The organism is Parundibacterium terreum, assembly GCF_014636315.1.
In the GTDB taxonomy this organism is placed as follows: domain Bacteria; phylum Pseudomonadota; class Gammaproteobacteria; order Burkholderiales; family Burkholderiaceae_D; genus Undibacterium; species Undibacterium terreum.
Genome location: NZ_BMED01000010.1, coordinates 1 through 57,671, shown reverse-complemented (window position 1 = coordinate 57,671; position 57,671 = coordinate 1). Strand labels below are relative to the sequence as shown.

At 55.5% G+C, this 57,671-nt stretch carries 53 protein-coding genes and 1 tRNA gene (1 of these 54 running past the window's edge); 21 read left to right on the top strand and 33 right to left on the bottom strand.

Going from position 1 to position 57,671, the window contains the following annotated elements; genetic code table 11:
- The 8 genes from IEW12_RS28360 to IEW12_RS28325 all read left to right on the top strand — a co-directional run.
- Positions 1–682, top strand: partial view of an MlaD family protein gene (locus IEW12_RS28360; RefSeq protein WP_188569527.1) — the 3' portion only. 257 nt of this gene lie to the left of the window's left edge; only the last 682 of its 939 coding nucleotides appear in the window; its start codon lies beyond the left edge, outside the window; its stop codon occupies positions 680–682.
- Positions 683–696: 14 nt separating this feature from the next.
- Complete coding sequence (locus IEW12_RS28355) at positions 697–1,314, top strand: ABC-type transport auxiliary lipoprotein family protein (protein WP_229751407.1); 618 nt, start codon at positions 697–699, stop codon at positions 1,312–1,314.
- A gap of 145 nt (positions 1,315–1,459) precedes the next feature.
- Positions 1,460–2,638, top strand: coding sequence for a VanZ family protein (locus tag IEW12_RS28350; protein WP_188569526.1), 1,179 nt, complete (start codon positions 1,460–1,462; stop codon positions 2,636–2,638).
- Between the two features lie 202 nt (positions 2,639–2,840).
- Complete coding sequence (locus IEW12_RS28345; RefSeq protein WP_188569525.1) at positions 2,841–3,158, top strand: (2Fe-2S) ferredoxin domain-containing protein; 318 nt, start codon at positions 2,841–2,843, stop codon at positions 3,156–3,158.
- Between the two features lie 13 nt (positions 3,159–3,171).
- On the top strand, positions 3,172–3,813 hold the full coding sequence (locus IEW12_RS28340; RefSeq protein WP_188569524.1) for an alpha/beta hydrolase: 642 nt from the start codon (positions 3,172–3,174) through the stop codon (positions 3,811–3,813).
- 72 nt (positions 3,814–3,885) lie between these two features.
- Positions 3,886–5,034 carry a D-alanyl-D-alanine carboxypeptidase family protein gene (locus IEW12_RS28335; protein ID WP_188569523.1) on the top strand — a complete coding sequence of 383 codons (1,149 nt, stop codon included), beginning with the start codon at positions 3,886–3,888 and terminating at the stop codon, positions 5,032–5,034.
- A gap of 158 nt (positions 5,035–5,192) precedes the next feature.
- Positions 5,193–6,044 (top strand): D-amino acid aminotransferase, encoded by an 852-nt coding sequence (locus IEW12_RS28330; protein ID WP_188569522.1) that lies wholly within the window; start codon positions 5,193–5,195, stop codon positions 6,042–6,044.
- Between the two features lie 19 nt (positions 6,045–6,063).
- Complete coding sequence (locus tag IEW12_RS28325; RefSeq protein ID WP_188569521.1) at positions 6,064–6,351, top strand: DUF493 family protein; 288 nt, start codon at positions 6,064–6,066, stop codon at positions 6,349–6,351.
- A 60-nt stretch (positions 6,352–6,411) separates the two neighbouring features.
- On the opposite strand, the gene gcvA is transcribed toward IEW12_RS28325, so the two are convergent.
- Positions 6,412–7,308, bottom strand: a complete 897-nt coding sequence (gene gcvA, locus IEW12_RS28320; protein ID WP_188569520.1) for a transcriptional regulator GcvA — start codon at positions 7,306–7,308, stop codon at positions 6,412–6,414.
- Between the two features lie 198 nt (positions 7,309–7,506).
- Between gcvA and IEW12_RS28315 the strand changes: the two genes are divergently transcribed.
- The 4 genes from IEW12_RS28315 (at position 7,507) to argS (ending at position 11,806) form a co-directional block, all read left to right on the top strand.
- On the top strand, positions 7,507–7,821 hold the full coding sequence (locus IEW12_RS28315; protein WP_188569519.1) for a DUF2917 domain-containing protein: 315 nt from the start codon (positions 7,507–7,509) through the stop codon (positions 7,819–7,821).
- Between the two features lie 100 nt (positions 7,822–7,921).
- Positions 7,922–8,626: a lipoyl(octanoyl) transferase LipB gene (gene lipB, locus IEW12_RS28310; RefSeq protein WP_188569518.1), complete on the top strand. Its 705-nt coding sequence runs from the start codon at positions 7,922–7,924 to the stop codon at positions 8,624–8,626.
- Entirely contained in the window at positions 8,623–9,627 is a 1,005-nt protein-coding gene (gene lipA / locus IEW12_RS28305; protein ID WP_188569517.1) for a lipoyl synthase, read from the top strand. The genes lipB and lipA overlap by 4 nt, the downstream gene beginning before the upstream one ends.
- Positions 9,628–10,069: 442 nt before the next feature.
- Positions 10,070–11,806, top strand: a complete 1,737-nt coding sequence (gene argS, locus IEW12_RS28300; RefSeq protein ID WP_188569516.1) for an arginine--tRNA ligase — start codon at positions 10,070–10,072, stop codon at positions 11,804–11,806.
- A 112-nt stretch (positions 11,807–11,918) separates the two neighbouring features.
- On the opposite strand, the gene IEW12_RS28295 is transcribed toward argS, so the two are convergent.
- The 9 genes from IEW12_RS28295 to IEW12_RS29045 all read right to left on the bottom strand — a co-directional run bounded on the left by IEW12_RS28295 (position 11,919) and on the right by IEW12_RS29045 (position 21,409).
- Positions 11,919–14,000: an acetyl-CoA hydrolase/transferase C-terminal domain-containing protein gene (locus IEW12_RS28295; RefSeq protein ID WP_188569515.1), complete on the bottom strand. Its 2,082-nt coding sequence runs from the start codon at positions 13,998–14,000 to the stop codon at positions 11,919–11,921.
- A gap of 125 nt (positions 14,001–14,125) precedes the next feature.
- Positions 14,126–16,615, bottom strand: coding sequence for an acyl-CoA dehydrogenase (locus IEW12_RS28290; RefSeq protein WP_188569514.1), 2,490 nt, complete (start codon positions 16,613–16,615; stop codon positions 14,126–14,128).
- A gap of 249 nt (positions 16,616–16,864) precedes the next feature.
- The gene (locus IEW12_RS28285; protein WP_188569513.1) at positions 16,865–17,476 is read right to left on the bottom strand and encodes a hypothetical protein; all 612 of its coding nucleotides are present in this window, start codon (positions 17,474–17,476) and stop codon (positions 16,865–16,867) included.
- Positions 17,477–17,558: 82 nt separating this feature from the next.
- A complete protein-coding gene (locus IEW12_RS28280) occupies positions 17,559–18,359 on the bottom strand; it encodes a sulfite exporter TauE/SafE family protein (RefSeq protein ID WP_188569536.1) in 801 nt (266 codons plus the stop codon).
- Between the two features lie 69 nt (positions 18,360–18,428).
- On the bottom strand, positions 18,429–18,875 hold the full coding sequence (locus IEW12_RS28275) for a YeeE/YedE family protein (protein ID WP_188569512.1): 447 nt from the start codon (positions 18,873–18,875) through the stop codon (positions 18,429–18,431).
- A 2-nt stretch (positions 18,876–18,877) separates the two neighbouring features.
- Entirely contained in the window at positions 18,878–19,324 is a 447-nt protein-coding gene (locus tag IEW12_RS28270) for a YeeE/YedE family protein (protein ID WP_188569511.1), read from the bottom strand.
- Between the two features lie 65 nt (positions 19,325–19,389).
- Positions 19,390–19,713 (bottom strand): ArsR/SmtB family transcription factor, encoded by a 324-nt coding sequence (locus tag IEW12_RS28265; protein ID WP_188569510.1) that lies wholly within the window; start codon positions 19,711–19,713, stop codon positions 19,390–19,392.
- A 196-nt stretch (positions 19,714–19,909) separates the two neighbouring features.
- Positions 19,910–21,226: a hemolysin family protein gene (locus IEW12_RS28260; protein ID WP_188569509.1), complete on the bottom strand. Its 1,317-nt coding sequence runs from the start codon at positions 21,224–21,226 to the stop codon at positions 19,910–19,912.
- 60 nt (positions 21,227–21,286) lie between these two features.
- Positions 21,287–21,409 carry a hypothetical protein gene (locus tag IEW12_RS29045; protein WP_268237279.1) on the bottom strand — a complete coding sequence of 41 codons (123 nt, stop codon included), beginning with the start codon at positions 21,407–21,409 and terminating at the stop codon, positions 21,287–21,289.
- On the opposite strand from IEW12_RS29045, the gene IEW12_RS28255 reads away from it, so the two are divergent.
- From IEW12_RS28255 to IEW12_RS28230, 6 genes are all read left to right on the top strand, one after another.
- Entirely contained in the window at positions 21,402–23,459 is a 2,058-nt protein-coding gene (locus tag IEW12_RS28255; RefSeq protein WP_188569508.1) for a site-specific recombinase, read from the top strand. The two genes, IEW12_RS29045 and IEW12_RS28255, sit on opposite strands and share 8 nt — an antisense overlap.
- A gap of 15 nt (positions 23,460–23,474) precedes the next feature.
- Complete coding sequence (locus tag IEW12_RS28250; RefSeq protein ID WP_188569507.1) at positions 23,475–24,275, top strand: bestrophin-like domain; 801 nt, start codon at positions 23,475–23,477, stop codon at positions 24,273–24,275.
- A gap of 141 nt (positions 24,276–24,416) precedes the next feature.
- The gene (locus tag IEW12_RS28245) at positions 24,417–25,421 is read left to right on the top strand and encodes a tetratricopeptide repeat protein (RefSeq protein WP_188569506.1); all 1,005 of its coding nucleotides are present in this window, start codon (positions 24,417–24,419) and stop codon (positions 25,419–25,421) included.
- Between the two features lie 421 nt (positions 25,422–25,842).
- Positions 25,843–27,270: an efflux transporter outer membrane subunit gene (locus IEW12_RS28240; RefSeq protein ID WP_188569505.1), complete on the top strand. Its 1,428-nt coding sequence runs from the start codon at positions 25,843–25,845 to the stop codon at positions 27,268–27,270.
- A gap of 113 nt (positions 27,271–27,383) precedes the next feature.
- A complete protein-coding gene (locus tag IEW12_RS28235; RefSeq protein WP_188569504.1) occupies positions 27,384–28,682 on the top strand; it encodes an efflux RND transporter periplasmic adaptor subunit in 1,299 nt (432 codons plus the stop codon).
- 13 nt (positions 28,683–28,695) lie between these two features.
- The gene (locus tag IEW12_RS28230; protein WP_229751406.1) at positions 28,696–31,749 is read left to right on the top strand and encodes an efflux RND transporter permease subunit; all 3,054 of its coding nucleotides are present in this window, start codon (positions 28,696–28,698) and stop codon (positions 31,747–31,749) included.
- 102 nt (positions 31,750–31,851) lie between these two features.
- Here IEW12_RS28230 and IEW12_RS28225 read toward each other — a convergent pair whose 3' ends face one another.
- Complete coding sequence (locus IEW12_RS28225; protein ID WP_188569503.1) at positions 31,852–32,373, bottom strand: TlpA disulfide reductase family protein; 522 nt, start codon at positions 32,371–32,373, stop codon at positions 31,852–31,854.
- Between the two features lie 92 nt (positions 32,374–32,465).
- Positions 32,466–32,936, bottom strand: coding sequence for an Lrp/AsnC family transcriptional regulator (locus IEW12_RS28220; RefSeq protein ID WP_188569502.1), 471 nt, complete (start codon positions 32,934–32,936; stop codon positions 32,466–32,468).
- A 131-nt stretch (positions 32,937–33,067) separates the two neighbouring features.
- On the opposite strand from IEW12_RS28220, the gene lysA reads away from it, so the two are divergent.
- Positions 33,068–34,318, top strand: a complete 1,251-nt coding sequence (lysA, locus tag IEW12_RS28215; protein ID WP_229751405.1) for a diaminopimelate decarboxylase — start codon at positions 33,068–33,070, stop codon at positions 34,316–34,318.
- A 368-nt stretch (positions 34,319–34,686) separates the two neighbouring features.
- Here lysA and IEW12_RS28210 read toward each other — a convergent pair whose 3' ends face one another.
- A complete protein-coding gene (locus IEW12_RS28210) occupies positions 34,687–35,439 on the bottom strand; it encodes a phytanoyl-CoA dioxygenase family protein (protein ID WP_188569500.1) in 753 nt (250 codons plus the stop codon).
- Positions 35,440–35,571: 132 nt separating this feature from the next.
- Here IEW12_RS28210 and IEW12_RS28205 point away from each other — a divergent pair, with 132 nt between their 5' ends.
- Positions 35,572–36,321: an alpha/beta fold hydrolase gene (locus IEW12_RS28205; RefSeq protein WP_188569499.1), complete on the top strand. Its 750-nt coding sequence runs from the start codon at positions 35,572–35,574 to the stop codon at positions 36,319–36,321.
- Positions 36,322–36,361: 40 nt separating this feature from the next.
- Here the strand turns inward: IEW12_RS28205 and IEW12_RS28200 are convergent, their stop codons facing one another.
- Positions 36,362–37,021, bottom strand: coding sequence for a flavin reductase family protein (locus IEW12_RS28200; RefSeq protein WP_188569498.1), 660 nt, complete (start codon positions 37,019–37,021; stop codon positions 36,362–36,364).
- A 105-nt stretch (positions 37,022–37,126) separates the two neighbouring features.
- Here IEW12_RS28200 and IEW12_RS28195 point away from each other — a divergent pair, with 105 nt between their 5' ends.
- Complete coding sequence (locus IEW12_RS28195) at positions 37,127–37,432, top strand: NIPSNAP family protein (RefSeq protein WP_188569497.1); 306 nt, start codon at positions 37,127–37,129, stop codon at positions 37,430–37,432.
- Between the two features lie 55 nt (positions 37,433–37,487).
- On the opposite strand, the gene IEW12_RS28190 is transcribed toward IEW12_RS28195, so the two are convergent.
- The 19 genes from IEW12_RS28190 to IEW12_RS28100 form a co-directional block, all read right to left on the bottom strand.
- Positions 37,488–38,066: a HutD/Ves family protein gene (locus IEW12_RS28190; RefSeq protein ID WP_188569496.1), complete on the bottom strand. Its 579-nt coding sequence runs from the start codon at positions 38,064–38,066 to the stop codon at positions 37,488–37,490.
- Positions 38,063–39,448, bottom strand: a complete 1,386-nt coding sequence (locus tag IEW12_RS28185; protein ID WP_371874593.1) for a formimidoylglutamate deiminase — start codon at positions 39,446–39,448, stop codon at positions 38,063–38,065. Before IEW12_RS28185 ends, IEW12_RS28190 begins: the two co-directional genes overlap by 4 nt.
- Before the next feature lie 5 nt (positions 39,449–39,453).
- Positions 39,454–40,272 (bottom strand): N-formylglutamate deformylase, encoded by an 819-nt coding sequence (gene hutG / locus IEW12_RS28180; protein ID WP_188569495.1) that lies wholly within the window; start codon positions 40,270–40,272, stop codon positions 39,454–39,456.
- A 44-nt stretch (positions 40,273–40,316) separates the two neighbouring features.
- A complete protein-coding gene (locus tag IEW12_RS28175) occupies positions 40,317–41,081 on the bottom strand; it encodes an IclR family transcriptional regulator (RefSeq protein ID WP_188569494.1) in 765 nt (254 codons plus the stop codon).
- Between the two features lie 102 nt (positions 41,082–41,183).
- A complete protein-coding gene (locus IEW12_RS28170) occupies positions 41,184–41,666 on the bottom strand; it encodes a cache domain-containing protein (RefSeq protein WP_188569493.1) in 483 nt (160 codons plus the stop codon).
- A 423-nt stretch (positions 41,667–42,089) separates the two neighbouring features.
- Entirely contained in the window at positions 42,090–42,320 is a 231-nt protein-coding gene (locus IEW12_RS28165; protein WP_188569492.1) for a hypothetical protein, read from the bottom strand.
- Between the two features lie 328 nt (positions 42,321–42,648).
- Positions 42,649–43,329 carry an SPOR domain-containing protein gene (locus IEW12_RS28160; protein WP_188569491.1) on the bottom strand — a complete coding sequence of 227 codons (681 nt, stop codon included), beginning with the start codon at positions 43,327–43,329 and terminating at the stop codon, positions 42,649–42,651.
- A gap of 6 nt (positions 43,330–43,335) precedes the next feature.
- Positions 43,336–44,109, bottom strand: coding sequence for a type III pantothenate kinase (locus IEW12_RS28155; protein ID WP_188569490.1), 774 nt, complete (start codon positions 44,107–44,109; stop codon positions 43,336–43,338).
- Positions 44,110–44,142: 33 nt separating this feature from the next.
- Entirely contained in the window at positions 44,143–44,934 is a 792-nt protein-coding gene (locus IEW12_RS28150; RefSeq protein ID WP_188569489.1) for a biotin--[acetyl-CoA-carboxylase] ligase, read from the bottom strand.
- Between the two features lie 166 nt (positions 44,935–45,100).
- Positions 45,101–49,339, bottom strand: coding sequence for a DNA-directed RNA polymerase subunit beta' (gene rpoC / locus IEW12_RS28145; RefSeq protein WP_188569488.1), 4,239 nt, complete (start codon positions 49,337–49,339; stop codon positions 45,101–45,103).
- 94 nt (positions 49,340–49,433) lie between these two features.
- A complete protein-coding gene (rpoB, locus tag IEW12_RS28140; protein WP_188569487.1) occupies positions 49,434–53,540 on the bottom strand; it encodes a DNA-directed RNA polymerase subunit beta in 4,107 nt (1,368 codons plus the stop codon).
- 281 nt (positions 53,541–53,821) lie between these two features.
- On the bottom strand, positions 53,822–54,196 hold the full coding sequence (gene rplL / locus IEW12_RS28135) for a 50S ribosomal protein L7/L12 (protein WP_188569486.1): 375 nt from the start codon (positions 54,194–54,196) through the stop codon (positions 53,822–53,824).
- A 63-nt stretch (positions 54,197–54,259) separates the two neighbouring features.
- Entirely contained in the window at positions 54,260–54,757 is a 498-nt protein-coding gene (rplJ, locus tag IEW12_RS28130) for a 50S ribosomal protein L10 (RefSeq protein WP_188569485.1), read from the bottom strand.
- A gap of 308 nt (positions 54,758–55,065) precedes the next feature.
- The gene (gene rplA, locus IEW12_RS28125) at positions 55,066–55,761 is read right to left on the bottom strand and encodes a 50S ribosomal protein L1 (RefSeq protein ID WP_188569484.1); all 696 of its coding nucleotides are present in this window, start codon (positions 55,759–55,761) and stop codon (positions 55,066–55,068) included.
- Positions 55,761–56,192, bottom strand: coding sequence for a 50S ribosomal protein L11 (gene rplK / locus IEW12_RS28120; protein WP_188569483.1), 432 nt, complete (start codon positions 56,190–56,192; stop codon positions 55,761–55,763). The genes rplA and rplK overlap by 1 nt, the downstream gene beginning before the upstream one ends.
- Positions 56,193–56,332: 140 nt before the next feature.
- Positions 56,333–56,926 (bottom strand): transcription termination/antitermination protein NusG, encoded by a 594-nt coding sequence (gene nusG, locus IEW12_RS28115; protein WP_188569482.1) that lies wholly within the window; start codon positions 56,924–56,926, stop codon positions 56,333–56,335.
- Positions 56,926–57,309 carry a preprotein translocase subunit SecE gene (gene secE / locus IEW12_RS28110; RefSeq protein ID WP_188569481.1) on the bottom strand — a complete coding sequence of 128 codons (384 nt, stop codon included), beginning with the start codon at positions 57,307–57,309 and terminating at the stop codon, positions 56,926–56,928. Before secE ends, nusG begins: the two co-directional genes overlap by 1 nt.
- 36 nt (positions 57,310–57,345) lie before the next feature.
- Positions 57,346–57,421 (bottom strand) — tRNA-Trp (locus tag IEW12_RS28105).
- 80 nt (positions 57,422–57,501) lie between these two features.
- The coding region (locus IEW12_RS28100; protein ID WP_503826894.1) for an EF-Tu C-terminal domain-related protein at positions 57,502–57,671 on the bottom strand (170 nt) is incomplete at its 5' end.

Sequence of the window (57,671 nt, the reverse complement as noted above, 5' to 3'; positions counted from 1 at the left end):
GGACACCCCGATTACCCAGTCCACTTTCGCCACGCTGTCCTATCAGGGCGTTACCGGCATCGCCTTTGTGCAGCTGGATGACGATGGCAGTTATCCGGTAGCAGTCGCGGCCAAAGGCCAGGAATTGCCGCGCATTCCGCTGAAACCCGGTTTGATGCAAAATTTGGAGCAACGCGGCACGGCAATCATGGTGCAGGTCGAAGAACTGACCCGGCGCCTAAACACAATGCTGGATCCGGAAAAACAAAAAACCATCGCTTCCGCCATCGACAATATCAACCAGGCAGCGATCAAGTGGCAGCAATTGCCGGAAAAACTGGAACCCACGCTAGCTAAATTACCGGCAGTGGCCGACCAGGCGCAGCACACCCTGAACTCATTCAAGGTATTGAGCGACAATGCCAGCACCCTCAGCAACAACCTGAACGGGCTGGTGACGACGATACAGGGACCGGATGGTCCCATCGTGAAGCTGACGCAATCGGTGGACCAGATCAGCAATGGCCTCAGCTACGATACCCTGCCCAAGGTGACCGCATTTACGACAGATGCGCGCACCACATTCAGAAACATCAATCGGGCAGTAGACAAGATCAACGACAGGCCGCAAAGCCTGCTTTTCGGCAGCCCCCCCGTCGTACCCGGCCCTGGTGAACCCGGCTTTGCAGCGCCCAAGCAATGAGAGAACAATTCAATATGAAACCTGCTCCTATTTTCAAGCTGGCGCTCATCAGCGCCCTGTGCATGTTCCTGCTTGCCTGCTCCACTCCGGCCGCCCCGCCGGTGCAGATGTTTGACCTTGGGCAAGCAGGCAGCGGCGACACCACGGCAATACCTACAGCGGGAAGCCGGCTGCCCGCGATCAGCCTGGCCGACATCAGTATCTCGCCCTCGCTGGACAGCAACTATATGCTGTACCGGCTGCAATATGAAAACAGCCAGCAAACCCGTTCATATGCACAGCATCGCTGGAGCATGACGCCCGCTCAGTTGCTGGCCCAGCGCTTCAAGATGCGCTTTGCCGCCGCCGGCGGTGTGATCGTATCCGCGATGGATGGCGCCGCCAGTTTGCCGGTGCTGAAAATAGACCTGGATGACTTCTCGCAGCAGTTTTCATCCGCAAACAGCAGCGTTGCCCGTATCAGCGTGCGTGCCTCCGTCTTCAAGGGCCGCAATCTGGTCGCACAACAGAGTTTCGTGCAGCAGCTTGATGCCGGCGCCGATGCACCAAGTGGTGCCAGAGCCATGGCAGCCGCCAGCGATGCACTAATCCAGAGCATGACGCTGTGGCTGCAAGGCTTGCCATTGAATTAGAAACTGTTGTGAAATTACGCTGGCGTTGTTGCTCCTCCTCGCCGTACTACTCGTACTGTCTTCGTCGTCGCGCCTAGCCAGCCTAATTTCGAAACAGCTTCTTAAAATCCGCAGCCCCGCTCCAGCCTTGCTGTAAAAAGTAACAATGACGAATACCGAACCAGACTCAGCCGGCTCACCGGCGCCGCCTACGCCTCTTGTGCAAGCGCTGCCGCTGCGCTCATCGCCGTTTGCGCGGGCCAGCCTGGTGGCCTACCTGTTCCTGATCGTGTATGCGAGCTGGTACCCTTTTTCCGGATGGCAGAATGACAACCTGGCGGCGCTGACCGATGTCATCCGCCAATGGCCGCGCTACTGGACCTGGTTTGATGTACTGACCAATATCGTCGGCTACATGCCATTGGGAATATTGCTAGTATTTGTGCTGTATCCTTGGCTGCGGCGCTGGTGGGCCATCATCTTGTCCACTCTGACAGGGGTACTGATCTCCGGCACCATGGAAACGGTGCAGTACCTCCTGCCCAGCCGGGTTACTTCGCCGCTGGATTTTCTGACAAACTCTGCCGGCGCACTGATAGGCGCGGTGCTGGGTGTCTTGCTGACGCCGCTGATCCTGGAAAAAGGACGCTTGCGGCTGTTGCGCAAGCACTGGCTGTCCAAGGAAGCCAGCCGCGAGATGGTGATACTGGGCCTGTGGCCGCTGGCGCAAATCTATCCGCAAGCTTATCTCTACGGCCATGGCCAGTTGCTGCCCATCTTTTCCGACTGGCTGAGCGACCTGTTCGATACGCCGGTGGACCTCGGCGCTATCCTGCGTAATGGCATAGAACTCAGCACTGAAGAATACTGGCTGTCGGAAACCATCATCACCGCCTGCGGCTTTGCCGGCGCCATCCTGCTGTGCTTGTCAATCCTAAACAAAAATGCACCCAAGGCGCGCGTCACCGCCCTGCTGATCCTGGCGGCCCTGAGCGTCAAGGCCATGGCAAATGCGCTGTTGTTCAAGCCGGAATATGCATTTTCCTGGCTGACACCGGGCGCCCAGGGTGGCCTGTTGATAGGCGGGATCATGCTGTACGGCTTTTCATTTGCACCTATTAATGTGCAAAGGCGCTTGTCGGTACTGATGCTGGCTATCAGCCTGCTGTTTGTGAATCTGGTGCCGGCTAATCCGTATTTTATTGTTACGCTGCAAACCTGGGTGCAGGGAAAATTTTTGAACTTTAATGGCGCGGCGCAGTTCCTATCGCTGCTATGGCCGTTTTTTGCACTATGGGCTTTATTGCGCAACCCGGCCAAGCGGCATTTCTTCAGGGTAAATTAACTACTCATTAACTGACGTTGCGGGGCTGGGAGTTACAGCCTGTAACATAGCCATACGTAAATCGGCTGTGCCCACCGTGACGCTACGATGTATCATATGAGCAGTTGCATTACTAAAAATGCATTCAAGAAACAAATCATGCTATGCCGCCGAACGGAACTATGCACAAGCTGCATAAGCTTCCCCACAAATACGAGCCTCTATGTCTGACACTCCATATTACGAAAAACACGTCTTTTTTTGCCTGAACCACCGTGAAGACGGCCGCCCTTGCTGCGCTGACCGCGGCGCGCAGGCTGCCCAGGAACATGCAAAAAAGAAAATCAAGCAACTGGGCCTGAACGGCCACGGCAAGATACGCATCAATAAGGCTGGCTGCCTGGACAGGTGTGAAGAAGGCCCGGTGCTGGTGGTGTATCCGCAAGGCACCTGGTATACCTTTGTCGACACGCAGGATATCGATGAAATCATCGAGGTCGACCTGGTCGGCGGCAAAGTCGTTGAGCGTCTGAAGATCTGAGACAGGTGCAACGATGAACGTCCATACCCAGCAATTCATGATTGCAGGAGCAGTCGGCCAGCTTGAATGCGCGCTTGACCTGCCCGATCCAGAACAATTTGCCCAGCCCATAGGCCTGGCACTGGTTGCCCATCCGCACCCACTGTATGGCGGCACGATGGACAACAAGGTAGCGCAAACCCTGGCCCGCACCTTTATCGCTCTCGGCTATGCCACGGTACGCATGAACTTCCGCGGCGTAGGCAAATCCGAAGGCGTGCATGATACCGGCGGCGGCGAGACCGACGACATGGAACTGCTGCTGGCCCATATGCGCCAGCAATATCCGGATCTGCCGCTGGCACTGTCCGGCTTTTCCTTCGGCACCTTCGTACAGGCGCAATTGCAGCAGCGCCTGATCGCGCAAGGCAAGCCGGCCAAACGCCTGGCGCTGGTAGGCACTGCCGCCGGCAAATGGCCTATGCCGCAAGTGCCTGCCGATACCATCCTGATCCATGGCGAGCTGGATGACACCATCCCGCTGCAACAGGTGTTCGACTGGGCCAGGCCGCAGGATATTCCGGTGATTGTCATCCCCGGCGCCGATCACTTTTTCCATCGCCGCCTGCCGCACATCAAGAATCTGATCGCGGGGATGTGGCATATGGGGCAGTAAGCCCCGGCCGCTTTCCTGTCCGGTACCAATTTTTATTCAGTTTTTACTTAGTTTTTTATTTATCGCTCCTACATGAAAAAATTTCTCGCAACACTAGCCGCTGGCCTCCTCAGCTTTTCCGTCGCTACTGCGCAAACCCTGCCGACACCCAGCATCGCCGCCAAATCCTGGGTATTGCTGGATGCCACCAGCAACCAGATCATAGGCTCGCAAGAACCCAATCTGCGCATAGAACCGGCATCGCTGACCAAGATCATGACGGCCTATATCGTCTTTGAGGCGCTCAGGGACAAGAAGCTGGACCTGGCGCAATCGGTGAATGTTTCCACCCATGCGTGGAAGGTCGATTCCAGCAGCTCCAAGATGTTTATCGAACCGAACAAGCCGGTCACCATCAATGAATTGCTGTACGGCCTGATCGTGCAATCCGGTAACGATGCGGCAGTAGCGCTGGCAGAAGCAGTGGCCGGCAGCGAAGACGCCTTTGTCGTGCAGATGAACCGCGAAGTGGAACGCATGGGCTTGAAGTCGACACATTTTGCCAACCCGCACGGCCTGCCCAGCCCGGAGAACTATTCGACAGCGCAAGACCTGTCGGCCCTGGCGGCACGCCTGATCAGCGACTTCCCAGCCCTCTACAAGACCTATTATTCCACCAAGAGCTTTACCTATAACAAGATCACCCAGCCTAACCGCAACCGCCTGCTGTGGCTGGACCCGACCGTGGATGGCATGAAAACCGGCCATACCGAAGCCGCAGGCTATTGCCTGGTGACCTCGTCTATACGTGCCAACGGCAGCGGCCAGCGCCGCCTGATCTCGGTACTGACCGGCGCCAGCAGCGACCAGGTGCGCGCCCAGGAAAGCCTGAAACTGCTGAACTGGGGCTTCCTGAACTTTGACACGGTCAAGCTGTATGCCAAAGGCCAGGCCATCGCTACACCGGAAGTCTGGAAAGGCACACAGAGCCAGGTCAAGATCGGCTTCACGCAAGACCTGTACGTCACCCTGCCTAAAGGCAGCGCGTCCAAGCTGAAACCGGCACTGGAACGCAAAGACCCGCTGGTCGCGCCTATCGCCGAAAACAGCAAGGTCGGCACCGTCAAGATGATGCTGGATGGCAAGGCCGTCGTGGAATTCCCGGTACTGGCATTGGAACAAGTGAACCAGGCAAGCATTTTCGGCCGTGCATGGGACTCGCTACGTCTGCTGTTTAAATAAGTACGACACTCGTCAGCAAAACGCTAATGGCGCATGGTTCAGCATTGAACCATGCGCCATTTTTCATTTCGCACGATGCATTTGCCATTCTTTATTTGCATAAAGCAAAGGACTTTTCTGTGTAGAATTTGAAATCCCTTCACTTCACTCACACAGCCATGAACGATCCCCTGGTTTATTTGAACGGCGCCTTTACGCCCATCTCCGAAGCAAAGATTCCAGTACTCGACCGGGGTTTCATTTTCGGCGACGGCATCTATGAAGTGATACCGGTGTACGGCCGTAAGATGTTCCGCGCCGACCAGCATTTCGCGCGCCTGTTCCGCAGCCTGGCATCGGTAGGCATTACCAATCCGCATAGCAAGGAAGAATGGCTGGAGCTGATCGCCAAGGTGATGGATGCACATGAAGCGAACGACCAGATGGTGTACATCCAGGTCACCCGCGGCGTCGCCAAGCGCGCGCATGCCTTCCCCAAGGATACGGTGCAACCTACGGTATTCATCATGACCAATCCGATCACGCTGCCATCCGACGCCGTGCGCGCCAACGGTGCGGTTTGCGTATCGATGGAAGACAAGCGCTGGCTGCGTTGCGAGATCAAATCCACTTCCTTGCTGGGCAATGTACTGGCAGCACAAAATGCCGCCGAGCATGGAGTCACCGAGGCCATACAATTCCGCGACGACTTCCTGACCGAGGCTTCTTCGTCCAATGTATGGGTATTCAAGGATGGCGTGCTGATGGGACCGCCGAAGGATAACCTGATACTGGAAGGCATACGCTACGGCCTGATCGAAGAACTGTGCAAGACGAACAATATTCCCTTGATCGCACGCCGCATCAGCCGCGAAGAAGTATTTGCCGCCGATGAAGTATTGCTGTCATCTGCCACCAAAGAAGTGCTTGCAGTGGTGCGCATAGACGATCAGACTATTGGAAAAGGCCAGCCCGGCCCCATTTACCAGAAATTGTATGCAGCCTATCAACTAGCAAAGGCTGCATCCTGACATTTTAGAGAAGATTGCAATGCCAACAACCAATACCCCAGCCGACGTGCAAGAAAGCCTGATCGAGTATCCCAGCGATTTCCCCATCAAGATCATGGGAGTGATGCAGGATGCCTTTGCGCAGACCATGGTGGAGCTGGTGGCAGAGCATGACCCGACTTTCCACGCAGGCAAGATGGACATGCGTCCCTCTACCAAGGGTACCTATCTGGCCCTGACGGTGACCGTGCGAGCCACCAGCCGTGAACAGCTGGATAACCTGTACCGCGCTCTGTCTGCTCACCCTATGGTCAAAGTCGTACTGTAGTTTGCTACAGGCGCGGGCATTCCTTGCCCGCGCCGCTCTCTTGCACGGCGTCCTGCTGTACTACTTCAATCCTGATTTCGCCAACTCATCCAGCAGCCAGCTACGGAAGGCCTTTACCTGTGGCTTTTGCAGGCTATTGGGCCGGTACACGATGTAATAGGAATTAGGGCAAGGCACCGAGATATCCAGCAGCCGCACCAGGTCGCCGGTCTTCAGATCCGTTTGCACAATACTATTACGCCCCAGCGCAATGCCATGCCCCTCCACAGCGGCCCGCACCAGCATCGACGCATCCTGAAAGATCAGGCCGCTGGTGGGCTCAGGCGTGCTGAGGCCGGCAGCACGGAACCAGGGTTCCCACGGCTCCTGGTCGCAGCGCAACAGATTGGCCCGCACCAGCTCACGCGGCGTGCGCGGCAATTTGCCGCCATTGAAGCGCGGACTAGCCACCGGGTAATAGGTATCGTCCATCATGTGCTCGCTATCCAGGCCAGGATAATGGCCGCTGCCGAAGCGAATGCCGATGTCGACCGACTCCCGGCTGAAGTCGATCAGGTTATTACTCGATTCCAGGCTGACTTCCAGATCCGGATAGCTTTCAATAAAGCGCCCCAGCCGCGGCGACAGCCACCTGGCGGCAAAAGAAGGCAAGGCGGTGACCGACAGCCGCGTCTGCTTGTTCCGGCTTTGCAGCACATCTGCCGCCGTGGCGATATCTTTCAATGCAGAACGTATCGCTTCGGCAAACTGCTCGCCATCCGCGGTAATAGCTATGCGCTTGCCATGCCGGGTGAACAATTGCACGCCGAGCTCTTCTTCCAAGGCCCGCACCTGATGGCTGATCGCACCATGGGTAACGTGGATTTCTTCGGATGCACGGGAGAAATTTTGATGCCTGGCGGCAGCTTCAAATGCCCGCAAAGCGGCCAGATTGGGGAGGCGGCGGAAGTCACTCATTATCAGTTCTTTATGACAACATAATGAATCTAATGTGAATTAAATTAGCAAGAGAGTGGAATATAACTCGTTTTGAAACAAAATTGTTAGCGACTACAATGATGTTATCGCACTGCAACATCCTTAGTACGCCTTATTGCCAGTAGCGATACACCCATATTTTATGGCTGCATAGCAAGATACTGAAGGAGTAGTAAAATGTTAGTTAAATTCGCAAAAGAATCATACACCATCCCCGCCGGCGCAGCAGTTTCCGGTAAAGTTGCAAGCCCACAGGCTATCCATATCGCCAGCGGCCGCGTATGGCTTACAGTAGAAGGCCTGGAAGCCGACCACTGGTTGAATGCAGGTGAATCTTTCACACTGCCAGCAGACCGCCTGATCGTGATCGAAGCAGACAAGCAAGCCAGCCTGATCGAAATGGCAACTGGCAAAGCAGCAATATCGCCGGCACATTTGCCAAAACGCCATGCCACGCCACACCTCGGCGCCGGCAAAGCACAAGCAGTTTAAGATGTCTCCCGTCTAGGCTGTTGAACTCCCTTTCTTCGGACGCAGGGCAGTCTCAACAGTCGACGAGCGGCCAAGCTGCATTTTGGTTACACTACAGCCTATGCAAGCAGCTACCGCCCTTCCAGTTCTCTCCAGTATTCCCGTCATACGCCAGCGCGGCATAGAAGCGTATCAAACCAGCTTTGATGCGATGCGCGCCTTCACCGATACCCGCAACGCCTCCACCGCAGATGAACTGTGGATAGTCGAGCATCCGCCCGTGTACACGCTGGGCCTGGGCGCCGACCGTTCGCATGTGCTGGCGCCGCATGATATTCCTGTAATCCAGACCGACCGCGGCGGCGAAGTCACTTATCACGGCCCCGGCCAGGTGGTGATCTACCTGCTGGTGGACTTGCGCCGCGACCGCCCCGGCGCGCGCGTCTTTGCGCGCGAATTCGTGCAAAAAATCGAGCAGGCAGTGATAGACACCCTGGCAGGGTATAATCTGGCTGGCGTGCGCAAACCCGGCGCGCCCGGCATTTATGTCGCTGACGGTGCTTTAGAAGGCGCCAAGATTGCGGCCCTGGGCTTGAAGATACGCGGTAACGGCTGCACCTACCATGGCGTGTCGCTGAATGTAGCGATGGATTTACAGCCTTTTTCCTGGATTAATCCCTGTGGCTATGAAGGCCTGGTCACCGTGGATATGAAGACCCTGGGCGTTACCGCTCAACTTGCAGAAGTACAGTCAGCACTTGCTCAGCGATTGCAGAATTCATTTACCGACATCGTTCGACGGAACGACACAGAAATAGCATCATGACAACCGAACAGACACCGCTTCTAGCGGCACCTGCAACGACAGTTGCAGCAGCGCCAGCCTACAACCCCAATGAAAAGCAAAAAGGGGCCAGCAAGACTGCGCGTATTCCTATCAAGATCATCCCCATAGAACGCCTGCCCAAGCCGGACTGGATACGCGTGAAGGCAGCCTCGCCGACCACCCGCTTCTATGAGATCAAGGATATCCTGCGCGCCAACAACCTAGTAACGGTATGTGAAGAAGCATCCTGCCCGAACATCGGCGAATGCTTCGGCAAAGGCACGGCCACCTTCATGATCATGGGCGACAAATGCACACGCCGCTGCCCTTTCTGCGACGTAGGCCATGGCCGCCCCGACCCGCTGGACGTGAATGAGCCGGAAAACCTGGCAAAAACCATCGCCCAGTTGCGCCTCAGCTATGTGGTCATCACCTCGGTGGACCGCGACGATCTGCGTGACGGCGGCGCCGCCCACTTTGCCGAATGCATACGCCGCGTGCGCGAGTTGTCTCCCAGCACACGCATAGAAATCCTGACGCCGGACTTCCGCGGCCGTATGGACCGTGCCCTGGAAATCCTGAACGCCGCACCGCCGGACGTGATGAACCATAACCTGGAAACCGCGCCACGCCTGTACAAGGAAGCGCGTCCCGGCTCCGATTATGAATATTCGCTGAACCTGCTGAAACGCTTCAAGGACATGCATCCTGATACGCCGACCAAATCCGGCATCATGGTAGGCCTGGGCGAAACCGATGAAGAAGTGCTGCAGGTCATGCGCGACATGCGCGCGCACAATGTGGACATGCTGACCATAGGCCAGTACCTGGCGCCTAGCGGCCATCACCTGCCAGTGCGCCGCTATGTGCACCCTGACACCTTCAAGATGTATGAAGAAGAAGCCTACAAGATGGGCTTTGCGCATGCAGCCGTCGGTGCGATGGTACGCTCCAGCTACCACGCCGACCAACAGGCGCATGAGGCTGATCAAAAGATGTAATGGATAGCAATTGCATGAAAGCCCGTCGCTGAACAAGCGACGGGCTTTTTTATTTGCGTATTCACACTAGGGCCTGTTAACAATTAAATTAGGAGTGCGAATGGGTCTAAACAGGTATAGGGCTAGGCGTAGTCCGCGCCGCAGTATGAAACAGCGGGCTACAACAACGCCCTAAGCCTGTTTAGACCCATTCCCTCCTGGTTCCAAGCAAAACGCCTGCTGGACTGCGTTGCACTCCTTGTTAAGGCATTAGCCTTAACTGCGTTGCGCGCCTTGCCAGCCCGCGTTTTGCTTGGAACGCATCTCCCAATTTAATTGTTAACAGGCCCTAGCCCATGCAATGCACAGGCATAGGAAGATGCTCCGCAAGATGGTAGACTTTTGATCCACTTCATCTTCATTTTTCACTTACTCCGATCTGTGATCGCAACAAAAGCCATACATGCCGAATTCGTCATTATTAAAACTCCTTAATCATAAAGTCCAGAATGCCCTCGCGGCGGCAGGATATCCCGACGCTGTTCCCAATGTTCAGCCTTCGGGACGACCTGAGCATGGCGATTACCAGGTCAATGGCGTGATGGCGGCGGCAAAGACAGCAAAAACCAATCCACGCCTACTTGCGCAACAGGTCGTCGACAAGCTGGAACTGGACGGCATCGTCAACACCATTGAGATTGCCGGCCCAGGCTTTATCAACCTGAAGATGGCACCCGAATACCTGTCGCATCGCCTGACGGAGGCACTGCGCCTTGGAGACCTGGGACTGGCTCGCGTATCGCAGGAAGCCCAGCAACGGGTTGTCATTGATTATTCCTCGCCCAACCTTGCCAAAGAAATGCACGTGGGCCATTTGCGGTCGACGATTATCGGCGACGCGCTGGCGCGCGTCTTCCGTTTCGCCGGCCATGAGGTCATCGCGCAAAACCATGTGGGCGACTGGGGCACGCAGTTCGGGATGCTGACCGCGTATCTGGATGACGGCGAGCAATCCGGCACCGCAAGCATGGATCTTGCCGACCTGGAAGTCTTTTACAAAAGCGCAAAAAAACGCTTCGATGAAGACCAGGACTTTGCCAATCGCGCGCGCGAGTATGTCGTAAAGCTGCAGGGCGGCGACCCCCATGTTGGCGCTTCGTGGAAGCGCTTCCTAGAAATTTCCATGCATCATTGCGAAGAAATTTACCGTGCATTGGGTGTTGGCCTGACGCGTGCCGACGTACACGGTGAAAGTGCCTATAACGACGACTTGCCTGTCGTCGTGGCCGATTTGAAAGCGCGCGGCCTGTCAACGACCAGCGAAGGTGCCCAAGTCGTCTTTCTGGATGACTTCGCGAATAACAAAGGCGAACCGGCGGCGTACATCGTGCAAAAGCAGGATGGCGGTTATCTGTATTCGACGACCGATCTGGCCGCAATGCGTTATCGTGTCGGCACATTGAAAGCCGACCGCATCCTATACGTCGTAGACGCGCGCCAGCAACTGCATTTCCAGCAGTTATTCTCATTGTCGCGCCGCGCAGGCTATTGCCCGCCCGAGGTCCAGCTGGAACACGTTGGATTCGGCGTCGTGCTTGGCGATGACGGCAAACCATTCAAGACGCGTAGCGGTGATACGGTAAAGCTTGCCGACCTGCTGTCGGAGGCAACTTCCAGGGCATTCGACCTGGTTACGGCGAAGACTCCTGATACGCCTGAACCCGAGCGCCGTGCGATCGCCAAGGCAGTGAGCATAGGCGCGGTCAAATATTTTGATTTGTCCAAAAACAGAAGCACGGATTATGTCTTCGATTGGGATAGCATGCTGTCTTTCGAAGGCAATACTGCGCCTTACCTGCAATACGCTTACACCCGGGTGCGCGGCGTATTGCGTCGCGCCGGCGAATGGGATCAGGCTGCGGCCATCAGCATCATTGACCCGGCAGAGCGGCAGCTCGCACTTCACCTGACGCGCTTTTACGAGGCAATCCATACCGTGGTGCGCGAGGCCATGCCGAGTTATCTGTGCACTTACCTTTATGAATTGTCTGCATCGCTGATGCGCTTTTACGAGGCTTGCCCGATACTGAATGCAACAGAGCAGGTACGCGGCAGCCGCTTGCAACTATGCCGCCTGACTGCAGATACCTTGCGCACCGGCCTGGGCTTGCTTGGCATAGAAGTGCTGGAAACCATGTAACAGATGTCAAATGCATCAAAGCCCGTCGCTAGGATAAGCGGCGGGCTTTTTTATTTTCCATCCAAATGATGTCTGACCATGGACCTAGCTAGCCGGAAATTGCAGGCCGGGTCTAAAAAACGGCAATGAACAAGGCCTTCATTACGCGCAGCTTCATGCCCTGCACAGTATCCAGCCGCATTCTTTGAAGATATGTATCCGGTATCTTCTTGCCAAGCCATAATTGCCTCAGCAGCACAGCGAGCAGTTTCAGCGGTTTTTGCGACAGCGCCTGCAGCCGTTTCAGCGCGCCCATGATGCGCAGCTCATCCGCGTCAAAGTCGGTGCCGAAAGGCAGGTCAGGCAGCGTGCCGTCTTTTTTCCACGGCGCCAGGCGTGCGGCTAGCGCGGTCGGCGTATTGTGGCAAAGCTGCTCCGGGATCACATAGTCCCTGGCGATCTTGCCGTTGGCCTTGGCCTGCTCCAGCAAAGCCTGCTGGAAACGCGAATCGGCAATGGCCAATAGCCGCTTGATGCATTCGCTGTCGGTCTGGCCGCGCAAATCTGCCGCGCCATATTCGGTGACCACAATATCGCGCAAGTGCGCAGGTATCGTCGCCTGTGCATAATTCCACACGATATTCGATACTACCCGGCCATGTTGCGAGCGGCAGGCGCGCACCATCAGCACCGAACGGGCATCCGGCAGGGCTTGCGCCATCGCGATCAGATTGTATTGACCGCCTACGCCGCTGACCACCCGGCCCGACTCCAGGGTATCCGATGCGGCCGCGCCGCGCAGGCTGACCATCATCGCGGTATTGATGAAGCGTGCATCCCGCCGCTGCAAGCTCGCTAATTGCTCGTGGCCGAACAGCGCGTTGATGAAACTGATACGGCTCATGCCTATCTTGCTGCGCTCTATGGGACTGAGATCGCGCAGCGCCTGATAAAAGTCGGTAGGCCCGAGAAAGAAGCCTCCATGCATCCAGACACCGCCTTTGAATTCTTTATCCAGATCCAGCGCCTGTGTTTCCAGCGCGGCATCGGCATGCAGGGCGCTCAGGGCGGTATCGCTTTTGAATATGCCGTAGCGCTTCAAAAAGGCGAGGTCTCTCTCCGTCAGCCTGCTGCCTATTAGCCCGTCTTCGCGCAAGATGGCCAAGATCTGCGGATCGACCAGCGGCTGCAATTTCCCCTGGTTGATCAAGGCCTGCAAACCCGCATGATCGTAGACCTGGCGGCGTATGATGCCTGCCTGTATCAGCTTCAGTAAGCCGTTGGCGAACATTTCGCTGCAACCGTACAAGCCCTGGAGAAAACGCCCGGTATGCGCAGATTCCGGAACACCTGCCGGGAACAATGCCGTCATGATCTGGCTATACGCATCGTTATGCTGCTCGCGTACGATCAGCGCCTGCGCAATCGCATCGCCGTGCGCACCTATACCGATCTGGAGCGTTCCGCCATCCTTGACGAAAGCACTGGCATACAAGCCTATCGCATAGTCCTGCAGGGATACCGGCAAATTGGGCGATGCGAATGGCTGGTGCGTGCAGGCCGGGTCACGCAATATCAAATCAAAATCCTCCGCAGCGGCTACTGAGTCGTTTTCCATGAAGGGAAGCTTATGATTGCAACAGCCGACCACAAACACGGGTGCGGCGCCTTCCGTTGCCGCCATATCCAATAAGTCCAGGGTGACTTCCGGATTGCCGGAGTAGGAGTAGCGCAGCGCATCGCCAGCTCCGTCCACTGCTACTTCCTGGGCAATCACATTCAGGCCCTGCAGCATCATGTCGCGCGCGACGCTGGTGTAATTGCTGTAGACGTAATGCTGCTGGGTGTAGTCCTCGTTCACGGAAGCGCCCGGCTTCATGAAGAATTCCATCACCTCTATGTTCGCCGGCAGCGTGTTATTACGGCGCGCGGCAATATAGTTTGGGTCTTCATATTCGCCGAAGACGCGCGCCACAAAAGGATCGATAAAACGCTTTTCCAGCTCGCTGGAACCGGAAGGTTTTTCCAGCGACAGCGCGGTGATGATCTTCAATTGCAGGCTGGGGTCATGCAGGGCGCGGCGAAACAGCGCATTCAGGAAATGATTGGGCTTGCCTATGCCCAGCGGGGTGCCGACGACGACACGTTTGCCTATCGCGCTTAGCAAGGCATCCACCGCGACTTCTGTGTCGTCCAGATAGAGGGGTTGTTTCAAGAGCCGCTACTCCCGCCAGGATAGTGATGAAGCGCCTATCTTAGCAGGAGTGCGATGCTACCGGCGTGCTGGATGCCAGGGAATGGCACCACACTTGGTTAAGTGCCGGGAATGTGCGAGGGAACTCAGGCAGCCTGCCGCTTGTCTGCAGCCTGCCTCTGCTCGCGGTCTTCCTCCGCACCAAAATCCTGCGGAAAGTCATCCACCTGCACCACCCTGTCGCCGTAACTGGCGAATTCCGACAGCACGCTTTGCTCTATGCCGTCTATCACGTCTTTGTCCGCCGCATCGCGTATCCATTGCTGCATGTCGATAAAGCTTTGCGGTATAGGCGGCAGGCTGCCGGCCTTGATCGCATCTTTCAGGCGTTTCTCGATCAGATTGACCCTAGGCAGCAATTGCAGCGCCAGTTCTCCATATGAGCCGGGGTCTGCACTGACCCGTGACAGGTAAGTATCCGCCAGCAGGCGGTCACGGCTATCGCCGCTGACCTGCATTGCATCCGCTACTTCTATGCCCAGTAAGTCGGCAGGTTTGCGGAAAGGCCGCCCAAAAGGAAATGCCAGGAAACAAATGACGCCGGCAAGAAACGCGTTCGGAAAATTTTCCATTACACCCAGCAAGGCTTCCTGCGCCTGGTATAGCGCATCCTGTATCGACCAATGCACATAGGGCAGATCCTCTTCCTGGGCGCCTTCATCCTCGAAACGCTTCAACGTGCAACTGATCAGATACATCTGCGACAGCACATCGCCCAGGCGAGCGGAGATGCTTTCGCGGCGCTTCAGCGATCCGCCCAGAACAAACATCGATACATCCGTCATCAGCGCAAATACAGAAGAAAGGCGGCCTACTGCCTGATAGTATTCCTCAACATCTTCACTGACCGCCTGCGGTGCTGAAGCTGCATGGCCGCCGGTAAAACCATAGACGATGGAGCGCGCCAGATTGGCAAATACAAAGCTGACATGGCCGAAGAAAGCGGCATCAAAATCATGCAGTCCCTTGTGCGGGTTTTCTTCATTGACGGCATTCATCTCTTTCAGCACGAATGGATGGCAGCGTATCGCGCCCTGGCCGAAGATGATCAGGCAGCGCGTCAGGATATTTGCGCCCTCTACCGTAATGGCAATCGGCACCTGCTGATAGGCCCGCGCCAGGAAATTGTTGGGGCCCATGCAGATACCCTTGCCTCCGACGATATCCATACCGTTATTGACGACGATGCGCGCCCGCTCGGTGACGTGGTATTTGGCGATGGCGGAAATCACCGCCGGCTTTTCACCGCGATCTATCGACAAAGCGGATATCTTGCGCACAGCATCCATCATATACAGATGGCCGCCCATTCTCGCCAGCGCTTCCTGCACGCCTTCAAACTTGCCTATCGGCGCATGGAATTGCTTGCGGAAGGCGACATAGGCGCTGGTGCCACGCACGACAAACTTGGAGGAGCCCACATTGGAGGACGGGAGTGAAATCGCGCGCCCCGCCGCCAGGCATTCCATCAGCATGCGCCAGCCTTTGCCGACCTGCGCCTGGCCGCCTATGATCCATTCCATGGGGATGAAGACATTTTCGCCCGAGGTAGGGCCATTCTGGAACACCGCATTCAGAGGCCAGTGCCTGCGGCCTGTCACCACGCCGTGGTGTTTGGTCGGTATCAGCGCGCAGGTAATGCCTATCTCAGTATCATTCCCCAGCAGCTTGTCCGGATCGACGGCGCGGAAGGCGAGGCCCAGCAAAGTCGCTATTGGCCCCAGCGTGATATAGCGCTTGTCCCAGGTCACACGGAATCCCAGTGTCTCCACCCCGTTAAATATTTCGCGGCAGACTATGCCTATGTCAGGAATGGCGGCAGCGTCCGAGCCCGCATACGGGCTGGTCAGCGCGAAACAAGGCAACTCCTTGCCTTTTGCCAGACGCGGCAGATAATAATTCTTTTGTTCTTCAGTGCCATAGTGCAACAACAGCTCAGCCGGCCCCAGCGAATTGGGCACCATCACGGATACCGCCAGCGCCGAACAGCGCGATGATAGTTTCATGATTACCTGCGAATGCATATAGGCGGAAAATTCCTTGCCGCCATAACGCTTGGGAATGATCATGCCCAGGAAACCCTTGTCGCGGATAAATTGCCATGCCTGGGGAGGCACGTCTTGCCAGACCTGCGTACTTTCCCAGTCATTGACCATTTCGCATAGCTGATCAACCTCGTTGTCCAGGAAGGATTGCTCCTCAGGGCTCAATGCAGGCTGCGGCAAGTCCAGCAGCTTTTTCCATTGCGGCTTGCCTGAAAACAGTTCCGCATCCCACCAGGTCGTGCCTGCTTCCAGCGCATCGCGCTCAGTGCCCGACATATGCGGCAGGATTTGCTTGAACAGCTTGAAGATGTAAGGCGAGACTAGCGCACGCCTCAGCGACGGTATTGCGATCAGTGCCATGGGCACAAACAGCAGGATGGCGAAGACCGTCAGGCCCAGCCCGCCTATGAGTTGCGATGAATAACCGGCTGCAAGCCAGACCGCGGCCGCGCCAAACCAGAACCACGCCCCCGCCTGGGTATAGCTGAGCGCCAGAAATGCAATGATGAACAAGCCAATCCACCAGATCATGGGATTCCCCTTTTTTATCGTTCGCTATGCCAGGCGATCAGGACATCCTCACTGGTCGCACCGCTTGTTTCTTACATGGCACAATGCACCACAGCACCTGTGGAATCGGTGCGGCAACGAACAATGCAGCCAAGTTCGGCAAGAATGTTTTGGAAGAAAGCAGGAAGAAATGAGGAAGGGGGAATAAGCGGAAGGTATTGGACACTGCAAACCCGGCATGGCCAAGTATATACCAGTCTAGTGCCAGCTTCAGTTAGCAGCAGTCAGCGCTTGCATCAAGGGCTTGCGATAGCCCTGGTCTTTTTCATTCCAGAATACCAGGCGTTTTTTAAGATCGAGATTGAAGAAAGTCTCGTAATAGGCATCGGCTTTTTCCGTATCGCCATCTTTTCCGAAGATCTTGATTTTGACCGGCTCGGCACTGATATCGATACTTCCCTGATGCAAAGCAATCGCCGTATAAGATTCCTGACTGACCATTTTCAATTTTTTCGGCGGATTTCCATACAAGCCCGATAGCACCGAGATCAGGCGATCACTTTCCGGTCCCGAACGTATGAAGCGGACGCCCTGGGCGACCACATGCTCCTTTATCAGATTCAGGCTTGCGTCAAAAGCGCCCTTGATTCCCTTGGCAACGACGACATCAAGGCCCAACACATCGCCTTGGTGAGCAGCACTCATGTGAAAGCGGTAGCTGTCTCCAGCCTCAGTCAAATTGCTGATCCTGAATACGCAATCGACAAAACCTTCTTCACCGAATTGCTCCAGGATCGGATTACCGGCATTGTCAGTCAGCATTTCCGTCTTCGCAAATGCGAGCATAGGCAGCAAGCACAGGGCGATCAGCAGCTTTTTCATAATGAGAACGAATTCGCACGAAATTAAATTGCAATAATAATAACATTAAAAATTGCAATTTAATACATGCGGCTTCGCCCCATCAAAACAAAGCGGCAGCCTTCAGCAAGAGACCACCGGCAACAAACAGCAGCATCGTTGCAAAGCTGCGCTGTATCACATGCGCCGACAAGCGCCGGGCAAAAAGCCGGCCCGCCAGCATGCCGCCGGCGGTAGCAATGACAAAAGACAGCGTAAATGCCAATGGCAGTTCAGCACCGTGCTGCAAGGCGCTGGCTACCGCAGATGCGCCTACCAGCGCGATCACCAGCAATGATGTGGCAACCGCTCCGTGCATGCTGACATTGGTGAAGCGGCGCAGCATGGGCACAATCACAAAACCGCCGCCCACACCCAGCAGTCCGGTGCAAAAGCCGGCCAGGCTGCCTATTGCTCCTATGATCAAACCGGTGGACAGCGTCCAGTCAAACCGGCCGGTTTGCGCATTGATGTGGCATACGGTATGCCTTTGTTCGTCGTTTCCTTCCGGCACCCGGTGCTGCAGGAACAGGCGCACCGCAATGATGAGCAGCACGATGGCGAACACGATCATCAGCCACTGCTGCGACATGGTATGCGCGACCTTGACCCCGATAGTGGTAAATGGAATTCCCACTAGAGCCATCAGCATCGCCGCACGGTAACGCACCAGCTTTTTCTTCAGGCCCTCGATAGCGCCAACCGCCGCGCCGCCGGTAACAGCCAGTAATGCCACCGGCATCGCCTGCTGCATGCTCCAGCCCAGCCCCGCCACCAACGCGGGTACGGCGATGCTGCCGCCACCGGCGCCTGTCAGCCCCATCACGGAACCGACCAGAATACCCAGAGCTAAAGAAATAATCAGTGTGATCATAAGGTCCGCAAGCCTCGCCTGCGCCGTCCAAGTAAGTCAATAGTTCGGTGGTGCCGAACCCTAAGCTTCATGTTGTGCAAGCGTCCTTGTGGGCCGCTGCAGCAATTCAAATACCAGCATGCCCAACAGCATGGCGACGACAAAAACCAATGCCTTGCCGCTGCCGCTGTTGCTGCTGCCCAGCAAAACCATTGCAGGGCCTGGGCAAATGCCTGCCAGTCCCCAGCCTATGCCAAACATCAGGCTGCCCAACACCAGGCGGCGGTCTATCCCGCTTGCCGTGGGCCATTGCATGGACGAACCCAGCAGCGATTTACTGCGCCGTCTGGCCGCGGCAAACGCCACGCTGCCTATACCAATGGCACCGCCCATGACCAGCGCCAGCGACGGGTCCCAGGCACCCGCGATATCCAGAAAACCGAGCACCTTGGCTGGATTCGCCATGCCGGCAACGATCAGGCCTATGCCAAACAGCAAGCCCGCCAATCCTGACAACAGTATAGGCATGATCATGCTCTCAGCAAGTGCCGCAGCAAGTACACCGTGACAAAACCGGCGGCCATGAACAGCAGCGTCGCCACCAGTGAACGCGCAGAAAAGCGTGACAGGCCGCAAACGCCGTGACCGCTGGTGCAGCCGGAGCCATAGCGAGTGCCGAAGCCTACCAGCAATCCGGCAACGATCAGCACCGGCCAGGACGCATCGACCTGGCTTTCCGGCAATACAGCAAATAAGCGGTAAGCAAAAGGCGCCAGGACCAGGCCAAGCACAAAGGCTATCCTCCAGCCTTTGTCGCCCGCACTAAACGAAGCAGAACGGCCAAACAGGCCACCGACTATGCCGCTAATGCCGGCAATGCGTCCATTGAACAGCATCAGTGCCGCGGCAGCGAGGCCTATCAGCACTCCCCCCAGCAAAGCGCTATAAGGCGTGAAATTACTCCAGGCGATGGACATGATGTCTCCTTACTTAGAAAGTGCAGCAAATTGAGTGGCTCAGCGGCTACGGCTCCCTGTTTTTATTATTCCGGCTTCGGGCAATACAAGTCATACAGCAAGGAGAGCAAGCTCAGCACGCGCGGGTCCGAGATGGAATAAAAGATGCGCTTGCCTTCACGCCGGGTGTTCACCAGCGACTGGTTGCGCAATACACCCAATTGCTGCGACAGCGTAGGCTGATGGATGTCCAGTTGCTCTTCCAGCTCGCTCACCGCCATTTCCCCCTGGCTGAGCTGGCATAGCAGCAGCAAGCGGTCGGGATTGGCGAGCGCAGACAATACTGCGCTGGCCTCCCCGGCGGCGGCACGCATCAAATCCATATCGGGTAATTTTTTCGCGGTATCCATGCACTCCATTCTTGCTGCGCTCTGTATTCACTACATAGTATATGAAATAACATTATATATTTCAATATAATGTTAATGAAATCCTCACCCCGCGAGAGTGCCGTGGATTTCACCGGCGAAAGGTATCGGCAAGTTTTGGAAGAATTTGGCTGGCCCGAGTCAAAGTGAATGCAGTTGACCCAGGCCGCTTTGCGGCTTAAGGGTGGTGGGTGTCGCCCACATCCTTGGGATAGATGCGCACCAGAACAATGCGCGGGCCATTCATTTTTTTGACCACGGCATCAAAGTGATCGAACTCAACTTTCTGCCCCTCTTCCGGCAAGTCTCCCAACTGGTGCATGATCAAGCCGCCTATGGATTCCACTTCTTCGCTATCGAGGTCTATACCCAGCGCGGTACCCAGCGTATAGAGAGGCAGGCTGCCCTTGCCCAGCAAGGTGCCGTCATCCTGACGCGTCCAGTCATTTTCATTCTGGCGGAATTCGTCGCGAATCTGGCCGACCAGTGCGCTCAGCAAATTATCCAGCGTCAGGAATCCAACCGGCTTGCTGCCCTTGTAGCCGACAATCGCAAAATGCGGCGCGCCCTTGCGGAAGCGGCGGAACAATTCCAATGCCGGCATGGTAGGCGGCACGAACTCTACCTGGCGCAGGTGCTTGCCAAGATCGGCCACCGGTTTGTTGCCCTGCCTGGCCAGAAACAGATCCTTCAGATGCAGCATCCCCAGCACTGTCTTGCCGTCGCTGTCGAAATACGGGTAGCGGCTGAAGCGGTTGCGGTAAGCCGTCTGCATATTGTCTTCCAGCGATTTTTCCTTGTACATCGCCACCACTTCATTGATAGGGCGCATCAGGTCGGAAATTTCCAGATCCGCAAAGTCCAGCATCTGCGCCATGATGCTGCGCTCGTCGCTGACCAGCTTGTCGCCCGGGTGGCGGGTGCGCAGGATCAGCTTCAGCTCGTCCTGCGAATAGTGGGCATCGCCTCCATGATGCTCATCCAGCCCCAGCAGGCTGAGCACCTTGTTGGAACTCCAGTTCAGGGTCCAGATGGCGGGATACATGGCCCAGTAAAACAGATACAGAGCGGGTGCGGTCCACAAGGAGACCCGCTCCGGCATGCGTATCGCCATGGACTTCGGCGCCAGCTCACCGACGACGATGTGCAGGAAGGAAATGACGAAGAAAGCGAAGAAGAAGGAAATACCATGGATCAGGTCCTGCGAGGTAACGCCTATGGCGCTCAGCAGGGGTTCCAGCAAGCGGGCAAAAGCCGGTTCACCTATCCAGCCCAGGCCCAGTGAAGCCAGCGTGATGCCCAGTTGGCACGCGGACAGATAAGCATCCAGACGCTGATGGACAGTGGCAAGTATGCGGCCCTGCACGCCGCTGGTTTTTGCGATGGCGCGCACCCGTGTCTGCCGCAGTTTTACCAGGCCGAACTCAGCCGCAACAAAAAAACCATTCAACACCACCAGGAACAAGGCGGCAATCACCAGCAAAAGATTATCCAACGAGCAGACCTACTATTTTATGAACAAGCCTCCACTTTACCATAGCAGCCCACGTCCCCCTCAGACGGTGCAGGCGGCAACTACATCGACAAAACCCTTTTTGCGGGGAAAATGACTTAAAATCAACACGGGTTCATCAATCTGGGAACCTACAGGACCAAGAAGGAGAGCAATATTGTCCATAGATGACGTCCTTATTCGCATCGTTAGTAACAACGCGCAACATACCCCCCACCGTGACATCGCCCTGCTACGCGAACTCGTCGCCAGGATACGGCCACGCAAACCCCATGATGTTGTCACCGCTACCGACAATATCCGTGCCCTGTGCTTTGTGCTGGACCAGCATCCGGCCTGGGCCGAAGGATTGCGCGAATATATTGCCAATGTGGTTGTCACGCGCAAACTGGTGCACCTGCTGACAGACACCGGTATCACGCCCAACCAGGGCTTCTGGGGTGCTGCCTGGCACAGGCTGACGGAAAAATGGCTGCCGCCGCTGATCAATGACGATTACCTGAAAGACGTATTCGGCCAGTTGTTCGACCGCACGGATGACCATATTTGGGTCGCTGCCGTCAGCGACGCGGCCTGGGCCAGCCTGTTCAGCACTCTTGGGTTCCGCGTCAACAAGCTGCGCCCTTCGTATGCGACCGTAACCCAGGAAATACTGGGAGCGATACAGGTGCTGTCTTACCGCGTCACTGCGATCGGCCTGGAATCGGAACTGGTGCGCAATCATCCCGACATAGAACGCTTCGAATCGCCCTTCCTGCGCCAGAACGACGAGATCAATGCCTATATCGCCAAGTACAGCGCCTGGCTGGTGGACCGCAAATCCGAGCGCGAGGACGGCGCCCATGTCGAGGTCTTGCTGACGCAATGTGAAGACATCATCGTCAAGATACGCCGCAATGCTGCGACCCAAGGTGCGTCTGTCAGCCTGACGCGCCTGCTGTTACGGGTGACGCAAAGCATCAAGCGCCTGCGCATGCTATTGGATCTGCTGGACAGCAAGAACAGCGAAGACGCAATACTGATCAGCGTGCGTTGTCTGAAAGAGCTGGTCACGGCCGACAACCACAAGAGCAGCCTCACCGACCTGGTCAGCAGCAATACCGAACTCTTGTCCTTGCAGGTAACCGAGCGTGCCGGGCGCAGCGGCGAGCACTACGTCACCAATAACCGCAGCGAGTGGTATGAGATGCTGCGCTCCGCACTGGGAGCCGGTTTCATTGTCGGCTTCATGGCGACGATCAAGATACTGTTCGGCAAAATGTTGCTCGCGCCTTTCGGTTATGCACTGCTGTACAGTCTGAACTATTCTTTCGGCTTCATGCTGATCCACGTACTGCATTTTACGGTGGCGACCAAGCAGCCGGCGATGACCGCAGCATTGATCGCAAAATCCATCGACGAGGGCAAGGAAAAACTGTACGAGCTGGTGGAACTGGTAGTCCGTGTATTGCGCTCGCAATTCATCGCCATCATCGGCAACGTCGCACTGGCCATACCGACCGCATATGCGATCGCCTGGGCCTGGTACGGCATCTATGGCAGCCACCTGGTGTCGCCCGACAAGGCCAGACACCTGCTGGAAGACATAGACCCCATCTATAGCCTGGCGCTGCCGCATGCGGCGATTGCCGGGGTCTGCCTGTTCCTGTCCGGACTGATCTCCGGCTATTACGACAACAAGGCCAGTTACAGCAATATCCCGGAACGCTTGAGGCAGTTGAAGTGGCTACAAAAAATACTCGGCGAAAACCGGCTAAACCGTATCACCGGCTACATAGGCAACAACCTGGGCGCACTGGCAGGTAACTTCTTTTTCGGCATCATGCTGGGCACCATAGGTCAATTGGGTTCCTTCTTCGGCTTGCCGATAGACATACGCCATATTACTTTTTCCAGCGCCAATTTTGCGTTTGCGCTGGTAGGACTTGACCATCACATCAGCTGGCAACTGGCGCTGTATTCTCTGTGCGGCATCATGCTGATAGGCATGGTCAATCTGGGTGTCAGCTTCAGCCTGGCACTGCTGGTGGCACTGCGCTCACGGCGGGTCAGCTTCGGCCGCGGCGGCGCACTGGCGCTGCTGATACTGAAACGCTTCTTCAGCGGCACGCGCGATTTCTTCTTTCCGCCAAAAGACACTGAACCGGTATTGAGCGTGGCGCCGGCGGCCACCAGTACCGATGAGCATTCAGAGTCGCACGACAAACCACACTGAAAAGGAAAGCTGCCTATGGAAGTGCTGTACGCTATCGATGCCTGGCAACTGGCTCTGGCCCTGCTGTTTGCACTACTGTTGGTGATTGAAGCCAGCTACCGCATAGGAAGGCGCAGCAATCCAGCGGAGTATGAGCGCTCCAGCAGTGTGTTCTCTACCTTGATGGGGGCTGCACTGGCCTTGCTAGGCTTGCTGCTGGCGTTTTCTTTTGCGATGGCGTCTGCACGCTATGACCTGCGCAAGGGTGTGATACTGAAGGAGGCAAATGCGATCGGCACCGTGTATCTGCGTACCGAGCTGCTGGCTGACAATGCTCGCGGCCAGACGAAGAAATTATTGCGGCAGTACGTTGATGCGCGCCTTGAAGGCTACCGGGCGGGAATCGACGGCGCCAAGGCCAAGCTGGCTGCCAGCCAGACGGAGGCGCTGCAACAGCAGATCTGGCATATCGCCAGCACGGAAATGCAGCAGGAAAAGAGCATCAGTAATTCCTTGTTTGTCACAGCACTGAATGACATGATAGACATCAGTTCCGAGCAAATCGAAGCCGGTGAAAATCATGTACCGGAGCTGGTGATCTGGCTATTGCTGATATCCGCTTTGCTGACTGGCGCCATGAGTGGTTATGCCTGCGGTGCGATCGGCCACCGCAACCTGTTTGCCACCTGCAGCTTTGCCTTGCTGGTGGCCCTGGTGATCTTCTCCATCCTGGATCTGGACCGGCCACAACGCGGACTGATACAGGTCAACAAGCATCCATTGCAAAGCCTGCAGCAGAGCTTGCAGCAAGATGCCCGCCAAAATGCGACGCGCTGATATTGCTTGAAAGAGCGCTATTTTTCCGGGCCGGTCATCCGTTTCCCTGGTTCGCGCGTTGTTAGCCGAAAGCTAATTTTCGGCCTTCGCCAGTGCTTTTACCACCGCCCTCGTCCCATCCACCTCTATGAAAGAGACTGCATGAAATTGAGCTTCAACCAGGCAGCCCGACTGTCATCGGTCAGCGCCGCCCTCCTGTGTTCGCTGCTGGTAGCACAATCCGCCAGCGCCCATGAGTATTCTGAGCAGTTGCGCGCCAAGAAGTATGCCGAAGTCGAGCGTGCAGTCAGCAGCAAGCTGGCGGCGGACCCCAGCAATGCCGACGCGCTGGTCGCCAGGACCGAACTGATCCTGAATGAAGGCAAAGAAAGCCGTCTGGACGAGGCAGCCAAGCTGGCTGAGCAATGTATCGCGGCCCACCCGCAAAATTCCGAATGCCATGAGGCGTTGGGCAATGTGCTGGGCACCAAGGCAGTGTCGGCGGGCATCATGTCGGCAATGGGTTATGCGGGCAAGATACGCAATGCCTTCCAGAAGGCGGTAGAACTGGATCCGAAAAACTACGATGCCCGCTTTTCACTGTTGCAGTACTACTTGCAGGCACCCGGCTTTGTCGGCGGCGGCAAGGATAAGGCGCAGGCGCTGGTTGCCGAAACCACCAAGCTGAATCCCGTTGCAGGCAAGCTGCTGCAGGCGCAGATTGATCTCAGTGATGACAAATACGCCAAGGTGGAAACCGATGTGCTGGCGGTGAATACTGCCGGCTCCCCCTCCCTCAGCGACATACAGCGCAATCTGCTATCCGGAGTGGGCAGCAATTATGTGCAGCAAAAAAAATATGCAGACGCGGAGCGCGTCTTCCGCGATTTGCAGCAACGCTATCCTGACAGCGAACTGGGTGCATATGGCTTTGCCCGCAACTTGCAGGAGCAAGGCAAACAGCGCGATGCAATTCCTTACTTTGAAAAAGCCATCGCTGTAGAGGGCCGCGCACATATCTACTACCGCCTGGGCCAGTGCTACCAGGCTGTGAATGACAAGTCCAAAGCGGTCAGCGCTTACGAGAAGGCACTCAGTGTCAAACCTGAGTTGCGCAAGAAAATGAAGTCGGACGCGGAAGATCAGTTGAAAACCCTGAAAAGCTAGCCCCCCGTCCGCTAAAAAAAATTGCCGGAAAGCACGTTTTCCGGCAATTTTGCTTCAGCAATCTCGCCGCTGACTGGATTGTGGCTGGATGCCATTCTTAGCACTTACCCAACATTTCTGTGATTCTTCGCTGAAATTTCTGCAGGCCCCGTTTTTCGCAGCAAAATACCTCCCCATCCGCTTCTTCGCCCTATCCCGCATATCAAGGCCATCAGCTGAATCAATTCGGCATCAATTCAGCACCAATTCAGTTGTATTCATACCAGAGTCAGCCCTAGTCAGACGAATATGATTGACGGTCGTCCTGTATAGGTATTATGGTTAAATATTTAATAGTGGCAACAGAATTTCCTATGCAAATCCCTAGGTTCAGCCTGCTGTGCGGACGTGTTCGGCACGAAGGCCCTTCATGCTGCTAAAGATGCCAAAGTCATCTTTCCAATTGGCAATATCTGCTGTGGCCGCGTTGGCTACGCTGAGCTTGCACGGCTGCTGGGTGACGGCTCCACATCCGGATGCACAGGCCCTGGTCAAACCCGGCCCTCAGTGGGAAGCACCACTGCCTGCAGAAGAGACAAACCGGGTGGCGTCGATGGCGGCCTGGTGGGCAGGCTGGGGAGATACGGTACTGACCGATCTGCAGGCTAAGGCGCTGCAAGACAATACCAGCCTGGCACAGGCCGCCGCGCGTATCGCGCAGGCAAGAGCCGATGCCGCATCTGCCGGTGCCGCGCTGTGGCCTTCCGTCGATTTAAGAGTTGTCTATGCCAGCACCCGCAGTCCCTTGCAACCGCCGCCGGTAAAACAGAGCTATGCAATAGGCGGGCTGGATGCGCGCTGGGAGCTGGACCTGTTCGGCGGAGCATCCATCACGCGCAGCGGCGCGCAAGCCCGGGTGGAGGCACGCGAGAATGAATGGCAAGATGCCAGGATCAGCTTGTCAGCCGAAGTGGCGAACGCCTATGTGGCGCTGCGCACCTGCGAGATCCAGCAAGACATCCTGCAAAAAGTCGCCAACTCGCAAACACTGACGCAAAAACTTTTCCAGCAAAGAATAGGCGCGGGCTTCATTTCCGCCGTGGAAATGGCACAGAGCAATACGCTGCTGGCGAATGCACTGACCCAGTTGCAGCAGCAAAAAACCGAGTGCGCGATCACCGTCAAATCACTGGTGGTCCTGACCGGCATGCCGGAACCCGAACTGCGCAGCCTGTTGGCGACACGCGCAGCCCAGATGCCGCAGCCGGCCAGCTTTGTCGTCGAGAGCGTGCCGGCCAAGGTCTTGCTGCAACGCCCGGACATGCGCGCGGCGCTGCAAAACTTGACGGCAGCCGCATCGGAAGTGGGCGTGGCAGACGCCCGCCGCTACCCTTCCCTATCCTTGATGGGAGCAGTAGGAAGATACACGTACAGCATCAACGGGCAAAACCAGCAAGGCAATAGCTGGTTCTTCGGCCCGGTGCTGGATCTGCCGCTGTTTGATGCAGGGACCCGCAGGGCGGCACTGGACAATGCCAATGCACGCTACGAAGAAATGCTGGCGGCCTTCAAGCAAAAGACCTTGCTCGCCGTAAAAGAAGTGGAAGAAGCCTTGCTGCGGCTGGATGCGGCAAACCAGAACCTGCTGCAGCAGCAAAAAATTGACGAAGCTCAGAATATCGCGATGCAGGCCAGCGAAGCAGGCCTGAAAGCCGGCAGCTATAGCGTGCTGGAGCGGGAAGAAGTCAGGCGCCAGCAATTGACCAGCCAGCACCAGAAGCTGATGCTGCAGCGTGACCAGGCCGCAGCATGGATAGCCCTGTACAAGGCAGTCGGCGGCGACTGGCAGGCAGAGACAAAACAGGAGTAAACCCGCAGGCCTCACCGCCCTGGCATTGCAGGGGAAGGCCGCGCAGCCCGCAGCATGAAGTCCGTTGGCGAACTTCACGGGCTTATAGAAAAAACAGATACTGGAGTCGGCTCATGGAGTACAAACCTAAAAATACACTGGCAATCGCCATCGCAGCCGTACTGGGGCTGGTGGCGGCCGGCTTCCTGTTTATCAAGAAGGATGCGCCGGCAAACAACAATAGCCCAGCCGCGCCAATTACACCCATTACGACTGCCTCTGCCTCGTCCACTGCATCTTCTGCGTCCGCTGCAGCATCTGCGATATCTACAACCGCCAGCGCACCCGCAAGCCCGTCCGGTGCAGCCGGCCGCCCGGCGCTGACCGTTACCCTCGCAGCGCCGCAGAACAGTTCGTGGACTTCCACCCTTGCGGCCAACGGCAGCGTCGCGGCATGGCAGGAATCCATCATAGGGACGGAATTGAACGGCGTGCGTCTCAGCGAATTGCTGGTACAGGTCGGCGACCAGGTAAAAAAAGGACAATTGCTGGCAAGATTTTCGGACGACACTATACAGGCAGAAGTGGCGCAGCAAAGTGCCGCCGTGGCCGAAGCAGAGGCCACGCTGGCCGAAGCGCAAAGCAATGCCAGGCGCGCGCTGCAACTGAAAGACAGCGGCGCGATGAGCGTGCAGCAGATCAGCCAGTACGCCACCGCCAGAAATACCGCTGCGGCCAGGCTGACTGCCGCCAAGGCAGCGCTGCAAACCGGCAACCTGCGCATGCAGCACACTCGCGTCGTAGCGCCGGATGACGGCATCATTTCGTCCCGTACGGCGACCATAGGCGCTATCTCTATCGGCGGGCAGGAATTGTTTCGCCTGATACGGCAGGGCCGGCTCGAATGGCGCGCCGAAGTCACCGCCGAAGAAACCGCCAAGCTCAGCAGCGGCCAGGCGGTGCATGTATTTTCTGCGGATGGCACGGTCATCAACGGCAAGCTGAGGACGGTAGCACCCACCGTAGATCCGCAGAGCCGCAAGGCGCTGGTGTATGTGGACATGGCCGGCAATGCGGCAGCGATGACAAATGTGAAGGCAGGCATGTTTGCCAAAGGCGAATTCGTGCTCGGCGAAAGCAGCGCACTGTCGGTACCGGCCAATGCCGTGGTGATACGCGACGGCTATGCCAGCGTATTCACGGTCGACGCCAATAGCAGGATCAAGCAGTTACGTGTAACGCAAGGCCGCACGCAGCAAGGGCGCACCGAAATCCTCAGCGGCCTGCAGGCAGATGCCAAGGTCGTCGACAGCGGCGCCGGCTTCCTGGCCGATGGCGACACGGTGCGCGTGGTTGCCGCGCTTGCGCCCCCAACTGGCAGCAGCAGTTCCGGCAGTGAAAAATCCGGCAAAGCCAAGGCAGCGGTGAAATGAGCGGGCAGACACGATGATCAATTTTTCTGCATGGTCGATCAAGAACCCGATTCCGGCGGTATTGCTGTTCATCCTGCTGACGCTGGCAGGCCTGATCGGCTTCCACAATATGAAGGTGCAGGATTTTCCTGACATAGAACTGCCGATGGTGAACATCACCACGGTCTTGCCGGGCGCGGCACCGGCCCAGATAGAAAGTGAAATCACCCGCAAGCTGGAAAATGCAGTCGCCGGCCTGCAGGGCGTGAAACATATCTACTCCACGGTGCAGGACGGCCAATCGCTGATCATGGTGCAGTTTGTGCTGGAAAAACCGATCACGGAAGCGATGGACGACGTCCGCAATGCCGTCGGCACCGTGCGCGGCGAACTGCCGGGCGACGCCAAGGACCCTATCATCGGCAAGGTGGAATTCAGCGGCGTGCCCTTCCTGGTCTACACGGTAGGCTCGTCCAGGCTGGATGAAGAGGGCTTGTCCTGGCTGGTGGACAACCAGGTCACCAAGGCCATGATGGCGGTACGCGGCATAGGCAAGGTATCGCGCGTCGGCGGCGTCAACCGCGAAGTACTGGTAGAGCTGGACCCTGCCCGCATGGCGGCATTGAATGTGTCTGCGGCAGAAGTGTCGCGCCAGCTATTGCAGGTGCAAAAAGATGCATCCGGCGGCCGCGCCAACCTGGGAGAAGGCGAACAGACAGTGCGCACGATTGCCAATGTGGCCAGCGCACATGACCTGGCTAATATGGAATTGTCGCTCAACGATGGCCGCCGCATACAGCTGGGCCAGATCGCCAACGTCAAGGATACGGTCGCCGAACGGCGCTCGATTGCGCTGCTGGATGGCAAGCCCGTGGTTGGTTTTGAGATTACCCGCAGCAAGGGTGCCAGCGAAGTGACCGTAGGCAAGGGCATACGCGAGGCGCTGGAAAAAATGCGCGCGTCGCAGCCCGACCTGAAGTTTGACGAAGCCTACAATATGGTCGAACCGGTGCAGGAATCCTTCAACGGTTCCATGTACCTGCTATTTGAAGGTTCCTTGCTGGCGGTGCTGGTGGTGTGGTGGTTCCTGCGCGACTGGCGCGCCACGCTGGTATCTGCTGCTGCGCTGCCGCTGTCGGTAGTGCCAACCTTCCTTGGCATGTACCTGTTTGATTTCACGCTCAATACCGTGACTTTATTGTCGCTGGCGCTGGTGGTCGGCATCCTGGTCGATGATGCGATCGTGGAAATCGAAAACATTGTGCGCCACCTGCGCATGGGTAAATCGCCTTTGCAGGCAGCGATGGAGGCGGCGGACGAGATCGGCCTGGCGGTGATCGCCACCACCTTCACGCTGGTCGCGGTCTTCCTGCCTACCGCCTTCATGACCGGCGTTGCCGGCAAATTCTTCAAGCAGTTCGGCTGGACTTGCTCGCTGGCGGTACTGGCCTCGCTGGTCGTCGCGCGCCTGCTGACGCCGATGATGGCGGCTTACATGCTGAAACCCATCTTCCACGGCGAAGAAAAAGACAGCAAGCTGATGCAAATGTATATGCGCGCTGCACACTGGTGCCTGAAAAACCGCTTCCTGACGGCCCTGATGTCGGTATTGTTTTTCATCGCCTCGCTGGCGCTGGTGCCGCTATTGCCCACGGGCTTCGTGCCTGCCGATGACAGGTCCCAGACCGTGGTCAAGATGGAACTGGCGCCCGGCAGCACCTATGCCGAAACACTGGCCATGGCGGAGCGTGCGAGAAAGCTCCTGGCATCGCGCAAGGACGTCGTGAAAGTTTATACCGCGGTAGGCGGCGGTACTGCCGGTGGCGATCCTTTCACTTCAGGCGGGGTGAGCTCGGTCAGCAAGGCCAGCCTGACCTTGACCCTGGTGCCGCGCTCACAAAGGAAAGAAACCAAGACTGCGATTGAAGGACATATCCGCGAAATGATGCAAACCCTGCCCGGCGTGCGCACAACGATAGGCCTGGGCAATACCGGCGAAAAATACCAGTTGGTACTGGTCGGCGAAAATGTGGATACGCTCACTACTGTCGCAGACAATGTGCAGCGGGAATTGCGCACACTGCCGGGCATAGGCTCGATCAGCTCCAGCGCTGGCCTGATACGGCCGGAAGTGATCATCAAACCCGATGCCGCACGCGCCGCCGATCTTGGTGTAACGACTACGGCTATCGCAGAGACCATACGGATAGCCACCGTCGGCGACTATGACGTGGCGCTGGCAAAAATGAATTTGCCGGAACGGCAAATTCCCATCGTGGTCCGCTTCCCCAGTTCTGCACGGACCGACCTGGAACAATTGTCACGCCTGTCGGTACCAACCAAGACCGGCCATGTGATGCTGGGCCAGGTGGCCGACATCGCGCTGGGCAGCGGCCCCACCCAGATCAGCCGGCTGGACCGTTCACGCAATGTGACTTTTGACGTGGAACTGAACAGCCTGACACTGGGTGAAGTCAGCGATGCGGCAGACAAGCTGCCCAGCGTGAAAAACTTGCCGGCTGGCGTGTCGCGCGTGATCATTGGCGATGCCGAAGAAATGGGCACCTTGTTCCTCAGCTTCGGCCTGGCCATGCTGACCGGCGTGCTGTGCATCTACATGGTGCTGGTATTGCTGTTCAAGGATTTCATGCAGCCGGTGACCATCCTGGCGGCGCTGCCCTTGTCGATAGGCGGCGCCTTCGTCGCACTGTTGCTGACACACAGCGCCTTCTCCATGCCGTCGCTGATAGGCCTGATCATGCTGATGGGCATAGCGACCAAGAACTCCATCTTGCTGGTGGAATATGCGATCGTCGCGCGGCGCGAAGGCATGACACGCATGGAAGCGCTGCTAGATGCCGGCCACAAGCGCGCAAGGCCCATCGTGATGACTACCATCGCCATGGGTGCCGGCATGCTGCCGATTGCGATGGGCATAGGGATAGATCCAAGCTTCCGCGCACCGATGGCGATTGCGGTGATAGGCGGCCTGATTACCTCCACGTTGCTCAGCCTGCTGGTGATACCTGTCGTATTTACCTATGTGGATGATGTGGTGCGCAAGCTGTTTCCCAAGCGCAGCCTATAGCGAACAGCTCTAGTCAGAATTGAAAAAGCCGCTACACCTTTCCGGGTATAGCGGCTTTTTATTATCCGGGGCTGGATGCTTTAGAACCAGCCTCTGTCGTCTTTAAGCAGAAGCCAGTGCCTTGTCCAGCAACTGATGCAACTCTGGGAAGGAAGGCTGGCCCAGATAGCGCTTCAGAATATTGCCGTGCTTGTCGATCACGAAGGTGGTCGGGGTCATCTTGACGTCGCCGAAGGCCTTGGCCAGCTTGCCCTGTACGTCCAGCGCCACATCAAACGGCAGCTTGCGCGTCTCCGTGTAGTTCAGCACATAGTTTGGAGGATCTTCGCTCATGGCAACCGCGACAAATTCCAGACCCTGCTTATTGTATTTATTGTAGGTCTCTATCATGTGCGGCATTTCGGCCACGCAAGTCTCGCAGGAGGTCGCCCAGAAATTGACCATCACCACCTTGCCGCGCAGGCTCTGCGACGTGATTTTTTCACCCTTCAGGTTAACGAAGGTAACGTCAGGGGCCTGCGGCTTGTTCGACAGGGAAAAGAAGGTCACCGCCAGCGCAATCAGCGCGACCGCAGCAACCACTGAAAATATCTTGAATTTGACCGGAGAAGAAGGCGCTAACATGGAGATTCCAATAAGTCATGCGATAGATTATGCATAGGCGGCTCAAGCACTGCCAAGCCCATGCGATCAGGTACCCGCATTATACGACCTATTTAATTTTGTTGAGTTCCATCGGATAAACGTACCGGTGCGGTAATCGCCTTACCGGCAACATGGGTTGTCAAAACGATAGCGGTTGAGGTGGAGCCAAAGGCATTCAATTCATTGATGATGCGCTGCAAGTGCTCCACGTCGGTTGCCAATACGCGCATCACCGCGCCGTCTTCGCCGGTGACGGTATAGCAATCCACGATTTCCGGACACTCCGCGACATATTGGGCATAAGGACGCCCCTGCTGGGTGGACAGGCGTATCATCGCAGTGATCTGGTAGCCCAGCGCCTTGGGGTTAATGTCGGCCTTATATGCCCGTATCACCTGCGAGCTTTCCAGGCGCTTGATGCGCTCGGAGACCGCCGGCTGGCTCAGGTGCACCTGGCGGCCGATTTCTGCATGCGACATACGGGCGTCCTGTTGTAATAATTGCAGGATTTTCTGATCAAAGCCGTCTATTTTCTGGTTCATAAGGTAATCCGGGCGATTTCCATTCAATTCTTGACTGAACAGGCCTTTTGCTTATGGAAGCCCGTTCAATTCTGTGTCATAGCTTGGTACATTATAAGCAGATTCCTTTATTCCCCATCTTTTGAAATTTATTGACCACCATGACCACCAGCGCCCAAATCAGCAAGATCGTCGAACAATACCAGACCCCGTGCTGGATCTATGATGCAGCCGTCATCCGCAAGCAGATCGCCCGCCTGCGCAGCTTTGACGTGATCCGTTTTGCGCAAAAGGCCTCCTCCAACATTCATTTGCTGAAACTGATGAAGGAAGAAGGCGTGATGGTGGATTCGGTGTCTCTCGGTGAGGTGGAGCGCGCACTGGTCGCCGGCTTCCAACCCGGCGACATCCAGCATGCGCCTATCGTCTTCACAGCCGATCTGCTGGACCGCCACGCCTTGAAAAGGGTGGTCGAATTGAATATTCCAGTCAATTGCGGCTCACCGCAAATGCTGGAACAACTGGGCCAGGCAACGGCGGGCAATAGCCAGGGCCATCCGGTATGGCTGCGCATCAATCCCGGCTTTGGTCACGGCCACAGCCGCAAGACCAATACCGGCGGCGAGCAAAGCAAGCATGGCATCTGGTTTGAGCAATTGCAGCAGTGCATGCAGATCATCGCGCAATACAATCTGAACCTGATCGGCCTGCATATGCACATAGGCTCGGGTGTCGACTATGACCATCTGCAAAGCGTGTGCGAGGCGATGATACAGCAGGTCAAAGCCTGCGGCCGCGACCTGTCTGCGATCTCCATCGGAGGCGGCCTGTCCATCCCCTACCGCGACGGTGAAGGCGAAGTGGATACCGCGCATTATTTCGAGATCTGGGACAAGGCCAGGAAAGAAATAGAAGCCTATCTGGGCCACGCGATCACCATGGAAATCGAACCCGGCCGTTTCCTGGTCGCGCAATCCGGCATCCTGGTGTCTGAGCTGCGCGCGCAAAAACAGGTAGGCAGCAATTTCTTCGCGCTGGTGGACGCCGGCTTCAACGACCTGGCCCGCCCGGCCATGTACGGCAGCTTCCACCGCATCACCGCCCACGCCCCCAATGGCGACGCCCGCAGCACCGCGCTACGCCCGACAGTCGTTGCCGGCCCCCTGTGTGAATCCGGTGACGTGTTCACGCAGGAAGACGGCGGCGTGGTCACCACACAAGACCTGCCAGCCTGCGACATAGGCGACCTGTTCGTGTTCCACGACACCGGCGCCTACGGCGCCAGCATGTCGTCCAACTACAACTCACGCCCGCTGATCCCGGAAGTGCTGGTAGACGGCGACAACATCAAGCTAATACGCCGCCGCCAGACGGTGCAGGAATTGATCGCGCTGGAATTGTAAGAAACTATGGATCTGTCATCACGAAATCCGAGATGAAGTGTATTTGCAGACACCGACCACTTGCTAGGCAAAAGCCTGATTGCCTCTGTTTTTGATCTATCCCCGCTGGGGACGTAGCATTTTGTGCGTTACAGAAAATGGATCAGAAACAGACGTTGTTTGAGCCGCAGGCGAGTTTCGTCTGTTTCCCATTTTTTGTGATGCACAAAATGTGATGGCGCACTGCGCCATCACCCGTAGGGCAAGTCTGCGGTCGCCTTTTTTGGCCTACCTTTTTTGGCGAAGCAAAAAAGGTAGGTAGCCGCCGGGCTACCCCCGGCCAGCAACCTTAAAATAAGGTTGCCCATCTCAGGCACTCACAACCATCACTACAAAGCCACCTCCGGCAAACTATCCGACCGCGACCCTGCCACAGGCGGATTATCCAAAGCCCGATAAGTAAATACCATCGAATACTTGGTCTGAGCGGTCTGGTTCTTGCCGGCAGCATGAAACAGGTTGCTGCTGAAAAACAGCACATCACCCTGTTGCAAGGGCACGCTGACTGCCTGCCGTATCAGCGCCTGATTGTCTTCCAGCTCAGGCCGCAAAAACTGTGCATCGTCCAGTTGCTGCGACTGTATTGCCACCTTGTGCGAACCCGGTATCACCAGCAGGCAACCATTCTCTACCGTCTCGTCACGCAAGGCCAGCCATACCGTCACCAGTTCGGCGCGTTGAAAACTCCAGTAGCGGCTATCCCTGTGCCAGCCGGTAATGCTGGAATACTGCGGCTGCTTGGTCATGATGCAATTATGATGTGCTTGCGACAGCTTGGCCTGCGGCCCCAGCAACTGCTTCAAAGCCGGCACGATGGCATTTCCCGTTGCCCAGTTTGCCAATAATTCGCCGCGGCCATAGGCGCGCAACAGTCGGCGCGCTGTGTGCCCGCCCTCGTCGGTGCGTGATGCGGGAGCACCCGGATACTTCAGGTCGGCTTCAAACTCTATGGGTGCAACCTGCTCTGCCAGTTGTTGCTGTGCGAAGGCGATCACCTGCTCGCAAAATGCAGGGCCGGCGAGGCCACGCAAGATAAGGTAACCTTGCTGCTGGAATTCGGAAATTTGTTCAGGACTGAGCATAAATAGTCTCTTATGATAGGCCTTCATTTTAAGCCTTTTACGGGATCGGTGCGAAGCCCGGCTTACTGGCACGGCATGACTGAACAGGCTAACCACACTAGGTTGATAACATACGCTACCAAGAGCCTATATATGCCCTATGCGAACAATGACGGAACGAAAATCTACTACGAAACCCATGGCCATAGCCAGGGTGAGGCGATAGTACTGCTGCACGGTTTCAGCTCCAGCAGCAAGCAATGGCAGATGACTGGTTATGTCGCCGCACTGGAAAGATATTACCGCGTCATCCTGATCGACCTGCGCGGTCACGGGCTCAGCGACAAGCCTCACGATCACGATGCCTATGCGTTGGAAAAGCGCATCGACGATGTGCGCGCAGTTCTGGCCGAACTGGCGGTGCAGCGCTGCCATGTACTGGCCTATTCCATGGGTGGCTGGCTGGCCTTCGGCCTGGCGCTGCGCTATCCGCAATTGGTAGCTACATTGATCATAGGCGGAGCGCATCCGTATGCAGATAGCTTATCCGCATTTGCCGCTTTAGATGGCAGTGACCCGGATGCTTTTATCAGTGCACTGGAAAATTTTATCGGCGAGACGGTGAGCAAGGAGGCTCGTCCGTTTATTCTGCACAACGACCTTGCTGCGCTCGCTGCGGCAGCGCGTGACCGCGATGGCTATCAACCCAGGCTGGCCGAGATCACGGCGCCGCTGATGCTGTTTTCCGGCGATGGCGACCGGCGCCTGCCAACAATAGAAAAAGCCGCTAAGGATCTGCACGCAGAAAAACTGCTGATCGTTCCCGGCACCAATCACGCGAGCACTTTATTTGCGGCAAAGGCGCTGCTGCCCGACATTATCGCCTTCCTGCAACAGCACTAGCCTATTGTTCGCTTGCTTATTGTTCTCCCACTTATTTCGCTCACTTATTGCGCCACTGTGTTTCCGCACTTTCCGGCCTCCCCAGCTCGAACATGGTGTCGGGCGTAGTGCGGGTGTACCAGTCGCCTCCCATGCGGCTGACATAGTCGGTTTTTCTTGGATCTATCTGCCCATCTTCTCCATACAGGCTTTCGGCAACGTGGAAATACACGACTTCGCCTATCACGTAGTTGGCTGACGCCGTGCCCTCCCCATGCGGCACAATCTGATGCAACACGCATTCAATCGCAATCAGGCTCTCGGCAACCCTGTCGCACTTGACCTTGACGCATGGTACGGGGGTGAAGCCGGTATGCGGCCATTCGCTCTCTCCATGCGGGTAGGTATAGGAAGCCTGATTCATGCCGGTGATCATCGAATAGCTCAGCAGATTGATCGTGAACTGGCCGGTAGCGCGGATATTCACCAGCGTATCCTTGGGCTTGCCGGTATGCGTGCCGACCGGCGACACTACGACGGAAGGAGGATTGGCGCCGCCCGCCATGAAATAACTGAAAGGAGCGAGGTTGGGCACGCCGAGTTCTGAACGCGTGGACACAAAGGCGATGGGGCGCGGCGACACCATATTGTTCAGTATGCGGTATGCCTCACCGGTGCTGAGTTGACTGACATCAAGGCTGCGAAAGACTGTGCTCATCATAATTCCCGGGTTCTTGTATAGAATGTCGTTTCCTGCTGTTGCTTATTATAGGCAAGAACCGTCAAGCAAGTTCACGCTCCCATTTTCCCATCCATCAAGGCCGCCATGATTACCTGTTACCTGCGCTACATCATCGATCCCTATAAACAAAAAGAGTTCGAACACTACGGCAAATTATGGATACCGCTGGTGGAAAAATTCGGCGGCACGCATCACGGCTACTTCATGCCGTCGGAAGGCGCCAGCAATGTCGCGCTGGCCTTGTTCAGCTTTCCCAGCCTGGCTTTGTATGAGGAATACAGGACCAAGTCCGCGCAAGATCCGGCATGCCAGGCTGCGTTTCAATACGCGGATGATACCCGTTGCTTTATCAGCTATGAGCGCAGTTTTTTCAGGCCGGTATTTGAATAGACAATGCGAAAGCTTATTTCGCTCATAGCAGTGAGATGAGTTTCGGCTACAACGATCAGGCCGGTTTAATGGCGATCAATAGCAGGCTGGCCTCCGCACCCGTCTCCAGATGAATGGAGGACTCTTGCTGTACCAGCACTGCGTCATAAGGACGTATCGTCTGGCCGGTGTTCACGATCCGGCATTCGCCTTGCTGCGCCAGCAGGATATGAATAGCATCATCGAGTTCAATCTGCTGTGAGCCGGAGATACGCACCGTGGATAGCAGATGCGTAAAGCAATCGCGCCTGCTCATCACATTCAGCACGACATGCGGCTCGCCACCTGCTTCGGTGCGCACCCTGGCTTCGCCGGAAAACCTCAGGCTGGGATTTTGGCTATCCAGCTGGAAGCGCACTTCATCTACCAGCAGGCACAGCGGTTCCGGACCGGCATTTTCCAGCAGGCTAAGACTGCGGTCCACTCCCTTGAATTCTGAAAATGGACCTATGCCGCCTATCGTCGCGATGCTGAGGCGCCAGTCGAAATCATCCAGGCCTGCATTCTCAGGCATTACCAGGATATCGCTGGTGCTGCCGCCACCGTTTTTCCATGGCTTGGCAACACGTGCAGCGACCGGCAGCAGCGTCATCATTTTGGCAGCTTGCGCAAGGCCGTCATTGCGCTGAGATAAGAGCCGGCGATAGTCGCCTGGTTCACATGCCTGCCGTTTTCCACCATGAGCTGCCCTCCTACCCGCACATCGCGGACCAGGTTGTCGTTGCCGGTAAATATCCAGGTGTTCAGCACATCCTCCACCGCTACACCATATAGATTGGGATGCTGATCGTCCAGCACCAGTATATCCGCTCGCGAACCGATTTGCAGCTTGCCCAGCTTGCGCCCAGATGCTTGCGCCCCGCCGGCCAGGGCCTCCTGCCACAGGAAGTCGCCGACGCGGCGGCGCCCTGCCAGGTTGGCCACATTGCGCTGCTGCGTGCGCAATCTTTGCCCGTATTCCAGCCAGCGCAATTCTTCAATCGGGCTCTGCGACACATGGCTGTCGCTGCCTATGCCGAAGCGGCCACCGGCGGCAATATAGTCGGGCAAGTCAAAGAAGCCGTCACCCAGATTGCCTTCCGTCGTGGTGCAAATGCCGGCCACCGCGCCGCTGGCGGCGATTGCCCTCAGTTCGCTCTTGGATAAATGCGTTGCATGCACCAGGCACCAGCGCCGGTCTACTTGCTGCGTATCAAACAATAACTCTACCGGGCGCTTGCCTGTGCTTTGCAGGCAGGCACCGACTTCCCTTTGCTGCTCAGCGATATGGATATGAACGGGCCGGTCGGCAGGCAGGGCAGCGACAAGCTCACGTATCTGCTGTGTGTCTGCTGCCCGCAGCGAATGTGGCGCAACACCAACCTCGGTCTGCCCGTCACGGGCATTTTCCAGCAGGGACAGCATTTGCAAAATCTGTTCGGCATTGGTGACGAAGCGCCGTTGATCCGTGCGCAAGGCCTGCTTGCCGAAATCCGCATAGCTATACAGCACCGGTAGCATCGTGATGCCTATGCCGCTGGCGCGTGCGCCGGCGATCACCCGGCGCGCGGTTTCCGTCATATCGGTGTAAAAATTGCCATCCTGCGCGCGATGCAGGTAGTGAAACTCACAAACCGAGGTGTAGCCATGGCGCAGGCATTCAACATACAACTGCGCAGCAATGACTTGCATCTGCTCCGGCGAGATATTCAGCGCAGTGCGGTACATCAAGTCACGCCAGGTCCAGAAACTGTCCGGCCCCTCACCCGCGGTTTCAGTCATGCCGGCCAGCGCACGCTGGAAAGAATGCGAATGCAGGTTGACCATGCCGGGAAGCACAAAGTGCTGCTGTTTTTCATAAGCATGGGCGCTGGCGTCCAGCTCGATTTCAGTCAAGTCGCCGTACGCATCCCAGTGCAGCCGGACATTGCTGGCCCAGCCTTGCGGCAGCAGCGCATGGCGGGCGAACAGATTATTGGCAGAAGTCATCGTATTCATTGCGTTTACGCCGTTGCTTTTTTATTGGCATCTGCCCACGTCAGGCAGGCAAGCAGCAGCTTGTGCAGCAGGGGTTGCACTTGCGCGGCAAGGTCGGGCCGGTATTCAAACGGTTCGGCTTCATTCATGTACACGCACTGGCTCATTTCCAGTTGCACCGCATGCACATCTTGGGCCGGAGAGCCATAATTGCGCGTGATATAGCCGCCCTTGAAGCGGCCATTGAACACATGGCTATAGCGTGCGGCCTCGGTCGACTGCAGCGCCTCCGCCAGCGCCTGCTGCATGCCGGGGGCACAGGAGCGCTGGTCAGCAGTGCCGAAATTCAGGTCCGGCAGTTTGCCTTCAAAGAAACGCGGCACCTGCGAGGCGATCGAATGCGCATCCCACAGCACAGCAATCCCATGCTGCTGCCGGATACGCTGCAGCTCTTGTTGTAACTGCACATGGTAGGGTTGCCAGTACTGCTTTATGCGCTGCTGCGCCTGCGCCTCATCCGGCTGCATCCCTTCCTTGTACAGGGGCTGCTTGCTGAAGGTATCTATTGGAAACAGGCCGGTAGTGTCCTGGCCAGGATACAGGTTGGTGTCGTCGGTAGGCCGGTTCAAATCGATTACATAGCGGGAATAATTCGCTACCAGTACAGAAGCCCCGAGCTCCGTGGCCATGTTATACAACAAGGGTAAATGCCAGTCGGTATCGGCCTTGACGGCTGCAATGGGATGCATGGCAGCTGCGATGTCTACGGGAATTTCAATACCGGCATGCGGCATGGAAATCAGCAAAGGGCTGCTGCCCTGATGGAAATGAAATGCGGTGCTCACGTTGTAGTGTCCCCTTACAAATGCATATTAAGATGCAAATTATTTTAACTAGCTCGTAGGCGCTGGCTGATGCGGGCGGCGGTAGCCAGGGTTTGTTGTATCCACTCGTCTTGTCTGGCTGCCGCGCGCGAGACCGGCGCCATCAATGACAGGGTCGCTTCCATTTTATTCCTGCCGGAGAAGACGGGGGCGCTGACGCCCCAAACACCCTGGTCCACTTCGTTTTCGCTCACTGCATAGCCCTGCCGGTAAATTTGCTGTAGCACTATCTTCAGTTGGCGCTGCTCATCCGGCTGCTCCGGCAAATAATGCGCAATCAGCAAATCCTGCGCCGGCTTCGCCGTAAACGCCAGCAGCGCTTTGGCTGAGGCGCCGCGCAAAGGGGAATTGGCCCTGCCCTTGGCAAATGAACAGCGCAGCGCTTGTTCGCTCTCCTGCATGTCCAGGCATACCACCTGCCGCTGTACATGCACCAGCAAGCCCACGCTCTCGCCGGATTGCGCGACCAGTTGCTCTATCTCGCTCCTGGCCTGGCTCATCAAAAAAGAATGCTGGTCGAAGCCCCAGGCGAGCTGCACACCCAGTGGCCCAGGCTCATACAAGCCGGTTTGCGCATGCTGCTGCACCAGTCCCCATTTCTTCAATGGGAGCAGGTGACGGTAAACGGTGCTCAAGGGTAGCTGGGTTTGTGCAGCCAATTCCCGCGCCGATATGGGATGGCCGCTACGGGCAATCGCCGCAAGCACCTGCAATACCCGCTCACTGACGGGTATTGGCGATGTTGCATCGGGTGTTGGGGGAATCCGCATGGGAACTGATAGCTGGAAGATGAGACCTATGCTAGCAGCTTGCGGAGAGAATTCAAGCCTTGATTCCCATATGGCGGGAATCAAGACCTCATATTTGAGATTTTACCTATAGATACCGCAGGCAAACCAGATATCGTCCACCCGCTCTACATAGGTGCTTTTCTGTTCCAGTTCTTTGGTAGTGGGATTGGGCCAGCGGTAGTCAACCCAGCCTTTGCCGGATTTGCTATTGGCGACTTCCGCCATTCTCTTGACGAACTTATTGCCGTCCACGTCTTTCATCTCACTCAGATTTTTCCCCAGCAGCTTGGCATTGGCGCCATGGGCCAGCGTCACCCCTCCTTCTTGCGTGCTGCCGACGAACAGGTACAAATCCTTGTTAATGAACTGCCCATCCGGCTTATTGATTTCGGCAAAGGTGTTTTCCTTGCCGTTTGCCTTGTAGTAGGCAACAGCTTGCTTGACCAGGGCTATCGCTTCTTGCTCGGTACCATGCTCAGTCGCGGCAAGCGCAGATGAGGTTGTGATGGTGATGCTAACGAACGCAAGCAATGCCGCTGCTGCGCTCCTGAAAATGGCTGTCATTTCTGTCTCCCGGCTCAAATCGTTGTTCTGCAAGCTCATTACGAAATTATTGCAAACTTGATGATTTATACAATGTCACAAGCATTGTTTCGCAAGCCGAAGATGCTATAAAAATGCACATAACCATCCTCTTGCCCGCACTGACAGCATAGGCAGATATAGTCATGCATTCAAACAACATTTCTATTGGAGAAGAAAATCTTTGTTAAATTTGGGGGAGGAAGGCATCAACTGCAGGATGTGACAGGTGTCGTGCCTCTGTCGTGTCTTGAATGTGCCTGGAATGTGGATCGGGGACCAAAGTCCCCGAAACTTGGCAGCTTAAGCTACCGGTGAAGCCTTAAGGTTGGCTGGGCTCGCATCGGCTTTTACTATTTACTAGCCATGCATGCTCTCAGTCGCGGTCAGGCTGGAGCCTGCTGATTAGCGGCTGGGATTGCGGGTTTGATTACCGGCGTCTTGCTGCTGGTTGCCCATATTGCTCTTGTTGCCTTGCTGCTGGGAGTTTTGCTGGCTGTTGCGGTTCTTGCTATTGTCCGCCTGTGCAGCATTATCCTTTTGATGGCCGCTGCCTGGAGGGGTAGCGGGTTTTTGCTGATTATTGCCAGCCTGCGGGTTTTGATTACGGTTATTTTGATTTTGCTGAGTAGTCATCTTTGTTCCTCATAAAGTCAATAAAATGAGGGACATCCAGCCGGTGCGCGTTACTAAAAAAGATGCAGCCTGCCGGATATCCCGGATCTCTGATACAGAGACCTCCATTGCCGAACATATTGCACTCGCCTTGCACTATCACCAGCGACAATGCGAAACAAGCCATCAACAATGTGAGTTCATCTTACCGGGATGGAGGAAGACCGGGTATCAGTGCCGTCCTAGAAAGCTGTGGGATCAGGCCTTGCTTTTGTTGAGGACGTGCAATTGCTTGCTGTCATGAAAATCTGCTGAGTACCGCTGGCGCTGAAGGCTAGACTAGGCAAGGCTAGTTTTTGCTATACGCCGTGGCCTGGCAATTGTGTACTTCCTGCGCGGGGAAATCTATCTTGATACTGTCGAATTTCGCCTGCTCTTCCGCATTCAGCGCGCGTAGCTGATACGCGAACTTATTTGTCGTGATGCTGCGCGCACCTATGCGCGCCGAACGCACACCCTTGTTATTCAGGTTGGCGAGATGCGCTTTTGCTGCGTCCTCGGTCTTGAATACGCCCAGCGAAATACCCCAGCGCAGATTGGACTGGTCTTGCACGATATAGAAGTCATTGATGCCCAGGCGATGTAGTTCGCCGGCCTTCTTGTCCGCTCCTTCCTTGCTGCCCATGGATGGGATGAAGACCATGTGCGTGGCAACGTCCTGCACATTGGTGCGCGATTGGCGGTCGCCCAGCGCGAGCTGCTTCAGCCTGTCTTCTATGCGCGGCAAATCTGCCTGCGTAAAACTGCCTATCTCCACGCAAGCAGTCACCACGTCTTTTTTATCCGCGCTGGGATCCACGATCGCATTTGCCACCGCAGCAGACACCAGTTGCAGTTGCCCAGGCTGATACTGATTCTTCAGGCGCTGCGGCTCATGCGCATCCATGCCCCAGGTACCGAGATAGCCCTGGGTATAGGCAAACAGCAGCGCATTGGCGACTAGCAGGCTCCAGAAAAAGAATCTAAGCATAAGGTTTTAGTTATTCATTGATGATTTTGCTGCATGATATAAACCGGTCAGCACCAGATTTTCCATGTGCCTGTGCTGCACGCCTAGGCGCCCCAGCAGGTAGGGTGCCGCGCCGCCGGAAACAATACAGCTTACTTCCGCTTTTTGCGACGACCGCCATGCGGTAACCGCATGTTCGATCGCTCCCACCTGCGCAGCAATGCAGCCGCTGACAATGGCCTGATCCGTATTATCAGCGAAAATGCCCTCAACGGAAACACTCTCTGCAACCTGTGGCAATTGCGCCGTATTCCTGGCCAGCGACTGCGCCATCAATTTCAGGCCAGGCAGTATCATACCGCCGTGGAATACCCCATCTGCGCTGACCGCGTCAACGGTGGTCGCCGTGCCGCATGTGGCAACGATCAAGTCCTGCCCCGGATACAAGGCATGCGCAGCGATGGCCGATGCGAAGCGGTCGCAGCCCAGTTGGCCCGGATTGAGGTAGGCATTGCGCAAGCCCGCCAGTTGCGGCTGCGAACTGAACCAGTCAGGTGCAAGGCCGGGAGCGATGATCGCCAGGCTGCTTTCCAGTAGTTGCCTGACTGTAGCGCCGGCGACATTAGATATCAGTATCTGCGTGACCGCATAGGGTTTCAGTTCATCCGCCAGATGCGGCAGGTCGGCATGTGCCAGCGATCCTGCCGCCAGCCATGCAGGCAAGGCCGGGCTATCCGCTGTGGTTAGCTGCGTGATGCCCCATTTGATCCGGGTATTGCCGGCGTCTATCAGTAACAGCATATTTTTTCCGAATGGCCAAAATGGCCGAATAGCCTAAACAGGCCGCAATGATACATCGCCCGCCACCACCGTGACCGGCCCTTGCGCCGTCAGCAAGGACAGGCAGCCGTTGGCATCCACGCCTAGCGCGGTGCCCTCATGCACAATCTGGCCCTGGTCCAGGATGCGGACCATCTGCTGCGCATACGCATGCATGCTGTTCCAGCGCCCGGTAAAGGCGGCAAAACCCTGCTGCTCGAACTGCTGCAAGGCCTTGGCCAGTGCATTCAGCAAGTGAGCCATCAGCGTGTTCCTGTCCATCTGCGCCAGCCAGGGCGCGTCGGCGACTTCCCTGCCTATCTCCGCCTCCAGTTCGTGCGGAATGCTCAGGTTAAGGCCTATGCCAATCACTGTCCAGGTGCCGCCGCCGTCCTGATCCGGCACTGGCGAGGTTTCTATCAATATGCCGGCCAGCTTCTTGCCGTCTTTCAAAATATCATTGGGCCATTTCAATTGCACCGGTACGCTCTGGGCCAGCAAGACCTCGGCCACGGCCACGCCGACTGCCAGCGGCAAGCCGAGCAGGCCCTGCGCCTGCCTGCGGAAACGCCAGGCCAGTGAAAATGTCAGTACACCGCCGGGCACCGAGCGCCAGACCCTGCCGGCGCGCCCGCGGCCTGCGGTCTGGCGTTCGGCGACGCGCAGCACGGGAGCCTGCAGCAGATGCAGCCGCGCCATCAGGTCGGCATTGGTGGAACCGGTTTCTTCCACTACCTCCACATCGGCCAGGCTGCCGTACTGGTCCAGCAGGGGAATAATTTGATTGGTATGCAGTGTAGTGCTCATGCAGCTTGCTTAGAAAATGAAAAATGCGATGACAAATAAGATGACAGATAAATTTCTACAAAATTAATAGCATACCCGGCATATACAACGGCATGTGCCCGGCAGGTACGAAAAAAAAGCACCGGAGCTTTTCGCTACGGTGCTTTCATTCTTGCTACTTGCTAAATTACGCTTCGCCGTCCGCCGCAGCATCGGTCGCTGCTACTTCAGGAATCGGTGCAAATGCTGCTTTTTCTGCCTGCAGCAATGCCGAGCGTTCATCCGCTTCCCAAGTTTCTTTCAACTTGCGGGCACGGTGGAATGCCAGACCTGTACCAGCCGGTATCAGGCGACCGACGATGACGTTTTCTTTCAGGCCGCGCAGGGTATCTTTCTTGCCCATGATCGCTGCTTCTGTCAGAACACGTGTCGTTTCCTGGAAGGACGCGGCAGAGATGAAGGAATCGGTAGACAAGGAAGCCTTGGTAATACCCAGCAATACGTTTTCGTATGTTGCAGGGATACCGCCAGCCGCAGTGACGCGATCATTTTCATCCAGCAGTTCGGAGCGTTCTACCTGTTCACCGACGATGTAGTTGGCATCGCCTGGGTTCACTACGGCAACACGGCGCAACATCTGACGCACAATCACTTCAATGTGCTTGTCATTGATCTTAACGCCCTGCAGACGGTACACGTCCTGCACTTCGTCAACGATGTAGCGTGCCAGTGCTTCGATACCCAGCAAGCGCAGGATGTCTTGCGGATCGGCAGGGCCGTCCACGATCATCTCACCCTTGTTGACTACCTGGCCGTCATGCACCAGAACCTGCTTGTCCTTGGTGATCAGGAATTCATGCTTCTCACCGTCCATGTCGGTGATTTCCAGACGCTGTTTACCCTTGGTTTCTTTACCAAACGCAACCGTACCTGTAACCTCGGCCAACATACCTGCATCTTTTGGCGAACGTGCTTCGAACAGTTCGGCAACGCGTGGCAGACCACCAGTAATATCACGAGTCTTCTGTGATTCAGTCGGGATACGCGCCAGGACTTCACCAACGGTAACTTGCTGGCCGTCTTTGACAGTAATCAGCGCGCCAACCTGGAAGCCGATCGTCACTGCGTGTTCGGTGCCGGCGATCTTCACTTCTTCGCCTTGTTCGTTCAACAGTTTTACCTGTGGACGCAGCGATTTGGTCACAGAGCCGCGACGTTTCGCATCGATCGCCACCAGAGTGGACAGACCGGTAACTTCGTCGACCTGCTTGGCAACGGTAACGCCTTCTTCCACGTTTTCGAATTTCACGGTACCTGTGTACTCAGTGATAATCGGACGTGTCAGCGGATCCCAGGTTGCCAGTGCAATACCAGCCTTGATCACCATGCCGTCTTTAACGATCAGCGTCGCGCCGTAAGGCACTTTATGACGTTCACGTTCACGACCGTGGTCATCCGTGATCAGCACTTCGCCGGAACGGGAAATAACGATCTGGTCGCCTTTGCCGTTAGTCACATAACGCATAGTCGCTGTGAAGCGGATAGTACCGTTGGACTTGGCTTCAACAGAAGATGCAATCGCTGCACGGGATGCCGCACCACCGATGTGGAAGGTACGCATCGTCAACTGTGTACCTGGTTCACCGATGGACTGCGCAGCGATAACACCGACTGCTTCACCAGCGTTGACCAGAGTACCGCGGCCCAGGTCGCGACCGTAGCACATTGCGCACAGGCCGTAGCGTGTGTCGCAAGTCAGCGGAGTGCGAACCTTGACTTCGTCGATGCCCAGACGTTCGATTTCTTCTACTGCATTCTCATCCAGCAATGTACCTGCATCGTACAGGTTGGCTTGCGTTTCAGGATTGACGATGTCGTTCGCAGCAACGCGGCCCAGGATCAGGTCACGCAACGGAACGTTCACTTCACCACCTTCAACGATCGCCTTCATGGACGCGCCGTTGGCTGTGCCGCAATCATCCTCGATCACAACCAGATCCTGCGTAACGTCAACCAGCCTACGTGTCAGGTAACCGGAGTTCGCTGTTTTCAACGCCGTATCGGCCAGACCCTTACGGGCACCGTGCGTAGAAATAAAGTACTGCAACACGTTCAGACCTTCGCGGAAGTTCGCGGTGATCGGTGTTTCAATAATCGAACCGTCCGGTTTCGCCATCAGGCCACGCATACCGGCCAACTGGCGAATCTGGGCAGCGGAACCACGTGCACCGGAGTCGGCCATCATGTAAATCGCGTTGAACGATTCCTGAGTGCCTTTGCTACCGTCGCGGCGGACTACGTCTTCCACTTTCAGCTGTTCCATCATGGCCTTACCGACTTCGTCACCGGTCTTGCCCCAGATATCCACAACCTTGTTGTAACGCTCGCCAGCTGTTACCAGACCGGATGCATACTGCTGTTCGATCTGTTTGACTTCGTGTTCTGCGCTCGCCACCAGGGTGACTTTTTGCGGCGGAACCAGCATGTCATCGATACAGATGGAGATACCTGCGCGTGTCGCCAGGCGGAAACCGGACTGCATCAGTTGATCGGCAAACACGACCGTTGCGCGCAGACCGCACTTACGGAAGGATGTATCGATCAGCTTGGAGATTTCTTTTTTCTTCAGCGCGCGGTTCAGCACGGTGAAAGGCAAGCCCTTAGGCAGAATCTCGGACAGAATTGCGCGGCCGACGGTGGTTTCGTAGCGCTTGATAGTGCGCACGAATTCACCAGTAGCTGGATCTTTTGGATTTTCAACGATACGTACGGTGATACGTGTCGTCAATTCCACTTCCTTGTTGTCGTAAGCACGGATGACCTCGGATACGTCCGGGAACATCATGCCTTCGCCCTTGCCGTTGATTTTCTCGCGGGTAGCGTAGTACAGACCCAACACGATATCCTGGGAAGGCACAATAGACGGTTCGCCGTTGGACGGGAACAGAATGTTGTTGGATGCCAACATCAGGGTACGTGCTTCCATCTGCGCTTCGATAGACAGAGGAACGTGAACCGCCATTTGATCGCCGTCAAAGTCGGCATTGAATGCGGCGCAGACCAGCGGATGCAACTGGATCGCTTTACCTTCAATCAGGACCGGCTCAAACGCCTGGATACCCAGACGGTGCAATGTTGGCGCACGGTTCAGCATCACAGGATGTTCGCGGATGACTTCTTCCAGGATATCCCAGACGACCGGCTCCTGGATTTCTACCAGTTTCTTCGCTGCCTTGATCGTTGTCGCCAGGCCCATCAATTCCAGTTTATTGAAAATGAAAGGCTTGAACAGTTCCAGCGCCATCAGCTTCGGCAAGCCACACTGATGCAATTTCAGCTGTGGACCAACCACGATAACGGAACGACCGGAGTAATCGACGCGCTTACCCAGCAAGTTCTGACGGAAACGACCGCCTTTACCTTTGATCATCTCAGCCAGGGATTTCAGCGGACGCTTGTTGGCGCCAGTCATCGCCTTACCGCGACGGCCGTTATCCAGCAGAGAATCAACCGCTTCCTGCAGCATACGCTTTTCGTTGCGTGTGATGATTTCCGGAGCGCGCAATTCCATCAGGCGCTTCAGACGGTTGTTACGGTTGATGACGCGGCGATACAGATCGTTCAGATCGGAGGTCGCAAAGCGGCCGCCGTCCAGCGGTACCAGCGGACGCAATTCCGGGGGCAATACTGGCAGCACTTCCATGATCATCCAGTCCGGCTTGATGCCGGAACGCTGGAATGCTTCCAGCACTTTCAGACGCTTCGCATATTTCTTGATCTTGGCTTCGGATTTGGACTCTTTCAGCTCTACGCGCAGCGCTTCGGCATCACGGTCGATGTCGATGGAGCGCAGCAGTTCACGGATGCCTTCGGCGCCCATGAATGCAGTAAAGTCGTCGCCGTACTCTTCGTACTTGGCAGCATAGTCATCTTCCGACATGATCTGGCATTTTTTCAGCGGAGTCATGCCTGGATCGGTCACAACATATGCTTCAAAATACAGAACGCGTTCGATATCGCGCAGGGTCATGTCCAATACCATACCCAGACGGGATGGCAGGGATTTCAGGAACCAGATGTGCGCAGTCGGGGAAGCCAGCTCGATATGACCCATGCGTTCACGACGCACTTTAGCCAGAGTAACTTCAACGCCGCACTTTTCGCAGATAACGCCGCGATGTTTCAGTCGCTTGTACTTACCGCACAGGCATTCGTAATCCTTGATTGGGCCAAAAATCTTGGCGCAAAACAGGCCGTCACGCTCAGGCTTGAAAGTACGATAGTTGATGGTTTCCGGCTTTTTAACTTCGCCGTAGGACCATGAACGGATTTTTTCTGGCGACGCAAGACCAATCTTGATCGNCTTGATCGCGTCGAATTGTTCATTTTGCTGAACTTGCTTGAATAGATCGAGCAGGGCTTTCATGTATCACTCCAGTCAGGTGTGAAAAAATGCATTAATTACTGTACTTGCCTATCAAATCTGCCGCACAGCCCGGAGGCTGCGCGGCCGGATTTGATTAGTCGCGCTCGAGGTCGATGTCGATACCCAGGGAGCGGATTTCCTTAACAAGAACGTTAAAGGATTCCGGCATGCCGGCATCGATCACGTGATCGCCCTTGACCAGGTTCTCGTACACTTTGGTACGGCCATTAACGTCATCGGACTTCACGGTCAACATCTCTTGCAACACATAAGATGCGCCGTATGCTTCCAGTGCCCACACCTCCATCTCACCGAAACGCTGACCACCGAACTGAGCTTTACCGCCCAGTGGCTGCTGCGTAACCAGAGAGTATGGACCTGTAGAACGGGCATGCATCTTGTCATCGACCAGATGGTGCAGTTTCAGTACGTGCATGTAACCAACGGTGACATTACGCTCAAACGCTTCGCCAGTACGACCGTCATACAGTGTCACCTGGTTTTTCGAAGGCGTCATGCCCAGTTGTTTGGCGATATGGTCTGGGTAAGCCAGATCCAGCATGCGACGAATTTCTTCTTCGTGTGCACCGTCAAACACCGGCGTTGCGAAAGGCACGCCATTTTTCAGGTTGGCTGTCAGTTCCAGGATCTCGGTATCGGAGAAGCCGTCGATGTCTTCCTTCTTGCCAGATTCGTTGTAAATCTTCTTCAGGAAATCACGCAGTTCTTCGACCTTGGCCTTGGCTTTCAGCATTTCGCCGATACGCAGACCCAGGCCTTTTGCCGCCCAGCCCAGATGCACTTCCAGAACCTGACCAACGTTCATCCGTGAAGGAACGCCCAATGGGTTCAACACGATGTCCGCTGGCGTACCGTCGGCCATGTAAGGCATGTCTTCGATAGGAACGATACGGGAAACCACACCCTTGTTACCGTGGCGACCCGCCATCTTGTCACCAGGTTGCAGACGACGCTTAACAGCCAGGTAAACCTTGACCATTTTTTGTACGCCTGGAGGCAATTCATCGCCCTGTGTCAGCTTGGTACGTTTTTCTTCGAAAGCCAGATCGAACTGATGACGTTTTTCAGCGATGGAATCCTTGATAGCTTCCAGAGCTTTAGCAGCATCGTCGTCAGCAGGACGGATATCAAACCAGTGATATTTATCCAGATCCGCCAGGTATTCCTTGGTGATCTTGCTGCCTTTGGCCAGTTTCGCAGGGCCGCCATTGGCAACCTTGTCGATCAGCATACGTTCCAGACGTTCAAACGCATCGCCTTCAACAATACGCAACTGATCGTTCAGGTCCAGGCGATAGCGCTTCAGTTCATCGTCGATGATCTGTTGAGCGCGCTTGTCACGCTGTATGCCTTCGCGGGTAAACACTTGAACGTCGATTACTGTACCCACCATGCCGGAAGGCACGCGCAGGGACGTATCTTTTACGTCGGATGCTTTTTCGCCGAAAATCGCGCGCAGCAGTTTTTCTTCCGGTGTCAGCTGGGTTTCGCCTTTTGGCGTTACCTTACCAACCAGTGTGTCGCCGGCAGTCACTTCAGCACCGATGTAGACGATACCGGATTCATCCAGGCGGGCCAGTTGGTTCTCGGCCAGATTGGAGATATCGCGGGTAATTTCTTCAGCGCCCAGCTTGGTATCACGTGCAACAACCGACAACTCTTCGATGTGAATCGATGTGTAGCGGTCATCGGCAACTACTTTTTCGGAGATCAGGATCGAATCTTCGAAGTTGTAGCCGTTCCAAGGCATAAACGCGACCAGCATGTTTTGGCCCAGCGCCAGTTCACCGAGGTCGGTGGACGCGCCGTCAGCCAGAACGTCACCTTTGGCAACCATGTCGCCTACCTGAACGATAGGACGCTGGTTGATGTTGGTGTTCTGGTTGGAACGTGTGTACTTGATCAGGTTGTAGATATCTACACCGACTTCACCGGCTTGCGCTTCAGCGTCATTCACACGAATAACGATACGGCCCGCATCGATGTAGTCCACTTTACCGCCGCGCAATGCCTGCACTGTCGTGCCGGAATCGACTGCCACGGTACGTTCGATACCTGTACCGACGAATGCTTTTTCTGGGCGCAGGCAAGGAACTGCCTGGCGCTGCATGTTGGCACCCATCAACGCACGGTTCGCATCATCGTGTTCAAGGAACGGAATCAGCGAAGCCGCAACGGAAACAACCTGGCCTGTGGCCACGTCCATGTACTGAACGCGTTCTGGGGATACCAGAATGGTTTCGCCCGCTTCACGCGCGGAAACCAGTTCATCCACCAGAGTACCGGCGCCGTCGATGGTCGCATTCGCCTGAGCGATGATGTAGCGGCCTTCTTCGATTGCGGACAGGTAATCGATCTGGTTAGTGATCTTGCTGTCGACAACCTTGCGGTATGGCGTTTCCAGGAAACCGTATTCATTCAGACGAGCGTACAGCGCCAGCGAGTTGATCAGACCAATGTTCGGTCCCTCAGGCGTTTCGATCGGGCAGACACGGCCATAGTGGGTTGGATGAACGTCACGCACCTCAAAGCCTGCACGTTCACGTGTCAAACCACCAGGTCCCAGTGCAGAGATACGACGCTTATGCGTGATCTCGGACAGCGGGTTGGTCTGATCCATAAACTGCGACAACTGCGAAGAACCGAAGAACTCGCGGATAGCAGCAGAGATAGGCTTGGAGTTGATCAGGTCATGCGGCATCAGGTTATCGGCTTCAGCCTGGCCCAGACGCTCTTTCACAGCACGTTCTACACGTACCAGACCGGCGCGGAACTGATTCTCAGCCAATTCACCGACGCAACGTACACGGCGGTTACCCAAGTGATCGATATCGTCGACTTCGCCGCGGCCATTGCGCAGCTCTACCAGGATCTTGATCACAGCCAGCACGTCCTCATTGGACAGGGTCATCTGACCTGTCAACTCGTCACGGCCGATACGGCGGTTGAACTTCATGCGACCCACTGCGGACAGATCGTAACGATCTTCGCTGTAGAACAGGCCGTTGAACAATGCCTCTACGGAGTCTTCTGTCGGTGGTTCGCCAGGACGCATCATACGGTAGATCGCTACACGCGCAGCCATCTGATCTACTGTGTCGTCGGTACGCAGAGTCTGGGAGATGTAAGCACCCTGGTCCAGATCATTGGTGTACAGAGTCTGGATTTCCTTGACGCCGCCTTCGCGCAAACGGCCGAGCAATTCTTCTGTCAGCTCGTCGTTGGCATTGGCAATCACTTCACCTGTGTCGGTATCAACGATGTTCTTCGCCAATACGCGGCCCAGCAGGTAGTCTTCCGGTACGGAGATGTGCTTGATGCCTGCAGTTTCGATGTCGCGTACGTGACGAGCATTGATACGCTTGTCTTTTGCAACCAGGACTTTGCCCGATTTGTCGGCGATATCAAAACGTGCAACTTCACCACGCAGGCGCTCGGACACGAATTCCATTTCTGCGCCATCATTGTGCAGTGTGAAATTGTCGAAGACGAAGAAGTTAGCCAGGATCTGTTCGTTGGTCATGCCGATGGCACGCAACAAAATCGTTACCGGCATCTTGCGGCGGCGATCGATACGGAAGAATAGGATGTCTTTAGGATCGAATTCGAAATCCAGCCAGGAACCGCGGTAAGGAATGATCCTTGCCGAGAACAGCAATTTACCGGACGAGTGTGTCTTGCCGCGGTCGTGTTCGAAGAACACGCCAGGCGAACGGTGCAACTGGGACACGATAACGCGCTCAGTACCGTTGATAACAAAAGAACCAGTAGTCGTCATGAGCGGCAATTCGCCCATGTAGACTTCCTGTTCCTTCATTTCTTTAACGACCGGTTTAGTAGGAGATTCTTTATCCAGAATGACCAGACGCACTTTTGCACGCAAAGGAGATGCAAAAGTGAGGCCACGCTGTTGACATTCCTTGACGTCAAAAGCAGGATCACCTAAAACGTAGGATAGGAATTCGAGACGAGCGAACCCATTATGCGACACGATCGGGAAAATGGACGTGAAGGCTGACTGCAAGCCCTCGTTTTTGCGGGACGACGGTGCTTTGTCGGCTTGCAAAAAGCCCAGATATGACTCGAGCTGGGTCGCCAGCAGGAACGGAACGTTGTGAACGTTAGCGCGTTTCGCAAAAGATTTACGAATACGCTTCTTCTCAGTAAATGAGTAGTGCATGGACACTCCGTGAGTGACAAGGAAGGATGGAGAATTCAGGATTCAAACTGCAATATCAAGTCCGGAAACTCAATAAATACATCATGAAACCTCAAGTCTCAGCCCTTACAATGTTGAAACTAAGCTTCGAGCCGACAAACTGGGGCAGATAAACTTGCCGCAGAACTTACTATTACACTACAAACCAGAACGACGAAGAAGCCAAAGAGGAACCCTCTCTTTTGAGAGGATTCCAATCTTTGACTCTGGCGAATCCGGAAATTCGCCCTGTAACATCAATATTACTTGATGTCTGCTTTCGCGCCAGCTTCTTCCAGTTTTTTCTTAGCAGCTTCAGCATCAGCTTTAGCAACTGCTTCTTTAACTGCTTTAGGAGCGCCGTCAACCAGATCTTTAGCTTCTTTCAAGCCCAGACCAGTCAATTCGCGAACTGCTTTAATTACGCCAACTTTGTTTGCGCCGACTTCAGACAGAATTACGTTGAATTCTGTTTGTTCTTCAGCAGCAGCGGCACCAGCACCACCACCAGCTGCAGGTGCAGCCATTGCAGCAGCGGAAACGCCGAATTTTTCTTCGAATGCCTTAACCAGGTCGTTCAGGTCCATTACGGACATCGCGCCTACGGCTTCCAGGATATCGTCTTTGCTAATTGCCATTTGAAACTCCAATTATTTAGTATTACATCTATTCGGTATTGACGAAATTACGCGAAACAGCAATTAAGCTGCTTCTGCTTCTTTCTTTGCTGCCAGAGCTGCGAGGCCACGTGCGAAGCCGGATACAGGAGCCTGCATCATGCCCAACACTTGTGACAACAGAACTTCACGGCTAGGAATGCTTGCCAATGCGATAACGCCAGCTTTATCCAGCGTTTTACCAGCATAGTTACCTGCTTTAACAACCAGCTTGTCGTTGGATTTTGCAAAGTCTTGAACGACTTTAGCAGCAGCAACGGCATCTTCCGAGATCGCATAGATCAACGGGCCGGTCATTTCAGAAGCGAGGCTTGCGAATGCAGTTCCCTCAACAGCGCGACGTGCCAACGTGTTTTTCAACACGCGCATGTATACGCCTTGAGCACGTGCCGAAGCACGCAATTGCGTCAAATGACCGACCTGGATGCCACGGTATTCGGCCACGACGATAGTCTGTGCTTTAGCTACTTTTGCAGAGACTTCGGCTACTACGGCCTTTTTGTCATTCAGATTGAGACTCACGGTCAACCTCCAATTATGATATTCGGTCATCGCATCAGGATGATGCCACTTCCTTATATCGTTTCGAACACGGCGTCCGAAGTTAGGAGTCCCACACTGGCGGGCCAGCGATGTAACTACAAACTTGTTCGGGTACACCATCTGCGTTGGGAAAACCGGTCGCCCGGCTCGTTTTAACTTTGTACATCAGCTTGCATGTACGCCGCCCAACGGTCTTTGACACTCTGACCGGTATTGATAAATCGATACCGGTCAGCCCAAAGATGCGCCACGCACTATAAGCAGTGCATGGACTTAATTCTTGCTGATTACGCGTTCAGACTTGCGTGATCTACACGTACGCCAGCGCCCATAGTGGACGAGATGGAAACCTTACGCAGGTAAACACCTTTGCTGGACGCTGGTTTAGCTTTGTTCAATGCTTCGATCAGAGCAACCAGGTTGGATTTCAAATCTGCGTCGCCAAAGGACTTGCGGCCGATGGTCGAGTGGATGATACCAGCCTTGTCAGTACGGTATTGAACTTGACCAGCTTTTGCGTTTTTAACCGCGCCAGCAACGTCAGGAGTTACAGTACCAACTTTAGGATTCGGCATCATGCCGCGTGGTCCCAGGATCTGGCCCAGGGTACCAACGATACGCATAGTGTCTGGAGAAGCGATAACGATATCAAAAGGCATGTCGCCAGCTTTGATACGTTCAGCCAAATCTTCCATACCAACGATGTCTGCACCAGCTGCTTTAGCTTGTTCAGCTTTTTCGCCAGTTGCGAATACTGCAACGCGTACAGTTTTACCTGTGCCGGCTGGCAATACTACGGAACCACGAACAACCTGGTCAGATTTCTTAGGATCAACGCCCAGTTGAACTGAAACGTCGATGGATTCGTTGAATTTCGCAGTTGCGCACTCTTTGATCAACGCAATAGCGCTATCAAATGGGTATACCTTCAGGCGGTCAACTTTGGATTTCAGCGCTTTTGCGCGTTTGGATAACTTAGCCATTACAGACCCTCTACCGTGATGCCCATGGAGCGTGCCGAACCAGCGATGGTGCGTACTGCTGCATCCATGTCCGCTGCTGTCAGATCTGCGCGTTTAACGGTCGCGATCTCTTCAGCTTGCTTACGAGTAATTTTGCCGACTTTGTCAGTATGTGGTTTAGCGGAACCTTTAGTGATGCCAGCCGCTTTTTTGATCATGTAAGTTGCTGGAGGAGTCTTCATCACGAATGTGAAAGACTTGTCCGCAAATGCAGTGATCACGACAGGGATAGGCATGCCTGGTTCTACACCTTGAGTCTGCGCGTTGAACGCTTTGCAGAATTCCATGATGTTCAAACCACGTTGACCCAATGCTGGACCAATCGGTGGGGATGGATTTGCTTTACCGGCTGGCACTTGCAGCTTGATAAAGCCTATGATTTTCTTTGCCATGATGGCTCCTTCATAAGTTGAGTGTTAGCGCCCACTAGCACAAACTTGCTGTATTAACGGGCTCCTCTGTTTGCTACTTGCCGGTTTAAACAATATTTCTATTGCTGCGCACCGGCTGGCGCTAATTCTTGCAGGCTTGCTTAGACCTTCTCTACCTGGCCAAATTCCAGTTCAACTGGAGTAGCGCGGCCGAAGATGGTGACAGTAACGCGTACTTTGGATTTTTCGTAGTTCACTTCTTCCACGTTGCCGTTAAAGTCAGTGAATGGACCATCCTTGATACGTACTACTTCGCCTACTTCGTACAAGACCTTAGGCCTTGGCTTCTCGACACCCTCTTGCATCTGCTGCAAGATTTTATCGACTTCATGCTGAGGAATCGGCGACGGCTTGTTGGATTTGCCACCGATAAAACCGGTTACCTTGTTGGTGTTCTTAACCAAGTGCCAGGTATCGTCAGTCATTTCCATCTCGACGAATACATAGCTTGGGAACAAGCGCCTTTCGGTAACGGCTTTTTTGCCGTTCTTTACTTCAATCACTTCTTCAGTCGGCACCAGGATCTGGCCAAACTTATCTTGCATCTCTGCGCGCTCGATGCGCTCAGTCAGTGCGCGCTGTACGCTTTTTTCCATGCCTGAATAGGCATGCACTGCGTACCATCTTTTAGCGCTTTTAGGTACAGACACTGTTGGCTCTGTACCTGCTTCGTTATCCTGATTGTTTTCGTTCATTATTTCTTCCATCCGAGAACCAGTTCCAATAACACGAATTCAAGAATCTTGTCCGTGCCCCAGAGGAAAATTGACATAAGCAAAACAAAACCAAACACTACGGCAGTAATCTGCATCGCTTCTTTACGCGTAGGCCAAACTACTTTTTTGGTTTCGCGCACAGATTCGCGGGCAAAGTCGATAAAACCTTTACCGGCTTCCGAAGTCCACGCCAAACCAATAGCGACGATCAGGCCGGCAACCAGCGCCGACGAACGCACCAAGGTAGATTGATTCGCGAGAATATAAAAAGCAGCAACACCGGCAACGACAGCAACGATCGCCAGGATGACTTTGAACTTGTCATTTGACGTGCTGACTGTTTGAACGGGATGGTTAGACATACTCTATTTACTTTCGATGCCCTGCGGCCATGATGGTGGCAGGGGCGGAGGGAATCGAACCCCCAACCTTCGGTTTTGGAGACCGACGCTCTGCCAATTGAGCTACACCCCTACGCCTTTGAACTTCTTGAACCAAACGCAGTGATCCAATACTGGAGCACTGCGTCTATTCATATACTACCGAACTACTAATTACTCGATGATCTTGGCAACAACACCAGCACCAACAGTACGACCACCTTCGCGGATCGCGAAACGCAGACCTTCTTCCATCGCGATCGGGTTGATCAGTTTTACTGTGATCGACACGTTATCGCCTGGCATGACCATTTCTTTGTCTTTCGGCAACTCGATCGAACCAG

Bases quoted from the DNA above. Each gene is read 5' to 3' on its own strand.
- argS (WP_188569516.1), top strand. From the start codon at position 10,070: ATGCCGAATTCGTCATTATTAAAACTCCTTAATCATAAAGTCCAGAAT.
- IEW12_RS28175 (WP_188569494.1), bottom strand. From the start codon at position 41,081: ATGCGGATTCCCCCAACACCCGATGCAACATCGCCAATACCCGTCAGT.
- nusG (WP_188569482.1), bottom strand. From the start codon at position 56,926: ATGAACGAAAACAATCAGGATAACGAAGCAGGTACAGAGCCAACAGTG.
- rpoB (WP_188569487.1), bottom strand. From the start codon at position 53,540: ATGCACTACTCATTTACTGAGAAGAAGCGTATTCGTAAATCTTTTGCG.
- IEW12_RS28345 (WP_188569525.1), top strand. From the start codon at position 2,841: ATGTCTGACACTCCATATTACGAAAAACACGTCTTTTTTTGCCTGAAC.
- IEW12_RS28325 (WP_188569521.1), top strand. From the start codon at position 6,064: ATGCCAACAACCAATACCCCAGCCGACGTGCAAGAAAGCCTGATCGAG.
- IEW12_RS28275 (WP_188569512.1), bottom strand. From the start codon at position 18,875: ATGCCTATACTGTTGTCAGGATTGGCGGGCTTGCTGTTTGGCATAGGC.
- IEW12_RS28340 (WP_188569524.1), top strand. From the start codon at position 3,172: ATGAACGTCCATACCCAGCAATTCATGATTGCAGGAGCAGTCGGCCAG.
- IEW12_RS28270 (WP_188569511.1), bottom strand. From the start codon at position 19,324: ATGTCCATCGCCTGGAGTAATTTCACGCCTTATAGCGCTTTGCTGGGG.
- IEW12_RS28150 (WP_188569489.1), bottom strand. From the start codon at position 44,934: ATGAGCACTACACTGCATACCAATCAAATTATTCCCCTGCTGGACCAG.
- IEW12_RS28245 (WP_188569506.1), top strand. From the start codon at position 24,417: ATGAAATTGAGCTTCAACCAGGCAGCCCGACTGTCATCGGTCAGCGCC.
- IEW12_RS28190 (WP_188569496.1), bottom strand. From the start codon at position 38,066: ATGATGACGCTGCTGCCGGTCGCTGCACGTGTTGCCAAGCCATGGAAA.
- IEW12_RS28225 (WP_188569503.1), bottom strand. From the start codon at position 32,373: ATGTTAGCGCCTTCTTCTCCGGTCAAATTCAAGATATTTTCAGTGGTT.
- IEW12_RS28315 (WP_188569519.1), top strand. From the start codon at position 7,507: ATGTTAGTTAAATTCGCAAAAGAATCATACACCATCCCCGCCGGCGCA.
- IEW12_RS28185 (WP_371874593.1), bottom strand. From the start codon at position 39,448: ATGAATACGATGACTTCTGCCAATAATCTGTTCGCCCGCCATGCGCTG.
- IEW12_RS28330 (WP_188569522.1), top strand. From the start codon at position 5,193: ATGAACGATCCCCTGGTTTATTTGAACGGCGCCTTTACGCCCATCTCC.
- IEW12_RS28200 (WP_188569498.1), bottom strand. From the start codon at position 37,021: ATGATGAGCACAGTCTTTCGCAGCCTTGATGTCAGTCAACTCAGCACC.
- IEW12_RS28285 (WP_188569513.1), bottom strand. From the start codon at position 17,476: ATGAAAAAGCTGCTGATCGCCCTGTGCTTGCTGCCTATGCTCGCATTT.
- IEW12_RS28195 (WP_188569497.1), top strand. From the start codon at position 37,127: ATGATTACCTGTTACCTGCGCTACATCATCGATCCCTATAAACAAAAA.
- IEW12_RS28165 (WP_188569492.1), bottom strand. From the start codon at position 42,320: ATGACTACTCAGCAAAATCAAAATAACCGTAATCAAAACCCGCAGGCT.
- gcvA (WP_188569520.1), bottom strand. From the start codon at position 7,308: ATGAGTGACTTCCGCCGCCTCCCCAATCTGGCCGCTTTGCGGGCATTT.
- IEW12_RS28350 (WP_188569526.1), top strand. From the start codon at position 1,460: ATGACGAATACCGAACCAGACTCAGCCGGCTCACCGGCGCCGCCTACG.
- secE (WP_188569481.1), bottom strand. From the start codon at position 57,309: ATGTCTAACCATCCCGTTCAAACAGTCAGCACGTCAAATGACAAGTTC.
- IEW12_RS28155 (WP_188569490.1), bottom strand. From the start codon at position 44,109: ATGCTGTTACTGATAGACGCCGGCAATACCCGGATCAAATGGGGCATC.
- IEW12_RS28230 (WP_229751406.1), top strand. From the start codon at position 28,696: ATGATCAATTTTTCTGCATGGTCGATCAAGAACCCGATTCCGGCGGTA.
- rplL (WP_188569486.1), bottom strand. From the start codon at position 54,196: ATGGCAATTAGCAAAGACGATATCCTGGAAGCCGTAGGCGCGATGTCC.
- lipA (WP_188569517.1), top strand. From the start codon at position 8,623: ATGACAACCGAACAGACACCGCTTCTAGCGGCACCTGCAACGACAGTT.
- IEW12_RS28355 (WP_229751407.1), top strand. From the start codon at position 697: ATGAAACCTGCTCCTATTTTCAAGCTGGCGCTCATCAGCGCCCTGTGC.
- IEW12_RS28335 (WP_188569523.1), top strand. From the start codon at position 3,886: ATGAAAAAATTTCTCGCAACACTAGCCGCTGGCCTCCTCAGCTTTTCC.
- IEW12_RS28160 (WP_188569491.1), bottom strand. From the start codon at position 43,329: ATGCTTAGATTCTTTTTCTGGAGCCTGCTAGTCGCCAATGCGCTGCTG.
- rplK (WP_188569483.1), bottom strand. From the start codon at position 56,192: ATGGCAAAGAAAATCATAGGCTTTATCAAGCTGCAAGTGCCAGCCGGT.
- IEW12_RS28240 (WP_188569505.1), top strand. From the start codon at position 25,843: ATGCCAAAGTCATCTTTCCAATTGGCAATATCTGCTGTGGCCGCGTTG.
- IEW12_RS28250 (WP_188569507.1), top strand. From the start codon at position 23,475: ATGGAAGTGCTGTACGCTATCGATGCCTGGCAACTGGCTCTGGCCCTG.
- lipB (WP_188569518.1), top strand. From the start codon at position 7,922: ATGCAAGCAGCTACCGCCCTTCCAGTTCTCTCCAGTATTCCCGTCATA.
- IEW12_RS28205 (WP_188569499.1), top strand. From the start codon at position 35,572: ATGCCCTATGCGAACAATGACGGAACGAAAATCTACTACGAAACCCAT.
- IEW12_RS28290 (WP_188569514.1), bottom strand. From the start codon at position 16,615: ATGATCTGGTGGATTGGCTTGTTCATCATTGCATTTCTGGCGCTCAGC.
- IEW12_RS28170 (WP_188569493.1), bottom strand. From the start codon at position 41,666: ATGACAGCCATTTTCAGGAGCGCAGCAGCGGCATTGCTTGCGTTCGTT.
- IEW12_RS28210 (WP_188569500.1), bottom strand. From the start codon at position 35,439: ATGCTCAGTCCTGAACAAATTTCCGAATTCCAGCAGCAAGGTTACCTT.
- IEW12_RS28220 (WP_188569502.1), bottom strand. From the start codon at position 32,936: ATGAACCAGAAAATAGACGGCTTTGATCAGAAAATCCTGCAATTATTA.
- IEW12_RS28265 (WP_188569510.1), bottom strand. From the start codon at position 19,713: ATGGATACCGCGAAAAAATTACCCGATATGGATTTGATGCGTGCCGCC.
- IEW12_RS28235 (WP_188569504.1), top strand. From the start codon at position 27,384: ATGGAGTACAAACCTAAAAATACACTGGCAATCGCCATCGCAGCCGTA.
- rplA (WP_188569484.1), bottom strand. From the start codon at position 55,761: ATGGCTAAGTTATCCAAACGCGCAAAAGCGCTGAAATCCAAAGTTGAC.
- IEW12_RS29045 (WP_268237279.1), bottom strand. From the start codon at position 21,409: ATGGACAATATTGCTCTCCTTCTTGGTCCTGTAGGTTCCCAGATTGAT.